The following is a 57,375-nucleotide window of genomic DNA, read 5'->3' on the forward strand; positions in this document are numbered from 1 at the left end:
GGCGGCAGCCGCACATCGACACAGCCTCGACCTGCACGTGAAGGTCGCCAAGGACTGGCAGCGGGACCCGAAGCAGCTGCGGCGGCTCGGGTTCTGAGGAAGCCCTCGGGACGGGCGGTCAGGTCGGGCGGCGGAAGCCGATGGTGGGGACCGCTCGTCGCAGGGGCCACGGCCTGACCGGTTCGTCCGGGACCAGGTCCGCCAGGAACGCGTACCGGCGCAGGGCCGTCGGGTCCTGCCCCTCCACCGACTGGACCTTGCGCCACCAGGTCGCGATCTCGGACCAGCCCGGCGCCGACAGGGAGCCGCCGAACTCCTGGACGGAGAGGGCGGCGGTCAGGCCGGCGAAGGCGAGGCGGTCGGCGAGCGGCCAGCCGGCCAGGGTGCCGGTGACGAACCCGGCGACGAAGACGTCCCCGGCTCCGGTCGGGTCCAGGGCCTCCACGGCGATGGCCGGGACCTCGGCGCTCTCCCCCGTCCGACGGTCCACCGCGTAGGCACCCTCCGCGCCGAGGGTGACCACCGCGAGCGGCACGTGCTCGGTCAGGGCGTGCGCGGCGGCGCGGGGGCACGTGGCGCCCGTGTAGCGCATGGCCTCCTCCGCGTTCGGCAGGAACGCCTCGCAGTGTGCGAGGTCGGCCAGCCCGGCCAGGTCCCACGCGCCGGTGTCGTCCCAGCCGACGTCGGCGAAGATACGGGTGCCCTGCGCGGCGGCCTGCGCGATCCACGGGGCGCGGACGCCGGGCGTCAGGGAGGCGATGGCCGCACGCGCCCGCGGCGGGCAGTCGGGGGACGGCTCCTGAGGCGGCGGCTCGTGGCCGTGGGAGACCATCGTGCGCTCCCCCTCGTACGCCATGGAGACCGTGACCGGCGAGTGCCAGCCGGCCACGGTGCGCGAGGGGGTCAGGTCGATGCCCTCGCCCCGGGCGAGCGCGTCCCAGCAGTAGTCGCCGTAATGGTCGTCGCCGAAGGCCGCCGCCAGCGAGGTGCGCAGGCCGAGGCGGGCCAGCGCGGTCGCCATGTTGGCCACGCCGCCCGGGCTCGACCCCATCCCGCGTGCCCAGGACTCGGTCCCGCGCACCGGGGCGGAGTCGAGCCCGGTGAAGATGACGTCGAGGAAGACGGTGCCGGTGAGATAGACGTCCCAGGGCGGGTCCTGCGGAGTGCGCAGGGCGGCCAGGGGGTCGACCTGTGGGTGTCGGTGCGATCCCTCGTCCGGCAGGTGGCGGTGTGTTCTCTCGTCGGCGGAGACGGCGGTCATGACGGTCCCGTCGGACGCCGCGGACACGGTGGACGCTGTCACGGTGCGCTCCCTGGCATGGTGCGGATCAGGCCAGTGTGCACCACGCCGCCGACAACCCGGTGGCGTTCGCGCCGGTGGGTGTCAGGCCGTCGCGGGCCCGGGGTGGGTGGTCCGGGCCGCGCCGGGGGTCGTCTCCGGGGCCGTCGCGGCCGGTTTCCCCACCGGTCGGGTGCGGACCCGGTCGTTGCGGCCGCCGCCCCGCACCAGCAGCACGCTGAGCGCGGCCAGGAAGCCCACGACGGTGAGCCCGACCAGGCCGCCCTTGGTGGAACCGGTCGTGTCCTCGATGATCCCGAAGGCGGTGGGGGCGACGAACCCGCCGAGGTTGCCGATGGAGTTGATCAGTGCGATGCCGGGGGCGGCGGCCCGGGCGTCGAGATAGCTCTGCGGGATGGTCCAGAAGACCGGGGAGGCCGGTTTGAAGCCCATCGCGGCCACGCACAGCGCGCCCAGACCGGCCCAGGGCGAGACGAACACGGCCAGCAGGGTGCCGCAGCCGCCGAGGACGAGCAGCGTGATCAGGACGGGCCGGCGCTTGCCGATGCGGTCGGAGATCCGCCCGCTGACGTACAGGGCGCCGATCGCGCACAGCCACGGCACGGACGTGAGCAGCCCCACCTGGAAGTCGCTCAGCCGGCCGATGTCGTCCACGATCGACGGCAGCCAGAACGTCACCGCGTACAGGGCGACGTTGATGGCGAAGTAGATCCACAGGAAGAGCAGCATCTGCGGGTCGGCGAGGAGCTTCCAGCGGGAGACCTTCGCCGCCTTCTCGCCACGCCGCGCGTCCCGCTCGTCCTGTTCGGCGTCGATGACCGCGATCAGGCCGGTCTTCTCCTCGTCGGTCAGCCAGGTCGCCTGCTCGACCCCGGAGTCCAGGAAACGGTAGACGACGAAGCCCAGGACGACGGAGAAGACGCCCTCCACGAAGAACATCCACTGCCAGCCGGAGTGGCCCCAGACGCCGTGCATCTCCAGCAGCGCGCCGGAGACGGGGCCGACGATGACGGTCGCGGTGCCGGAACCCATCAGGAAGACCGAGGTGGCGCGGCCCCGGTGGGAGTCGGGCAGCCAGCGGCTGAAGTAGTAGATGACCGCCGGGAAGAAGCCGGCCTCGGCGACGCCGAGCAGGAAGCGCAGGGCGTAGAACATCTCCACGCTGTCGACGAAGGCCATCGCGGTGGCGACGACACCCCAGCTGATCATGATGCGGGTGAGCCACACCTTGGGCCCGAACCGCTCCATGAGGATGTTGGAGGGGACCTCGAAGAGGGCGTACGCGATGAAGAAGATGCCGGCGCCGAGTCCGAACGCGGCGGCCGACAGCCCCACGTCGGCCCTCAGTTCGTCCTGGGCGAAGCCGAGGTTGACGCGGTCCATGTAGTTCGCCACGAACATGACGAAGAAGAGGGGAACCACGCGGCGGAAGATCTTGCGGACGGCGGACTGTACGGCGGGGGGATGCACCTCGGGACTGACTGCTGCGGACACGAGCGGCTCCGGTCGTGGCAGGGGAAGGGGGAAGGGGCGGTTCACCAACGGGGGACGGACGGGGTGACCCACTGCGGGTCGGCGACTCGCATCGCCGCCGCGTCGTCGCGGTCGCGGAGGGTGCCGTCGTCGTCGAGCCAGCGGCGGTGCAGGAACTCCAGCCGGTCGCGGTCGAGTGCGACGCCGAGGCCGGGGGCGTCGGAGACGGTGACCTTGCCGCCGTCGAAGGTGAGCCGTTCGGTGAGCACGTCCTCGGACTGCCAGGGGTAGTGGGAGTCGCAGGCGTGGTGGAGGTTCGGGACGGTGGCCGCCACGTGGGTCATGGCGGCGAGGCTGATGCCCAGGTGGGTGTTGGAGTGCATGGAGACGCCGACGCCGAAGGTGCGGCAGACGGCGGCGAGTTGCTGGGTGTTGCGCAGCCCGCCCCAGTAGTGGTGGTCGGAGAGCACGACCTGGACGGCGCCCTTGGTGAACGCCTCCCGGATCTCGGCGAACGTCGTCACGCACATGTTGGTGGCGAGCGGCACCCCGGTCTTCGCGGCGACCTCGGCCATCGCCGGGGTGCCGAGCGCGGGGTCCTCCAGGTACTCCAGGAGGTCACCGAGTTCCGCGGCGACCTCCAGGGAGGTCTCCACGGACCAGGCGCCGTTGGGGTCGAGGCGCAGGGGGTGGCCGGGGAAGGCCTCGGCGAGGGCCTTGATCGCGGCGATCTCCTCCTCGGGCGGGAAGACGCCGCCCTTGAGCTTGAAGGAGGTGAAGCCGTACCGCTCGGTGAAGGCGCGGGCCTGGGCGACGACGCCCGCCGGGTCGAGGGCGGCGCCCCAGTCGTCCTGCTCGCACGCCACGCCCTCGGGGTGGCCGGCCCACTTGTAGAACAGGTAGGCGCTGTACTCGACGGCGTCGCGGACCTTGCCGCCCAGCAGCGCGTGCACGGGCAGGCCGAGCGCCTTGCCGAGGGCGTCGAGGCAGGCGACCTCGAAGCCGGAGACGACGGACAGGCGCAGCTTGTCGGCGGTCTGGACGCCGCGCAGACCGCCGACGTCGACCTGGCCGGAGACCCGGGAGGAGTCGACGGCGACCTGGTCGGCCGTGGTGAACAGGCCGTTGAGGTCGCTCACCTGACGCCCGACGAGCTTGTCGGCGAAGGGGCGGGCCAGTTCGAGGTACTTGGCGTCCCCGTAGGTCTCGCCGACGCCGGTGACGCCGTCGGCGGTCTCCACCTCGACGATCAGGCGGGGGGTGTACGGCTGGTGGACGCCCTGGGTGTTGAGCAGCGGCGGGTCGGCTACGAGGATCGGCGTCAGGCGGACGTCGGTGATGGTGAGGTTCACAGGGCGGCTCCTACGAGGGCGAGTCCGGCGGTGAGCAGGGTCTTGAGTTCGGCCAGGTCGGCGGCCGACGGGTCGGTGAGCGGGGCGCGCACGGGGCCGACCGGGCAGCCGCGCAGCCGGGCCGCGGCCTTCACGAGGGACACGGCGTATCCGGGGACGCGGTCGCGCAGTTCGACCAGGGGCACGTAGAAGTCGCGCAGCAGTTTGTCGACGGTGCCGCTGTCGCCGTCGCGCAGGGCGGCGAGGAAGGCGTTCGCGATCTCGGGGGCGAAGGCGTGCACGGCGGAGGAGTAGGCGGGGACGCCGACGGCGGCGTAGGCGCGGGCCTGGACCTCTGCGGTGGCGGCGCCGTTGAAGAACAGGAAGTCCTCGGGGGCGGCGAGCACCGTGCGCTGGAGGCGGTCGAGGTCGCCGTGGCCGTCCTTGAGGCCGATGACACCGGGGAGGCGGGCGATGCGCCGGACCGACTCGGCGGTGTAGGTGACCTGGCCGCGCTGATAGGCGATCAGCGGGAGCCGGGTGCCGGCGGCGATCCGCTCCAGCTGGGCGACCAGGCCCTCCTGCGGGGCCGCGGTGAGGTAGTGCGGCATGACGAGGAGGGCGTCGGCGCCGGCGTCCTCGGCGATGCGCGCGAACCGGAGGGCCTGCGCCCAGCCGTATCCGGCGCCGGCGACGACGGGCACCCGGCCGGCCGTCTCCTCGACGGCGATGGTGACGACCCGGCGGTACTCGTCCTCGTCGAGGGAGAAGAACTCGCCGGTGCCGCAGGCGGGGAAGACCGCGCCGGGACCGGCGGCGACGCGTTCGGCGACGTAGGCCCGGTAGCCGTCGGGGTCGAGTGACCCGTCGTCGCGGAAGCTCGTCAGCGGGAAGGACAGCACCCTGTCCGCCATCCCCTCCCGCAACCGCCGGACCACGGCCGTCACGGGGTCGGTGCCGGTATCGGAAGCCACACTCATCGCCGTCTCCGTATGTAGATGCCGTCCACGTATGAAGATGGAGATTAGATAGGCGGACGGGAGTCGTCAATGGGTCGGCGGCGTCCGTTTACGATCGGCACATGTCGGAGACAGGGGGCGCGGCAGGCGGCGTCCGCGAGGTGAAGTCGGCGGCGCGCACGGTCGAGCTGCTGGAGGTGCTGGCCGCGCGCGGGGACCGCCCGGCCCGGCTCCAGGAGCTGGCGGACGAGCTGGGCGTGCCGCGCAGCTCGATGTACGCGCTGCTCCAGACCCTGATCTCGCGCGGCTGGGTGCGCACCGACATCACCGGCTCGCTGTACGGCATCGGCATCCACGCCCTGCTCACCGGCACCAGTTACCTCGACTCCGACCCCCGGGTGCGGGTGGTGCGGCCGTACCTCGACGAGGCGTCCGAGGCGCTGGGCGAGACGATCCACCTGGGGCGGCTCGACGGGCACGACGTGGCCTATCTGGCGACCCGGGAGTCGCACGAGTACCTGCGCACCATCAGCAGGGTGGGGCGCCGACTGCCCGCCCACGTGGGCGCCCTCGGCAAGGCACTGCTGGCGGAGCGGCCGGACGCGGAACTGCCCGAGGGCCCGTACGAGGTACTGACCCCGAACACGCACGCCGGCCGGGACTCCCTGGCGGCCGACCTCGCCGAGATCCGGGAGCGCGGCTACTCCGTCGACCGCGAGGAGGGCGTGACGGGAATCGTCGGCTTCGGCTTCGCGCTGCGCTACGAGGTCCCGGCCCTGGACGCCATCAGCTGCTCGGTGCCGGTGGCCCGCCTGACGCCGGATCACGAGGCGCGCATCGTCGCGGTGATGCGGGAGATCCGGGCCAAGGTGGAGGCGACAATTCCGGCCGGAGGCGGCTCGGTCCACTGGCGGTGACGCGCCCTTCTACCCGGGCACTGGAACCCCAAACACAGGTGTGGCCCGGATCACACCCCCTCGCCTGTTTTCCGCCTCCCCGCGCTTGATACAAATTGCGCGCGCGTTCCTGTCCGTCGACGGTCGTCGCCCCCTCACCCTCCCCCCTTCCTTTCGCATGCCCTGGGAACGCCCGTGTTCGCCCCCCGCACCACTCCCTGGCCCCTCGTCGCCCTTTTCACGGCCGGGTACCTTCCTCCCTACCTGCTCCCCACCACCGTCGGCAGACTGGACACCGGCCTGCCGCTGACCGCCACGCAGGCGGGCGCCGTCGGCAGTGCGCTGCTGCTGAGTTCGGCGACCGCGGGCTTCCTCCTCGCCTCCCGGGTGCAGCGGATCGGCGCCCGGACGCTGGCCCGGTTCGGGCTCGTCCTGGCCGTCGTCGGCTACGGCTCCGCCGCGCTCACCACCGCCGTCCCGGCCGTCGTCGCCGGCGCGGTCCTCGGCGGTTTCGGGTCGGGCACCGCCACCACGGTCGCCGCCACCCGGATCGCCGCCGAGCACGACCCCCACCGCGCCTCCACGCTGGGCCTGCTGACGGTGTCCGCGCTGGCCGGCGCGGTGTATCTGACGGTGCCGCACCTCGGCCGGGCGCACGGCCTGCCGCTGGCCGCGATCGCGCTGACCGCCCTCGCGGTGTGGCCGCTGACCGGCCGCCTGCCGGGCGGGACGGCCACGTCGCCGGCCGCGCACGACACGAACCCCACCACTCCGCTCCCCCGCCGCCGCTCGGGACTGGTCCTCGCGGCCACCGTGCTGTGCTGGTCCCTCGCGCAGAACTCCCTGTGGGGCGTCAGCGGCCGGATCGGGCTGACGCAGGCCGGTCTGGGCGACGCCACCCTCGGGGTCGTCTTCGCCGTCGCGCTGGGCGCGGGACTGGTCGGCGTCCTGGTGGCCGGCGCGCTCGGGCCGCGGCTGGGACGGGCGATGCCCATCGGCGCGGGCACGGTACTGATCGCGGGCTGCATCGCGGTGAGCGCGTCCGCGACCTCCCCCACGACGTTCGCGACCGGGGAGATCGCCTGGAACACGCTGTACCCGGTCGTCCTGTCGTACCTGATCGGCCTGGCCGCCTCGCTCGACCCGCGCGGCCGGTGGGCGGTGCTCGTCGGGTCGGCGTCCTCGCTGGGCACGGCGGCCGGGCCGCTGACCGGCAGTGTGCTCTCGGCGCAGGCCGGTTACGCGGGCATGGGCCTGGTCCTCGGCGCCGGTCTGCTGCTGGCCGCCGTGCCGATGACGGCCGTCGCCCTGCACACCGGCGGGCGCCCACTGCTGCCCGGCGCGATCCGCCGCCGCGGCGGCACCCCGGCCGCCCTGGTCGCCGCCGCCACCGGCACGCCCAGCGGTGCCGTGCCCCAGGTCGGCGCCATGGAACAGCCGGTCGTCCAGATCGACATGGACGCCCGGGCCGTGCCGGTGCAGCGCGCCTACGACACGGCGGGACCCCGGGCGGCGGCGGCCACACCGGGGTCCGGGACGGGCTGAGTCCTACGCCGTCGGGAACGCGTACGCCTCCACCTCGGCCAGGTAGCGCGCCCGCAGCTCCTCGTCGTCCTCCAGGAAGGAGGCGAGGAAAGAGTTGCGGGCCAGCTCCCGCAGCCGCTCCTCGGTGAGGCCGAGCGCGGCGCGCACGGCGTCGAGGTTGTCGCCCGCGTAGCCGCCGAAGTAAGCGGGGTCGTCGGAGTTGACCGTGCACATCAGCCCGGCGTCGAGCATGGCGGGCAGCGGGTGGTCGGCGAGGGTGTCGACCGTGCGGAGCCGCACGTTGGACAGCGGGCACAGGGTCAGCGGGACGCGGTCGCGCACCAGCCGCTCGACCAGCGCCGGGTCCTCCATCGCGCGCAGACCGTGGTCGATCCGCTCGACGCCGAGCACGTCCAGGGCCTCGGTGACGTACGCCGGCGGGCCCTCCTCACCCGCGTGCGCGACGCGGCGCAGCCCGAGGGCGGCGGCGGCCTCGTACACCTCGCGGAACTTCACCGGCGGGTGACCGACCTCGGCGGAGTCCAGGCCGACGCCGGTGATGCGGTCCAGGTACGGCTTCGCCGCGTACAGGGTCTGCAGGGCCGACTCGGCGGACTCGTCGCGCAGGAAGCACATGATCAGCCGGGTGGAGACGCCGTGGTTCTCCCGGCTGCGGCCCAGCGCCCGCCACAGGCCCTCCACGACCGTGCCCATCCCCACGCCCCGGGCCAGGTGCGCCTGCGGGTCGAAGAAGATCTCCGCGTGCCGTACGCCCTGCGCGGCGGCGCGGGCCAGGTAGGCGTTGGCGAGGTCCTCGAAGTCCCGCTCGGTGCGCAGGACGGCCATGAGCTCGTAGTACAGGTTCAGGAAGGACTGGAGGTCCTCGAACCGGTACGCCTCGCGCAGGGCGTCCGTGTCCGCGTAGGGCAGGGCGACACCGTTGCGGGCGGCCAGCTCGAAAGCCAGCTCCGGCTCCAGGGTGCCTTCGATATGGAGGTGCAGTTCCGCTATGGGCAGGGGCATCAGAGCATGGTACGGCGGTTTCACCGACGCTTCGGAACCGGGACTCTCAGTAGGTCGTGGGCCACGGTCAGCTCACCGTCGTAGCCGGCGGCCCGTGCCTGCCGTTCGAACTCCTCCGGGTCCGCATAGCGCTGACTGAAGTGGGTGAGGACCAGGTGCCGCACGCCCGCGTCCTGGGCGGCCCGAGCGGCCTGCCCGGCGGTGAGGTGGCCGTGGTCGGCGGCGAGCTCCTCGTCCTCGTCGAGGAACGTCGACTCGATGACCAGCAGGTCGCATCCCTCGGCCAGCTCGTGCACCCCCGCGCACAGCCGGGTGTCCATGACGAACGCGAACCGCTGGCCGCGGCGGACCTCGCTGACCTCGTCCAGCGCTACGCCGTTCAGCTCGCCCTCGCGCTGGATGCGGCCCACGTCGGGGCCCTTGATGCCGTGCGCCGCCAGACGCTCGGGCAGCATGCGCAGGCCGTCGGGCTCGGTGAGCCGGTAGCCGTACGACTCGACGGGGTGCGAGAGCCTGCGGGCGTCCAGCGTGTAGGCGGGGGTGACCGCGAGGGGCCCGTCCGCGTCGACCGGAGCCTCGGTGAGGGCGACCGTCTCGCGGTAGGCGGTGGCGTACCGCAGGCGGTCGAAGAAGCGCTGCCCGGAGCGCGGGTAGTGGGCGGTGACCTCGTGCGGGACGCGGTCCAGGTTGATGCGCTGGATGACACCGGCGAGACCGAGGCTGTGGTCGCCGTGGAAGTGCGTGACGCAGATCCGGTTCAGGTCGTGGGCGGCGACCCCGGCGCGCAGCATCTGGCGCTGCGTGCCCTCGCCGGGGTCGAACAGGATGCCCTCGCCGTCCCAGCGCAGCAGGTAGCCGTTGTGGTTGCGGTGCCGGGTCGGGACCTGACTGGCGGTGCCGAGGACGACGAGTTCACGGACGGACATCGTGGGCGTGCCGGGTTATCCGGGGGGCCATTCGAGGCCCCGGCCGCCGAGGACGTGGGCGTGGGCGTGCCAGACGGTCTGGCCGGCGCCGGTGCCGGTGTTGAAGACGATGCGGTAGCTGTCCAGCTTCTCGTCGTCGGCGACGGCCTGGGTCTCGCGCAGCACGTCCGCGGCGAGTTCCGGGGCGCCGGCGGCGAGGGCGGCGGCGTCGCGGTAGTGCGCCTTGGGGATCACCAGGACGTGGGTGGGCGCCTGGGGGTTTATGTCGCGGAACGCGACGGTGGTGTCCGTCTCGCGGACGATCGTCGCCGGGATGTGACCCGCGACGATCTTGCAGAACAGGCAGTCGTCCTGTGGCTCGCCGGACATGGGCGCTCCTTACGGTGGTGATCTTCTGGGGGCATGCTATCCGTCAAGCCGCGGGCAATCGTGCCGCCTCTGGGGGTACCGCCCAGGCCGTTCGGGCACTGGGGGAGGCACGACTGCCCGCAGCTCCGACGGCTGCGAGTGCCGGCGGCTACGGCAGGCTCGGTGGGGTTTTCGCGGGCGTCGCCTCCAGCGCCTCCAGTGCCAGCCGGATCGCCTCGTCCAGCTGGGGGTCGCGCCCCGCCGCGTGATCCTGCGGGCGCTGCGGAACCTCCACGTCCGGGTCGACGCCGTGGTTCTCCACGCCCCACCCGTACCCCTCCAGCCAGAACGCGTACTTCGGCTGCGTGATCAGCGTCCCGTCGACCAGCCGGTAGCGGCTGTCGATGCCGACGACGCCGCCCCAGGTGCGGGTGCCGACGACCGGCCCGATGCCGAGCGCCTTGATCGCGGCGTTCACGATGTCGCCGTCGGAGCCGGAGAACTCGTTGGCGACGGCCACGACCGGGCCGCGGGGCGCGTCCTGCGGATAGCTGGACGGCCGCATGCCGCGCGGCAGGTCCCAGCCGACGATCCGCCGGGCCAGCTTCTCCACGACGAGCTGGGAGGTGTGCCCGCCGCGGTTCTCGCGCACGTCGACGACCAGGCCCTCCCGGGCCACCTCGACGCGCAGGTCGCGGTGGAGCTGGGCCCAGCCGGAGCCGACCATGTCGGGCACGTGCAGATAGCCGAGCCGGCCGCCGGACCTCTCGTGGACGTGGGCGCGGCGGTCGGCGACCCAGGCGTGGTAGCGCAGGGGCTCCTCGTCGGCGAGGGGGACGACGACGGCGTGCCGCAGCTCGCCGCCGCCGGCCGGGGAGACGGTCAGCTCGACCGGCTTGCCGGCCGTGCCGACGAGCAGCGGGCCGGGTCCGGTGACCGGGTCGACGGGCTGCCCGGCGACCGCCACGATCGCGTCACCGGCGCGCACCGCGACGCCGGGCGCGGCGAGCGGGGAGCGGGCCTGGGGGTCGGAGGTCTCCGAGGGCAGGACGCGGTCGATGCGCCAGGTGCCGTCCTCGTGGCGGGAGAGGTCGGCGCCGAGCAGGCCCTGCCGGGCGCCGCCGCCGTGGCCGCCGCGCGGGGTGACGTAGGCGTGCGAGGTGCCGAGCTCGCCGTGCACCTCCCACAGGAGGTCGACCAGGTCGTCGTGGGTGGCGAGGCGGTCCAGGACGGGGCGGTAGCGGTCGAGGACGCCGTCCCAGTCGACGCCGTTCATGTCGGGCCGCCAGAAGTTGTCCCGCATGATGCGGCCGGTCTCGTCGAACATCTGGCGCCACTCGGCGGCCGGTTCGACGGTCTGCCGGACCCGGCCCAGGTCGACGGTGATGTTGGTGTCGCTGTCCTCGTCGCCGGAGGCCCGCCGGTCGCTGGGGACGACCTTGAGCCGTCCGTCGGTCCACAGCAGCACCCGCTTGCCGTCGCCGCTGACCTCGAAGTGGTCGGCGTCGCCCGAGAGGTGCTCGACGCGCTGCTGGGCGAGGTCGTAGCGCTCCAGCTCGGTGTGCGGGTCGGGGTCGTCCGGGTTGGCCCGGGAGGCGCCGAGGACGCCGATGACCGGATGGCGCAGCCACAGGACGCCGTCCTTGGCGGCGCGCAGCCGGGAGTAGCGGGCGGCCTCCACCGGGAAGGGCACGATGCGGTCGGCGAGGCCCTCGATGTCGATCCGGGTGGTCGGGGTGCCCTCGCTGTCGGGGGTCTCCTCGCGGTCCGGGGTCTCGAAGGGGCGGCCGTGGCGCTGCGGGCCGAAGGGCGACGGGGTGGTCGCGGCCAGCGTGATCAGGTACGGGCGGGCGCCCTCGACGAAGGCCATGTCGAAGACGTGCTCGTCGTAGACCGGGTCGAAGGAGCGGGTGGAGAGGAAGGCGAGGTGCTTGCCGTCCAGGGTGAAGGCGGGCGAGTAGTCCCGGAAGCGCAGCGGGGTCGCCTCGCTCACCGACAGGTCGGTGGTGTTGGCGAGTTTGAGCTGGCGCAGCGGGTCGGGGCCGGGGTGGGACCAGGCGAGCCAGGCGGAGTCGGGGGAGAAGACCAGGCCGGAGGCGTCGCCGTTGTCGCTGCGGTCGACCTCGCGGACCTCGCCGGTCTCGCGCTCGACGAGCAGGACGCGCCCGTCGTGCGAGGCGACGGCGGCCCGGCTGCCGTCGGGTGCCATGGCCAGGCCCAGGACCCGGCCGAGCTGTCCGGCGGCGAGGCGGCGCGGGGTGGCGCCGGGCGCGAGGCCGGTGGCCGGCGCGAACTCCAGGGCGTCGTCGCCCTCGGCGTCCGTCACCCACACCACCCACTCCTCGCCGTCGGCGCGGAAGGTGCGCGGCAGCCGGGTGCGGACGCCGGGCGTCGCCGCCAGTGCGCGGGCCGGACCGGAGCGGTGGGTGACCCAGTGGACGCCGCCGCGCACGGCGACGGCGCTGCCGCGGGCGGTGTGGTCGGGGGACCCGGAGCCGAACCAGCGGGCGGCGTTGACCGGGTAGGCCTGGAGGTCGACGCGCGAACCGCCGAGCCGGATGTCGAGCCGGCGCGGCTCGGCGCCGTCCAGGTCGTCCAGCGTCCACAGTTCACCGGCGGACGAGTAGACGACGCGGCTGCCGTCGGTGGCGGCGTGCCGGGCGTAGAAGCTGTCGAGTGGGGTGTGCCGGCGCAGGTCGGAGCCGTCGGCGAGGGAGGAGTAGAGGGCGCCGGTGCCCTCGTGGTCGGAGAGGAAGGCGAGCCGCTCGCCGACCCAGAACGGGTACTCGATGTTGCCGTCGAGGTCGCTGTGCAGGCGTACGAACTCGCCGTCGTCCTCGGCGTCGATCCACAGCTTGCCCGCCGTGCCGCCCCGGTAGCGCTTCCACCAGGCGGCCTCGCGGCCCATCGGCGCGGACAGCAGCACGGTGTGCGGGCCGTACGCGACGTCGCCGACGGGCCCGTACGGCAGGGTGGCGGCGGGTCCGCCGTCGAGCGGGACGGCACGGGCCCAGCTGCGGCGCAGGCTCGCCTGGCCGTAGGTGCTGAGGGCGAGGACCTGTCCTTCCGGGGTCCAGCCGCGCACCTGGGTCCGCAGGCTGCCCCAGTGCGTGAGGCGTTTCGCCGGGCCGCCGTCGACGGGGGCGATGTGCACCTCGGGGGCGCCGTCGCGGGTGGACGTCCAGGCGACGGTGGTGCCGTCGGGCGAGATGCGCGGGTGGTTCACCGGCATGTTGTCGGCGCTGACCCGCCAGGCCCGGCCGCCGTCGAGCGGGGCGAGCCACACGTCGTCCTCGGCGGTGAAGGCGACCAACTCGCCGTGCGGGTGCGGAAAGCGGAGGTAGGCAGGCGCTGCGGGCTGAGTCACCCGCACAGCCTATGCAGGGGCGGGGGTCGATCGACAGGGGTTCGGATCACTTCCCGCCCCCGCGCACGGGAAGCGGTGGCAGCGCTGGGCGGGCTACTTGCCCTCCACGGGCCGGCAGTGCGGATCGTCCGGGCACCAGATGGTCCGGGTGACGGTGACCGTGGGGCCCGGCCGGTCGTGGGTGGGCCGGTTCGCGGGCGGGGAGGTCCTGGCGTCGCAGTTCCCCAGTCCCTTGACGTGGAACCACTCCTTGCCGCCCACCTCGGCCGTCAGATCGCCGCGCACGCAGGCGCCGTTGACGACTCGGGTGACCTTGCCGTGGACGGTGATGTCCTGCCCGTCGTCCGTCTTGCCCTCGCAGTCGACCGAGGCGACGGTGTCCTCGCCCGCCGACGCGGTGGCGCCGTCGCCCTCGAAGGAGGCGGTGCAGGTGAGCCACCGCACCCCGGCGTCCCGCCGGTCGAGTTCGCGGGTCACCGTCTGGTCGGTCGTGTACGCCACCGACGCGGAGCTGAGTCCGCCCGGGTCGCAGGCGACGAGTCCGCCGACGGCGACCACCGCGCCGACGGCCACCGGCACCACCCGCCGGCCGCCCCGCGTGCTCGGGACGCTCACGATGCTCGGGATGCGCCAAATCCGTCTCAATGCCCCCATGGAGGGCAGCCTGCCACCGGTGCGGGGCTCGCGGTAGGGCGCATACGGCCACTCCTCACTACCGTGGGCGGATGCGCAGCGGACGCCGGCTCAGAAAGCTCGTCGTGGACGGGACCACGACCTACGTGTGGTCGGTGCGTCACCGGCACAGCGTCACGGAGCCCTGCCAGGAGGTGCTCACCCTGTCCCGGGACGGGACGCGGACCCGCCTGCTGTTCCGTGGCGGCGAGGGCCGGTTCGTCCCCGACGGGTTCCTGCCCTCGGGCTGCGTGGCCGTGGGGGACGAGTCGCTCAACCTGCACGAGCCCGGTGTCGTACGGGCCTTCGCCGACGAGGCGGCCCGGCGCGGCCTGCTCGGCCGGTCCGCGGAGCTGGACGGCTGGGACCTGTTCGCGGCGGTCGCCGCCGCCCGCACGGCGGACGGCTGACCGGCGCCGTCAGGACCAGCGGCCGGTGCGCGCCAGGAGGACGGCGGTCGCCGCGGTACCCGCGGTGGAGGTGCGCAGCACGCTGCGGCCCAGGCGGTAGGGCTTGGCGCCCGCCTGCGCGAAGAGCGCCAACTCCTCGGGGGACACGCCCCCTTCGGGACCGACGACCAGCACGATGTCGCCGGCTGCGGGGAGTTCGACGGAGGCCAGCGGCTCCTCGCCGCTCTCGTGGAGCACGGCGGCGAAGGCCGCGTCGGCCAGAAGTGACGCAACCTGCTTGCTGCTCGCCGCGTCCGCGACGTCGGGGAAGCGGACCCGGCGGGACTGCTTGCCGGCCTCCCGGGCCGTCGCCCGCCACTTGCCGAGCGCCTTCAGACCGCGGTCGCCCTTCCACTGGGTGATGCAGCGGGACGCCGCCCACGGCACGATCGCGTCGACACCGACCTCGGTCATCGTCTCGACGGCCAGCTCACCGCGGTCGCCCTTGGGGAGCGCCTGGACGACGGTGACGCGGGGCTGTTCCGACGGCTCCTCGTGGACGCTCTCCAGACCGGCCACGACCAGGCGGTCCTTGCCCTCGGCCGCCTTCACCACGCCCTCGGCCCAGCGTCCGCGTCCGTCGGTGAGGACGACGTCCTCGCCGGCCCGCAGCCGCTTCACGGAGACGGCGTGCCGTCCCTCGGGGCCGTCGAGGACGTACTCACCGCCGGTCAGGTCCCCGGACCGGAGCGAGTCGACCACGAACACCGGAGCCGTCATCGGCCCGTACCTCCCGTCACGTACTGCGACAACGCTGTCCCCGCGGACGCGAGTTCGGCGGCGAGCACCTCCACCAACTGCCCCGCGGGCAGCTCCCGGGCCAGCCGGTGGCCCTGTCCCGCCCACAGCGCCATGCCCTGCGCGTCGCCCGCCTTCGCCGCGGCCTTGCGCAGCGGCGCGGTGAGGTGGTGCACCTCCGGGTAGGCGGCGGGGGCGTACGGGCCGTGCTCGCGCAGGAAGCGGTTGACCAGGCCGCGGGCGGGGCGGCCGGAGAAGGCGCGGGTCAGTTCGGTGCGGACGAACAGCGGGTTGGTCAGCGCCTGCTTGTGCAGGGCGTGCGCGCCGGACTCGGGGGTGGCGAGGAACGCGGTGCCCAGCTGGGCCGCGCTCGCGCCGGCCGCGAGCACCGCGGCGATCTGGGCGCCGCGCATGATGCCGCCGGCGGCGACGACGGGCAGGCTCACCGTCTCCCGGATCTGGGCGACCAGCGACAGCAGCCCGATCCCGGCGCCGCCGGTCTCCAGGTGGTCGCGGTGGGTGCCCTGGTGTCCGCCGGCCTCGACGCCCTGCGCGATCACCGCGTCGGCGCCGGCCTGCTCGACGGCCCGGGCCTCGTCGGCGGTGGTCGCCGTGACGAGGGTGAACGTGCCGACGCGGTGGAGCGAGTCGACGACCTCGCGGCTCGGCACGCCGAAGTGGAACGACACCACGGGCACCGGGTTGTCCAGCAGCACCGCGAGCTTGGTGTCGTAGCCGTCGTCCCGGCCGCAGTCGGGGTCGCCGAGCTCGGTCTCGTACCAGGCTGCCTCGCCGGCCAGCTGATGGGCGTAGACGCCGACGGCCGAGGGGTCGGCCGTCTCCGGCTGCGGCATGAAGAGGTTGACGCCGAACGGGCGGGCGGTCAGCCCCCGCACCTGCTTGATCTCCTGGTACATCCCGTCCGCGGTCTTGTACCCGGCGGCCAGGAATCCCAGCCCTCCCGCCTCGCAGACCGCGGCGGCGAGCTGCGGCACGGAGACGCCGCCCGCCATGGGCGCCTGCACGATCGGGTAGGGGAAGAGATCGGTCAGTGCGGAGGACATGAGCGAATGTTGCCACGTCCCCCGCACAAGTCCGAATCCGGGCTTCCGTCGGCATACGCCAGGAGCACCAGCACCCCGAGGCCCTGCCGACGGCCCATGTCAGCGCCCGTCGAACGCGTCGGTCAACGCCCGTTGAACGCGTCCTTCAGCCGCGAGAACAGACCCTGCTGACCCGGCTGGAACTGGCCCTGGGGCCGTTCCTCGCCGCGCAGCTTGGCCAGCTCGCGCAGGACGCGTTCCTGCTCGGGGTCGAGCTTGGTCGGGGTGGTGACCTCGACGTGGACGATGAGGTCGCCCCGGCCGCCGCCGCGCAGATGGGTGACGCCGCGCCCGTGCAGCGGGATCGACTGGCCGGACTGGGTGCCCGGGCGGATGTCGACCTCCTCCATGCCGTCGAGGGTCTCCAGCGGCACCTTCGTGCCGAGGGCCGCCGCCGTCATCGGGATGGTGACCGTGCAGTGCAGGTCGTCGCCGCGGCGCTGGAAGGTCGAGTGCGGCAGCTCGTGGATCTCGACGTACAGGTCGCCGGCGGGGCCGCCGCCGGGGCCGACCTCGCCCTCGCCCGCGAGCTGGATCCGCGTGCCGTTGTCCACACCGGCCGGGATCTTCACGGTCAGGGTGCGCCGGGAGCGGACCCGGCCGTCGCCCGCGCACTCGGGGCACGGGGTCGGGACGACGGTGCCGAAGCCCTGGCACTGGGGGCAGGGCCGGGAGGTCATGACCTGGCCCAGGAAGGACCGGGTGACCTGCGACACCTCACCGCGGCCGCGGCACATGTCACACGTCTGGGCCGTGGTGCCGGGGGCCGCGCCCTCGCCGTTGCAGGTGTTGCAGACGACCGCCGTGTCGACCTGGATGTCCTTGGTCGTACCGAACGCGGCCTCGTCCAGCTCGACCTCGATACGGATCATCGCGTCCTGGCCCCGGCGCGTGCGCGAGCGCGGACCGCGCTGCGACGCCGTACCGAAGAACGCGTCCATGATGTCCGAGAAGTTCCCGAAGCCACCCGCGCCGAAGCCGCCCGCGCCGCCGCCGGCGGCCTGCGAGAGCGGGTCGCCGCCGAGGTCGTAGACCTGCTTCTTCTGCGGGTCCGACAGCACCTCGTAGGCGGCGTTGATCTCCTTGAACCGCTCCTGGGTCTTCGGATCGGGGTTGACGTCCGGGTGCAGCTCGCGGGCGAGCCTCCGGAACGCCTTCTTGATCTCGTCCTGGGACGCGTCGCGGCGTACGCCGAGTACGGCGTAGTAGTCCGTGGCCACCTACGACTCCGCCAGGATCTGTCCGACGTACCGTGCCACTGCGCGTACCGCTCCCATCGTTCCCGGGTAGTCCATGCGGGTCGGTCCGACCACGCCGAGCTTGGCAACCGCCTCGCCGCCCGAACCGTAGCCCACCGACACGACGGACGTGGAGTTGAGTCCTTCGTGGGCGTTCTCATGACCGATACGGACGGTCACGCCCGGATCCTTCGCCTCGCCGAGCAGCTTGAGGAGCACGACCTGCTCCTCGAGGGCCTCCAGGACGGGCCGGATCATGAGGGGGAAGTCGTGCCCGAAGCGGGTGAGATTGGCGGTGCCGCCGATCATCAGCCGCTCCTCGTTCTCCTCGACCAGTGTCTCCAGCAGAGTGGAGAGCACGGTGGAGACCGTACCGCGGTCCTCGGCCTCGAAGGCCTCCGGCAGATCCTCGACCAGGCTCGGGACGTCCGAGAACCGGCGCCCCGCGACCCGGCTGTTGAGCCGCGCGCGCAGATCCGCGAGGGACGCCTCGCCGAAGGGCGCCGGGCAGTCGACCATGCGCTGCTCGACCCGCCCGGTGTCCGTGATCAGCACGAGCATCAGGCGCGCGGGCGCCAGGGAGAGCAACTCCACGTGCCGCACGGTCGAGCGGGTCAGCGAGGGGTACTGCACGACGGCGACCTGCCGGGTCAGCTGCGCGAGCAGCCGCACCGTGCGGGCCACCACGTCGTCGAGGTCGACGGCGCCCTCCAGGAAGTTCTGGATGGCACGCCGCTCGGGCGCGGTCATCGGCTTGACGCCGGCCAGCTTGTCGACGAAGAGCCGGTAGCCCTTGTCGGTCGGGATCCGCCCGGCGCTGGTGTGCGGCTGGGCGATGAAGCCCTCGTCCTCCAGGGCCGCCATGTCGTTGCGCACGGTGGCCGGGGAGACGCCGAGGTTGTGCCGCTCGGTGAGGGCCTTGGAGCCGACGGGCTCCTCGGTGCCGACGTAGTCCTGGACGATCGCGCGCAGCACCTTCAGCCTGCGTTCACTGAGCATCGCGCACACCTCCAGAAGCCGTCCGCCCGGTGTTCTCCCTGGCACTCTGCGTGTGCGAGTGCCAGACTTCCCCGGCCCAGTGTACGGCCGCCGGGTACGCCCCCGGCAAGGCCGGGGCGCCACCGTCGTGCCCGGGAGCCGTCCCGGCGCTAGCGTCGCCGGTGTGACGGTGACTTGGGAAGACCTGGGATGGGAGCGGCTGGCGGCCGGGGTGGGGCGGTGCCGCCTGCCGGTGTGGGACTGCACGGCGGGGCTGGTCGTCGGCGCGGACACGGCGCTGTTGGTCGACGCCGGGTCGAGCCTCGGTGAAGGGGCGCGGTTGCGCGTGGCGGCGCAGGAACTGGCCGGGCACCGTGTGACGCATCTCGCGCTGACCCACCCGCACTTCGACCACGTCCTCGGCGCCCCGGCGTTCGCGGGCGCGGAGGTGTTCGGGGCGGTGGGCACGGCCGCGCTGCTGGCGAGCGGCCGGGAGGCGCTGCGGGCGGACGCGGTGGCCCACGGCCTGGACGTCCGGCTCGCGGAGGAGGCCGTGGACGCCCTCGTCGCGGTGCGCCACGAGGTGTGCGGCGAGTGGACGCTCGACCTGGGCGGCGGCCGGCAGGTGCTGCTGGCCAACGTGGGCCCGGGGCACACCGGCCACGACCTCGCGGTACTGGTGCCGGGCGACCCGGAGACCGTGTTCTGCGGGGACCTGGTCGAGGAGTCGGGCGAGCCGCAGGCCGGCCCCGACGCCGTGCCGTCCCACTGGCCGGCCGCCCTCGACCGGCTGCTCGACCTGGGAGGCGAGGACGCGCTGTACGTTCCCGGCCACGGCGCGGTGGTGGACGCGGCGTTCGTCCGGGCCCAACGGGACGCGCTGGCCGCCCGCTTCGGCGTGTCGCGCTGATCACGGCCGGCGTATTCCTCGTATCGTCGGCAGAATGCGCCAGTACTCCGCCGATCTGACCCCGCCGTGGAAGAAGCCGCAGCCGGTGCCCGAGGTACCGGCCGACCCCGGTCTGGTGGTCGAGGAGCCCGGCACCGGCTTCTGCGGCGCGGTGATCCGCTGCGAGGCGGGCACGGTGACGCTGGAGGACCGCTTCGGCAAGCACCGGGTGTTCCCGATGGAGCCGCGCGGTTTCCTGCTGGAGGGGCGGGTGGTGACCCTGGTGAAGCCCGCCGCGGGACCGGCGCGTCCCACCCGCACGGCATCCGGCTCCGTGGCCGTCCCGGGCGCACGCGCGCGCGTGGCCCGCGCCGGGCGCATCTACGTCGAGGGGCGGCACGACGCCGAGCTGGTCGAGAAGGTGTGGGGCGACGACCTGCGCATCGAGGGCGTGGTCGTGGAGTACCTGGAGGGCGTCGACGACCTGCCCTCCATCGTCGCCGACTTCGCGCCGGGCGCGGACGCGCGGCTGGGTGTCCTGGTGGACCACCTGGTGCCGGGGTCGAAGGAGTGGCGGATCGCGGAGGCGGTGACGAGCGAGCACGCGCTGGTCGTGGGTCACCCGTACATCGACATCTGGGAGGCGGTGAAGCCGTCGTCCGTGGGGATCGCCGGCTGGCCGCGGGTGCCGCGCGGCCAGGACTGGAAGACAGGGGTGTGCCGGGCGCTCGGCTGGCCGGAGAACACGGGCGCCGCCTGGCAGCACATCCTGGGCCGGGTGCGGTCGTACAAGGACCTGCAGCCGGAGCTGCTGGGCCGGGTGGAGGAACTGATCGACTTCGTGACGACGTGAGCCTCGTCCTCGAATGCCGGAGGGGCTGATCTCAGCCCGTCCGGCGTTGGAGAACGAGGCCGCCCAGGCCGAAGCGGGGGGGCTGGGGGGCGCAGCCCCCGGAGGCCGGGAACGGGAAGGGGCGGCGGCGGCGAGAAAAAGGCCTGGTCAGTCCACCAGGTCCCGCACGACCGCATCCGCCAGCAACCGCCCGCGCAGCGTGAGCACGGCCCGCCCCTCCCCGTACGGCCCCTCCTGGAGCAACCCGTCCGACAGGGCCCGGCGAGACGCGGCGAGACCCTCCTCACGAAGGAGCGACAACGGCACCCCCTCCCGGAGCCGCAACTCCAGCAGAACACGCTCCACCCGCCGGTCCTCGTCCGTCAGCACCTCCCGCCCCGCTCCCGGCGACTTCCCCGCCGCCAGCGCCCCCGCGTACGCCCCCGGATGCTTCACGTTCCACCACCGCACCCCGCCCACGTGCGAGTGCGCCCCCGGACCGGCCCCCCACCAGTCGGCCCCCCGCCAGTACAGCTCGTTGTGCAGGCACCGCCCCGCGTCGGAGGTGGCCCAGTTCGACACCTCGTACCAGTCGAAGCCCGCCGCGGACAGCGTCTCCTCGGCGATCAGGTACCGGTCGGCGTGCACGTCGTCGTCGGTCATCGGGACCTCGCCGCGCCGGATGCGCCGGGCGAGCTGCGTGCCCTCCTCCACGATCAGCGCGTACGCGGAGACGTGGTCGGGTCCGGCGCCGAGCGCCGCGTCCAGCGAGGCCCGCCAGTCGTCGTCGGACTCCCCCGGCGTGCCGTAGATCAGGTCGAGGTTGACGTGCTCGAAGCCGGCCGCGCGGGCCTCGGCGACGCACGCCTCGGGGCGGCCCGGGGTGTGGGTGCGGTCCAGCACCTTCAGGACGTGCTGCCGCGCGCTCTGCATGCCGAAGGAGATCCGGTTGAAGCCGCCCTCGCGGAGGGTGGCGAGGTACGCCGGGTCGACCGACTCCGGATTGGCCTCGGTCGTCACCTCCGCGTCCGCCGCGAGGCCGAACTCGTCGCGGATCGCGTGCAGCATGCGTACCAGGTCACCGGCGGCCAGCAGGGTGGGTGTACCGCCGCCGACGAAGACCGTGCGGACCTCGCGGGGGTCGTCGCCGAGCACCTTGCGGGCGAGGCGGACCTCGTCGACGAGTGTCTCGGCGTAGTTGTCGCGGGAGGCGAGGACGCCGCCGGTGCCGCGCAGCTCGGTCGCGGTGTAGGTGTTGAAGTCGCAGTAGCCGCAGCGGGTCGCGCAGTACGGGACGTGCAGGTAGAAGCCGAGGGGGCGGTCGGCGGCCCCGGTGAGCGCGGACGCGGGCAGGGCACCGTCGGCGGGGACGGGCTCGCCGTCGGGGAGTGCGGAGGGCATGCGTTCCATTGTCCCGTACCGCCGCGGTTACTCCGCCTGGAGCACCAGCAGGGCGAGGTCGTCCTCCGGGGGACGGGCCCCGAACTCGTGCACCAGCCGCCGGATGCGCTCGGCGACCAGCCCGGCGTCCAGCCCCGCGCACCCGGCGAGTGCCGCCGCGAGCCCGTCGCCGTCGTCGAACTGGCGGGAGCCGCTGCGCCGCTCGGTGACGCCGTCCGTGACGCACAGCAGGGTCTCGCCGGACCGCAGCTCGAAGGTCTCGCTGGTGTACGTCGCGTCCTCCAGGACGCCGAGGAGGGTCCCCGGCTCGGCGACCGTGCGGACGGCGCCGTCGGGAGAGAGCAGCAGCGGCAGCGGGTGTCCGGCGGAGGCGAGGGTGCAGCGGACGACGCCGTCGCCGACCGGGACGAGTTCGCCGTAGAGCAGGGACAGGAAGCGGGTCTGCGGTCCGTCGCCCGGGGCAACCGGACGGCCGCCGACGGCGACCAGGGCGCGGGCGGCGGCGTCCGCGGCCTCGATGGCGTCGTCGAGGAGCAACTGGTTGAGGCGGTCGAGGACGTCGGGGACGCCGTACCCCTCGCGGGCCAGCAGCCGCAGCCAGGGCCGGGCGAGCCCGATGACGACGGCGGCCTCGGGGCCCTTGCCCTGGACGTCGCCGACGGTGAAGCACCAGCGGCCGTCACCGGCCGGGAAGAGGTCGTAGAAGTCGCCGCTGGGGCCGCCCTTGTCACACGGTTCGTAGACGAGGGCGCTGCGCACTCCCGGGATCTCGGCGACGGCGCCGGGCAGCAGGCCGCGCTGGAGGACGGCGCTGATGGTGGCCTGGCGGGCGTACTGGCGGGCGGCGCCGATGGCGAGCGCCACCCGGCGGCTGAGGTCCTCGACCAGGCCGCTGATCTCGTCGGGGAAGCGGGGGGTGCCGGCCCGCCCGATGACCAGGGTGCCCAGCGGCCGGCCGCCGGCGACCAGGCGGTAGGCGAGCGCGGCGCCGTGCGCGCCGTGCGGACCGAGGGCGTCGCCCGGCCAGGGATGCGCGACGGGACCGGAACGCCACGGGTCGCGGGAGCGGGGCGGGTCCTTCTCCAGGGCGAGCCACAGGTCGTCGACGTGGCTCTCGCTGCTGTGCCAGACGCGGGCCAGCCGCGCTCCCACGGCCGCCCCGGTGTCGTCGCCCCAGCCTCCCCGGCCCAGGGACTCGTCGTCGAGCCACACGGCGCACCAGTCGGCGAGGCGCGGCACGATCAGCTGGCCGGTGAGGGAGGCGACCAGGTCCTCATCGAGCTGTCCGGCCAGCAGGTCGGAGGCCTCGGCGAGGAAGGACAGGGCGCCGCGGCCCAGCCACTCCCGGTCGTGGACACCGCGCCGTCCGGGTTCTGCCGTGCCGTCTCCCCAGTCGGGCCACTGCGGGCGGTCCGGCCCGTCCACGCCGTCCGGCCCGTCCGCCGCGCACTCGGTGCCCGCCGGGCCGGCGCAGCCGTCCGGGGACTCGGTGCTCCGCGCGCCCCGCTCCCCGGTGTACGCCTCGATCCGTTCGGCGGCCTCGTCGCCCGCCGCGGTCAGGCGCGCCCACACGGTCTTGGTGCCCGGCCGGTAGGTGATGCCCCAGGCCTCCGAGAGCGCGGCGACGAGCCGCAGACCGCGCCCGTACTCGGGGGTCTCGTCCGGCGTCTCGCGGTCGCCGCCCCTCGGCGCACGGGTGGGGTGGTGGTCGGTGGCCTCGACGACGAGCGTGCCCGTCTCCTCCAGCCGGAGGCCCACCTCGACGTCGGTCCCGGCGTGCACGACGGCGTTGGTGACCAGCTCGCTGACGACCACCAGCGCGTCGGCGGCGAGGTGGCCGGTCAGCTGCTGCGCCCCGGGCAGGCCGAGCGCGGCCCAGTCGGCGAGCGTGGCCCGCACCATCGCACGGGCCGCGCCCGCCGCGAGGGAGCTGCCGAGCAGGGTCATGTGCGCCCGCGCGCACTCCCGGGCGGACACCTCGGCGGAGGGCGCGGACGCCCCGCTGACACAGGAGACGGTCTCCCGTTGCGTCGGAATGGCCCCCATGGACGGCTCCCCGGGCAGTTCGTGCGAATACTTCGCAGTCGTTGCCGACAGAGTGACAGACCGGCCCCGCCCGGATGCGTGGAGTTACCGAAGTGGGCCGCCATGGGTGAGAACCGTGCTAGGCGAACGCTCGAACACGGCCGGAAGACGGACATGTTCGAGCGTCGGCCGTACGCACCGCGCCGTCCGGGCGCTACGCCTCGCGCGAGCCCTCGTACATCTCCTCGATCAGGTGCTTGTACTCGCGCTCCACCACCGGCCGCTTCAGCTTCAGGCTCGGGGTGATCTCGCCGTGCTCCACGTCGAGGTCGCGGGGCAGCAGGCGGAACTTCTTGATGGTCTGCCAGCGCTGGAGACCCTCGTTGAGCTGCTTGACGTAGCCGTCGACCATCTCGACCGTCTCCGGTGCCGCGACGATGTCGGCGTACGGCTTGCCGTCCAGGCCGTTCTCCTTCGCCCACTCCGTGATCGCGGCCTCGTCGAGGGCGATGAGCGCCGTGCAGAAGTTCCGGTCGGCGCCGTGGACCAGGATGTTGGAGACGTACGGGCAGACCGCCTTGAACTGTCCCTCGACCTCGGCGGGCGCGATGTACTTGCCGCCCGACGTCTTGATCAGGTCCTTCTTGCGGTCGGTGATGCGCAGGTAGCCGTCGGGCGAGAGCTCGCCGATGTCGCCGGTGTGGAACCAGCCGTCGGACTCCAGCACCTCGGCGGTCTTCTCGGGCAGCTTGTGGTAGCCCTCCATGATGCCGGGGCCGCGCAGCAGGATCTCGCCGTCGTCGGCGATGCGCACCTCGGTGCCGGGCAGCGGCTTGCCGACCGTGCCGGTGCGGTAGGCCTCGCCGGGGTTCACGAAGGAGGCCGCGGAGGACTCGGTGAGGCCGTAGCCCTCCAGGATGTGGATGCCGGCGCCGGCGAAGAAGTAGCCGATCTCGGGCGCGAGGGCGGCCGAGCCGGACACGCAGGCCCGCAGCCGGCCGCCGAAGGCCTCGCGGATCTTGGCGTAGACGAGGGTGTCGGCGACCTTGTGCCTGGAGGCGAGGCCGAAGGGGGCGCTCGCGGTGCCGGTGCGCTTGAAGTTGTCCTGGGTGACCTTGGCGTACTCGCGGGCGACGCCGGCGGCCCACTGGAAGATCTTGTACTTGGCCCCGCCGCCCGCGCGGGCTTTGGCGGCGACGCCGTTGTAGACCTTCTCGAAGATGCGCGGGACGGCCGCCATGTAGGTCGGCTGGACGACCGGCAGATTCTCGATGATCTTGTCGACGCGGCCGTCGACGGCGGTGACGTGACCGACCTCGATCTGGCCGGAGGTGAGCACCTTGCCGAAGACGTGCGCGAGCGGCAGCCACAGGTACTGCACGTCGTCCTCGGTGACCAGGCCGGTCGCCGCGATCGCCTTCGCCATGTACGACCAGTTGTCGTGCGGGAGGCGGACGCCCTTCGGCTTGCCGGTGGTGCCGGAGGTGTAGATGAGGGTGGCGAGCTGGTCCTTGGTGAGCGCGCCGACCCGCTCCTTGACCAGCTCCGGGTCCTTCTCCAGGCGGGCCGCGCCCCGGCGCTCCAGCTCTTCGAGGGTGAGGACCCAGTCCTCGGTGGTGTCGGCGCCCGCCGCGTCGATCACCACCACGTGGGTGAGATCGGGCAGCTCGGCCCGCTTCTCCCTGGCCTTGGCGAGCTGGGCGGCGTCCTCCGCGATCAGCACCCGGCTCTCGGAGTCGGACAGGATGTACGCCGACTCCTCCGCGTTGGTCTGCGGGTAGACCGTGGTCGTCGCGGCGCCGGCGCACATGATGCCGAGGTCGGCGAGGATCCACTCCAGCCGGGTGGAGGAGGCCAGCGCCACGCGCTGCTCGGACTGCACGCCGAGCTCGATCAGTCCGGCCGCGATCGCGTAGACCCGCTCGGCGGCCTGTGCCCAGGTGAGCGACTTCCAGTCGTCCGGGCCCTCGCCGGAGACCGGTGGGACCGGGTAGCGGTACGCCTCGGCGTCCGGCGTGGCCGCCACACGCTCCAGGAAGAGTCCCGCCACGGAGGGCGGACGGTTCTCGATCAGTGTCTGTGTGTCGCTCACGACATCCTCCGGGCCCGCGACGGTGCGGCTGGCTCAGGTGCGGCTGGTTTCACTCTCGGGCGGTGTTCGGGCTGGTGCTCGCACGACCGTTCCCGGCCGTTGTTTAACTCGCGAGTAACTATGGGGCAGGCATCAGAGTAAAGGGCGACCGGCCCGCGCGTAAGACTCCGCGCCCTGTCACTTCACACAAAGGCCGCCCGTGACATGCGAAGGGGCCCGCCGCACTTTCGTACGGCGAGCCCCTTCGTGTCCGTTTTACCCGTGGTGTACGGGAAGGGCCGCGGTTACTTCTTGGCCTTGCCCGATCCCGCGCTGTCATCGCTGGAGAGGACGGCGATGAAGGCTTCCTGCGGAACCTCCACGGAACCCACCATCTTCATCCGCTTCTTGCCTTCCTTCTGCTTCTCCAGCAGCTTCCGCTTACGGGAGATGTCACCGCCGTAGCACTTGGCGAGGACGTCCTTGCGGATGGCGCGGATGGTCTCGCGGGCGATCACCCGGGAGCCGATGGCGGCCTGGATGGGCACCTCGAAGGCCTGGCGCGGGATCAGCTCGCGCAGCTTGGCGACGAGCCGCACGCCGTACGCGTAGGCCGCGTCCTTGTGGGTGATCGCCGAGAAGGCGTCCACCTTGTCGCCGTGCAGCAGGATGTCGACCTTGACCAGGCTGGAGGTCTGCTCGCCGGTGGGCTCGTAGTCGAGGGAGGCGTATCCGCGCGTCTTCGACTTCAGCTGGTCGAAGAAGTCGAAGACGATCTCCGCGAGCGGGAGGGTGTAGCGGATCTCGACGCGGTCCTCGGAGAGGTAGTCCATGCCGAGCAGGGTGCCGCGCCGGGTCTGGCACAGCTCCATGATCGAGCCGATGAACTCGGTCGGCGCGAGGATCGTGGCCCGCACGACCGGCTCGTACACCTCGTTGATCTTGCCCTCGGGGAACTCGCTCGGGTTGGTGACGGTGTACTCGGTGCCGTCCTCCATGACCACGCGGTAGACCACGTTGGGTGCGGTGGCGATGAGGTCGAGCCCGAACTCGCGCTCCAGCCGCTCGCGGATCACGTCGAGGTGCAGCAGGCCGAGGAAGCCGACGCGGAAGCCGAAGCCGAGGGCGGCGGAGGTCTCCGGCTCGTAGACCAGGGCGGCGTCGTTGAGCTGGAGCTTGTCGAGGGCCTCGCGCAGCTCGGGGTAGTCGGAGCCGTCCAGCGGATACAGACCGGAGAAGACCATGGGCCTCGGGTCCTTGTAGCCGCCGAGCGCCTCCTCGGCGCCCTTGTGCTGGCTGGTGACGGTGTCGCCGACCTTGGACTGGCGGACGTCCTTCACACCGGTGATCAGGTAGCCCACCTCGCCGACGCCGAGTCCGTCGGCGGACAGCATCTCCGGCGAGTTGGTGCCGATCTCCAGCAGCTCGTGGGTGGCGCCCGTCGACATCATCCGGATGCGCTCGCGCTTGTTGAGCTGGCCGTCGATGACACGGACGTACGTCACGACACCGCGGTAGGAGTCGTAGACCGAGTCGAAGATCATCGCGCGGGCGGGGGCGTCCTTGACGCCGACCGGGGCGGGGATCTCGGCGACGACCTTGTCCAGCAGCGCGTCGACGCCGAGGCCGGTCTTGGCGGAGACCTTGAGCACGTCGTCGGGGTCGCAGCCGACCAGGTTGGCGAGTTCCTCGGCGAACTTCTCGGGCTGCGCGGCCGGCAGGTCGATCTTGTTCAGCACGGGGATGATCGTGAGGTCGTTCTCCATCGCCAGGTAGAGGTTGGCGAGGGTCTGGGCCTCGATGCCCTGGGCGGCGTCGACGAGGAGGATCGTGCCCTCGCACGCGGCGAGCGACCGCGAGACCTCGTAGGTGAAGTCGACGTGCCCGGGGGTGTCGATCATGTTGAGGATGTGCGTGTCGCTCTTGTCGTGGGTCGGGGCCCACGGCAACCGCACCGCCTGGGACTTGATCGTGATGCCGCGCTCGCGCTCGATGTCCATGCGGTCGAGGTACTGGGCGCGCATCTGCCGCTGCTCGACCACACCGGTCAGCTGGAGCATCCGGTCGGCGAGCGTGGACTTGCCGTGGTCGATGTGCGCGATGATGCAGAAATTGCGGATCAGCGCCGGGTCGGTACGGCTCGGCTCGGGCACATGGCTGGGGATCGCGGGCACGCAGGGTCCTGATTCTTGAGGCGTCCGCAGTGTCTGCGGTCTCGGGTCGGATCGTTACGTAGCCTCCATGGTCCCACGGGCGGGGACCGGGAGGGGTTTGGGAGGGGTTGGGGACGAGTTTGGGCCAGTCATCGGGCCGCTGGTAGTGTGGGGGGCTGTGTCTCATGCCCTCTCAGCGCGAGGCACTCCTCAAGAAATCATCGGCCCGGGACCCGTGCGGCCCCGTGCCTGAACCTGCAAAGGCTCATTCGTGGCGAACATCAAGTCCCAGATCAAGCGGAACAAGACCAACGAGAAGGCCCGGCTGCGCAACAAGGCCGTCAAGTCCTCTCTGAAGACCGCGATCCGCAAGGCTCGTGAGGCCGCTGCCGCGGGCGACGTCGAGAAGGCCGCCGAGTACCAGCGCGTTGCGTCGCGCCAGCTCGACAAGGCCGTCTCCAAGGGCGTCATCCACAAGAACCAGGCCGCCAACAAGAAGTCGGCGCTGGCGCAGAAGGTCGGCGCCCTCAAGGGCTGAACCTCTTATCTGGTCTGATCGCCGGAAGGACCCAGAGCGGGCCCTCTCTCATCCGCTCCCGTCCGGCACCCCGGACCCATGCGCGGCCTGCGTTCGCCACGCGGGCATGGGTCCTCGAGCTTGATCCGAAGGCCCCGGTGCCCGTCCTCCCCAGGACGGACACCGGGGCCTTCGGTGTGAGCGGCCGCCGTCTGACCGGCTGCCGGTGGGGCCTTCGGTGCGGGCGGCCGCCGTCCGACCGGCTGCCGGTGGGGGCTACGCCCGTCCCCGTGAACGCGCCGCCCGGGCGATGGTCACCACGGCCTTCTCCAGCGCGTACTCCGGGTCGTCGCTGCCGCCCTTGACGCCGGCGTCCGCCTCGGCCACCGCGCGCAGGGCCACGGACACGCCGTCCGGTGTCCAGCCGCGCATCTGCTGCCGGACGCGGTCGATCTTCCACGGCGGCATCCCCAGCTCACGGGCGAGGTCGGCGGGGCGTCCGCCGCGCGCGGACGACAGCTTGCCGATGGCCCGCACGCCCTGGGCGAGCGCGCTGGTGATCAGCACCGGCGCCACTCCGGTCGCCAGCGACCAACGCAACGCCTCCAGTGCCTCCGCCGCCCGTCCCTCGACCGCCCGGTCGGCGACCGTGAAGCTGGAGGCCTCGGCGCGTCCGGTGTAGTACCGCCCGACGACCGCCTCGTCGATCGTCCCCTCGACGTCCGCGGCCAGCTGGGACACCGCCGACGCCAGCTCCCGCAGGTCGCTGCCGATGGCGTCGACCAGCGCCTGGCACGCCTCCGGGGTGGCCGACCGCCCGGCGGTGCGGAACTCCCCCCGCACGAACGCCAGCCGGTCCGCGGGCTTGGTCATCTTCGGGCACGCCACCTCGCGCGCCCCCGCCTTGCGCGCGGCGTCCAGCAGGCCCTTGCCCTTGGCGCCGCCCGCGTGCAGCAGGACGAGGGTGATCTCCTCGGCGGGTGCTCCGAGGTAGCCCTTGACGTCCTTGACCGTGTCGGCGGACAGGTCCTGCGCGTTGCGTACGACCACGACCTTGCGCTCGGCGAAGAGCGAGGGGCTCGTGAGCTCGGCGAGCGTGCCGGGCTGCAGCTGGTCGGGGGTCAGGTCGCGGACGTCCGTGTCGGCGTCGGCGGCCTTCGCCGCGGCCACCACCTCCTGCACGGCACGGTCGAGCAGGAGGTCCTCCTGGCCCACGGCAAGGGTCACCGGGGCGAGAGGGTCGTCATTCGCAGTCTTCCTGGCCATCGCGACAAGCATCGCACGCACCACCGACAACCAGCCCCGCCCGGCGACGCCCCGCGGTCCCGGCGGCTGCTAGGGGGTGGCGTTCGGATCGGGCCGACTCCAGGCAACGGTGCCTCGCAGGCCGACCCGAGCGGGGTCCGGTGCGTGCAGCCGCAAGGCGGAGGAGGGCGCCGGGGCGGAGACCTGACAACCGACGACAACGCCGCGGATGCACGTGCCAGACCCCGCGCCCCCGGCACGATCCGAACCGACACCCCCTAGGGCTCCTCGCGCCAGCCGTCCCATTCGCGCGCGAACTCGTCGAGCGCGCCGGGGTCCAGCCGTTCGCCCTCGTCCCGCAGGACGACCAGCCACTGGGCGTCCTCGGCGTCGTCCTCGCCGGCCAGGGCGTCCCGGACGAGCTGCGGCTCCTCGGCGAGCCCGAACCTCTCCCCGAGCTCCTGGGCCGCCTCTTCCGCGGCGTCACGGTCGGGCAGCACCAGGACATGTCTCACGTCACTCACACGCCCCATTGTCGGCCACCGCGCGGACGGCGGACCGCCAGGTGGGGTACCGCCGGCCCTCACCGGCCGGGCAGAGCCGGTACCCGGTCGAGAGGGATGCCGAAGAGGTCCCGGTACGCCGCCAGCACCTCCTCGTCCGTCGCCAGTTCGCGTGCCTCCCGTCCCCCGTCGGCGGCCGTCGTCGTGAGCCTGCGCCCGCTGAGCGTGATCCGTCCTCCGTCCTCCGTGAGCCGTGAGCACACCGGCGACTGCAGGAAGTGCGACCGGGGCGAGGTGCTGTGCCACCACGCGCCGGACACGAAGTCGCCGAGTACCCTGGGGCGCGGCTCCACCCGGTACACGGGCTTCCCGTCGCGCAGCACGTCCAGGTCGGTCCCCCGGCCCGAGTCGTCTCCGCCGCGTACCCCGGCCGCGTCCGGGCCCGCCTCGACGATCCGGAACGTCCCCCCGGGATCCTTCTGCTCACCCCGCTCCGCGAACTCCAGCGGGACGTGGCTGTGCGCCCCGAACCCGACGTCCGCCAGCCAACCGTCCCCGTCCACCGTCCGTACCAGCAGCGCCAGATGGTCGTACGGAATCCCGAGCGCGCCTCCGTCCCCGTACACCCGGGCCGCGAGCAGCGTGACCTCGTACCCGAGCGCGCTCAGCAACGCGCCGAAGAGACCGTTGAGTTCGTAGCAGAACCCGCCGCGGCGGGTGCCCACGACCTTGTCCAGCAACGGCTCCTGCTCCAGCACGATCTCCTCGCCCAGGTGGACGGACAGGTTCTCGAAAGGCACCGTCCGCAGATGGCGCAGGTGCAGCTCACGCAGGGCGTCGGCGGTGGGCGATGCCGGGTACCCGGCTCCCAGCCGGCTGAGGTAGGCGTCTATCTGTGCTCTTTCCATGCCCTCAGTCTCCCGCCACCCGCAGCGCCTCACCCGTGCCGGTGACCGCCAGCGCCCCGTCCCGGTCCGTGCGCAGGACCATCGCGCCCCGGGCCCGCAGTGCCGCGACCGTGGCGGGCGCCGGGTGCCCGTACGTGTTGTCCTCCCCGCAGCTGATCAGCGCCAGGCGCGGCGCCACCCGCCGTATCAGGCCGGGGTCCTGGTGGGCGGAGCCGTGGTGGGCCACCTTGAGCACGTCGACCCCTCCCAGCTCCGCTGCCACCGGCGACCTCGCCAGCTCCTGCTGAGCCGGGGGTTCGAGGTCCCCGAGCAGCAGCAGGCGCAGCCCGGCCGTCCGCACCAGCAGGGTGACGCTGGCGTCGTTGGGGCCCTCCGTGCTCGCCGGTGGGTCCGGTGCCGGGGCCGCCGGTGCGCCCGGCACCGTGCCCTGACCTGGCGTCGGCGGTGGCCAGACCACCTCCCAGGACAGCGGACCGGTCCGTCGCTGTTCCCCGGCGACGGCATGGCGCACGGGGATCCGTCGTGCCGCCGCCTGTCCGCGGACGAACTCGGCCTGGTCCGCGGGCTCTTCCAGCCCGGTCGTCTCGATCGCGCCCACCGGGCGGCCCCGCAGCACCCCGGGCAGTCCCGCCACGTGGTCGGCGTGGAAGTGGGTCAGTACGACCAGCGGGACTCTGGTGATGCCGAGCGAGCGCAGACAGCGGTCCACGAGCGCCGGATCGGGTCCGGCGTCCACGACCACTCCCGCGCCCGGGCCGGCCGCGAGCACCAGGGCGTCCCCCTGTCCCACGTCGCACATCACCATCCGCCAGCCCGGCGGCGGCCACCCCGTGATCACCCGCGGCAGCGGCCCCGGTTGCACCACCACCAGCACGAGCAGCAGTGCGCAGACACCGCACCACCACGGGTGTCCCAGCAGCCGCCGGCCGACGAGCAGCACGCCCACCGTGGTGAGGGCGAGCAGCGCAGCCCCCGTCCAGCTGCCCGGCCAGTCCACTCCCGCGCCGGGCAGCGCGGCCCCGGTGCGGGCGATCCCGGCGATCCACTCGGCCGGCCAACCCGCGCACCAGGCGCACGCCTTGGCCACCGGCATCGACAGCGGCGACGTCGCCAGGGCCGCGAAGCCCAGCACCGTGGCCGGCGCCACCGCGAACTCCACGAGGAGGTTGCACGGCACCGCCACCAGGCTCACCCGCGCCGACAGCACGGCGACCACCGGTGCGCACAGCGCCTGCGCGGCCCCCGCGGCGGCCAGCGCCTCGGCGAGCCGGGGAGGAACCCGGCGCCGTCGCAGCGCCGCGCTCCACCGTGGCGCGAGCGTGAGCAGGGCGCCGGTGGCCAGCACGGAGAGCAGGAAGCCGTAGCTGCGGGCCAGCCACGGGTCGTACAGCACCAGCAGCAGGACAGCCGTCGCCAGGGCGGGGATCAGGGATCTGCTGCGCCCGGTCGCGAGGGCGAGCAGGGCGACGGCGCCGCAGGCGGCGGCCCGCAGCACGCTCGGGTCGGGCCGGCACACGACGACGAAGCCGAGTGCGAGCACCCCGCCGAGCAGCGCGGTCGCGCGCAGGGAGATGCCGAGGCGGGGCGCCAGGCCTCGGCGCTCGCTGTGCTGGGCGAGCCCCGGCGGTCCGAGCAGCAGGGCGAGCAGGATGGTGAAGTTGGCACCGGACACCGCCAGCGTGTGCGTCAGGTCGGTCTCCTTGAACGCCTCGTCCAGGTCCGGGGTGATCCGGGAGGTGTCCCCGACGACCAGGCCCGGCAGCAGCGCCCGCGCGTCCGCGGACAGCCCGTCGGTGGCCTCCCGCAGTCCGGCGCGCAGCCGCCCGGCCAACCGCTGCGGCCCGGACGGCCCGGCCACCACGTCCGGCGCCTCCCGGCCGCGCACCCGCAGTACGGCGGCGACCCGGTCGCCGCTTCCCCTCGCAGGCGCCGTCCGCGCGACGACGCGCAACCGCGTGCTCGGCAGCAGGGCGAGCCAGGGCCCGGCACCCGGCCCGCCGCCGGAGACGCGGGGACCCCCGGCCGCGGGCCCCGGGGCAGGCGCCCGGCCCGGTGCCTCGGTGCCGGTGCCCCCTCCCGCTCCGGTTCCGGCACCGGCGTCGACGATCACCAGCACCGGCGCACGTGTCGCCACCGTCCTGCCGTCCGCCTGCGCCACCCGGCGTGCGTCGGCCTCGATCACCACGGCCGGGGGCGTCGCACGGTCCCCGCGGACGCGGGCCCGGGTGAGCCGGGGGTCCGCGGTGATCTCCACCTCGGCGGTCACGGTGGCGTACTGCCGAGCCAGCGCGGGCACGGGGCCCCGGCGCAGGTCCGCTCCGTGCAGCGCCGCCGAGGCGGCGGACGCGGCCACGCAGAGCAGCACGGCGGCGACCGGCACGGGGGCCCACCCACGTGCGGCGCGCCGTCGTGTCCCCAGCAGCAGCGCGCCGGCCGTCACCACGCAGCCGAGCACCACGCCGAGGGACCACTCCGGCGCCGCGTCCAGCACCAGAGCCGCCGTTGCCCAGGCCGCCAGCGCGGGCGGCACGAGCCGCAGGTCGGTGGGTCCTTCCTGCCGGGGACGGGCGGCACCGAGCCGATGCCCGGAGGCGGCGTGCACGGCAGCGCGGGCGTCGGCGCCCGCCCCCGTCGTCGTGCTCGTGGACGTGCTCATGGCCGGACGAGGTCGCGCAGATCGGCGAAGCGGCGCTCGCCGATGCCGTTGACCTCGCGCAACTCGTCCACCGACCGGAAGCCGCCGTGTTGCGTGCGGTAGTCGACGATGTGCTGGGCCAGGACCGGGCCGACGCCCGGCAGTGTCTCGAGTTGGTCCACGGTCGCCGTGTTGAGGGAGACCGGGGCCGTCGGGCCCGCGCCCGCCACCGTGCCGGCCGCACCGCCCGGGGCCGTACCGCCCGCGCCTGTTCCGGCGCCGGGAGGCACGGGCGCGCCGACGATCACTTGTTCGCCGTCCACCAGGAAGCGGGCCCGGTTCAGCCCGTCGGTCTTCGTGCCGGGGCGCACTCCCCCGGCGGCTCGCAGGGCGTCCTCGACGCGTGCACCGGCCGGCAGGCGGTGGATCCCGGGCTCGCGGACCTTGCCGCCGACGTCCACGACGATCTCGGCCCCGGCCGAGGCCGTCGCAGTGGGCCGGGGCGCACCGGCTGCCGTGCCTCCGTCGGCCGGCGCCCCGCCCCCGCCTTCCGTGCCGTGAGCCGCGGCTGCTCGCACCACCTCGGGTGCCGCCACCGTCTCGGTACGGCCGGTCCAGAAGTGCTGCACGGCGAAGGCCGCGGCGACGACGAGCAGCACCGCGAGCGCGGCCACGCTGCGCCGCTCCATCCCGCACCGGTTCTGCACCCACACCGGCATCCGCTCCCGCAGCGCGGGCCCGACCCGCTCCCGCCAGGCCGGCGCGACGGGGTCGACCGCATCGCCACACCCTGCCGGCGCCGCGACCGCGACGGCCCCGACGACGTCGGTCCCACCGGGCGGCCCCGTCCCCGACTCTCCCCGCCCCCCGGCGGGTTCGGCACGTTCGGCGCGTTCGCCGAAGAGTGTCTCCGCCCTCCGGCGGAGCTCCTCCGCCGGCGCGTGACGGTGCCGTGCCCGTCCGCGAGCGTGCGGGTGGCGCCGAGAGGAGCGGGTGCGGCCGTCGGACGCCGGTCCACGGCCCGGTCCGCTGCTCGCGGCTGCTGTGCGGATGCGTGATCGAAGAGCCATGCGCCGAGGATCGGGCACTTCTGCCGATCCGCGATGATCATGGTCAATTTCCGTGGACCGTCACCAGGTTGTGGATATCTCCCCCACCCTCACGGGTGACGGCAACGTGCTCTCCCCACCGCCTACCGCGGCGAGACCACGACCCCCAGCAACCCGGGCCCCGTGTGCGCCCCGATCACCGCGCCGACCTCGCTCACATGCAGGTCGGCCAGCCCCGGCACCCTCTCCCGCAGGCGGTCCGCCAGGGCCGACGCGCGGTCGGGGGCGGCGAGATGGTGGACGGCGATGTCGACCGGGGCGCTGCCCGCGCGGTCGGCGACGATCTCCTCCAGGCGGGCGATCGCCTTCGACGCCGTCCGCACCTTCTCCAGCGGTTCGATCCGGCCGCCGTCGAGCTGGAGCAGCGGTTTCACCGCGAGCGCGGAACCGAACAGCGCCTGTGCCGCCCCGATCCGTCCACCGCGCCGCAGATAGTCGAGGGTGTCGACGTAGAAGAAGGCGGACGTCCCCGCGGCCCGTTTCTCGGCCGCCGTGACCGCTTCGTCCACCGTGCCGCCCGTCTCCGCCGCCCCGGCCGCGGAGAGCGCGCAGAAGCCGAGGGCCATCGCGATCATGCCCGTGTCCACGACCCGCACGGGGACCGGCGCCTCGCGCGAGGCGACGACCGCGGCGTCGTAGGTGCCCGAGAGTTCGGCGGACAGGTGGAGGGAGACGATGCCGTCGGCACCCGATTCGGCGATCTTCCGGTAGGTCTCGGCGAAGAGTTCGGGGCTGGGGCGTGAGGTGGTGACCGGGCGCCGCTTCTGCAGGGCCTGGGCCAGCGAGCGGGTCGAGATCTCGGTGCCCTCCTCCAGGGCCCGGTCTCCCAGGACCACCGTCAGGGGTACCGCGGTGATGCCGTGCCGCTCCATCGTCCGGGCCGGGAGGTAGGCCGTTGAATCTGTGACGATCGCGACATGGCGGGACATGAGCTGGAGATTACCTGGCGTAGTGCCCGTCCGGCAGACCGGCCCCGACGACCGGGCGACACCGGGCGTGATCGGGCGGCGAAGGCCCCCGGTCAGGCCGTGTTCTCCGGGCGGGCCTTCTTCTGCCAGGGGTGCACGGGCCGCGGTCCGGGCGGGGTGATGGCGGGCCGCGCCGGCTCCTGGGCCTCGTCCTGCCGCGGCGGCTCGGGCCAACTCTGCCGGGCGGCCGGGGCGTCGGCGGCCGGAGCCTCGGGCCAGGACGGCGGCGCGGCGGCGGGCTCGGTCTCCGTCCAGTGCCGCAGGGCACCGGCCTCGACGTCGATCTGTGCGCTGAGCGAGTCCAGGTCGTCGTCCGCGAAGCGGCGGGCGCGGTCCCGGGCCGCCCAGCGCAGGGACTCCGCCGACCGGGTGATGCGCTCGGTGCGCTCGCGCAGCGCGGGGAGGCGCTCGGCGAGCGTGCCCCGGTCGGGGTCGGACTCCAGCCGCCTGAGCTCACCGTCCAGCTCGAACCCGTGCGCGCTGAGCCGCTCGAAGAGGGCGAGGGACTCCTTGAGGGACTCGTCCTCGGCCACGCCCGCGTGCAGCGCGTCCTGGGTGGCCCGCATCGATGTGCGCAGCGTGAGCCGCAGCTGCGCGAGCTCCGCCGCCGGGCCGGCCTGGACGAAAGACTTGGCCCGCAGCGTGTGGTCCTCGACCGTCCGGCGGGCCTGGGTGATGCCGCGGTCCACGCTGCGCTTGGCGGCGCCGACCGCCTTCACGGTGGCGTAGACGCCCAGCACGAGGGCGAGCACGAAGAGCAGGGCGAAGACTGCGATCACTGCTTCCACGAAGCTCCTCCTCGAACCGTCCGGCCCGCCCACCGGGCAGGCCGTGGCGCCCACCGCGCCGCTCTTCCACGGTAAACGCAGCGGGCAGGCCCAGGGTTCCGACAGAACCCCGAACCTGCCCGTAGGGGACTACCCCGAGCCGTCAGCCGGTCACGCGGGGACGATGTTCACCAGCTTCGGCGCCCGCACGATGACCTTGCGGATCCCGGCCCCGCCCAGCGCGTCCACGACCTTCTCGTCGGCCAGCGCCGCCTTCTCCAGCTCCTCGTCGGAGATGGACGGGGCGACCTCCAGCCGCGCCTTGACCTTGCCCTTGATCTGCACGACGCAGGTCACCGTCTCGTCCACGACGTACGCCGGGTCGGCGACCGGGAAGTCCCGGTGGACGACCGAGTCGGTGTGGCCCAGCCTGCGCCACAGCTCCTCGGCGATGTGCGGGGCCAGCGGCGCGACCATCAGCACCAGCGGCTCGGCGACCGAGCGCGCGATCGGGCCGCCCGACTTCGTCAGGTGGTTGTTCAGCTCGGTGACCTTGGCGATGGCGGTGTTGAACCGCATGCCCTCCAGGTCCTGGCGCACCCCGTCGATCGCCTTGTGCAGCGCGCGCAGCGTGTCCTCGTCGGGCTCGGTGTCGGCGACCGTCACCTCGCCGCTGTCCTCGTCGACGACGTTGCGCCACAGCCGCTGCAGCAGCCGGAACTGGCCCACCACCGCGCGCGTGTCCCACGGCCGGGAGACGTCCAGCGGGCCCATCGCCATCTCGTACAGGCGCAGCGTGTCGGCGCCGTACTCGGCGCAGATCTCGTCCGGGGTGACCGCGTTCTTCAGGGACTTGCCCATCTTGCCCAGCAGCCGGGAGACCTTCTCGCCCTGGTAGAACCAGGCGCCGTCGCGCTCCTCCACCTCGGCGGCCGGCACGGCGATGCCGCGGCTGTCGCGGTAGACGTAGGCCTGGATCATGCCCTGGTTGAACAGCTTGTGGAACGGCTCGGCCGACGAGACGTGCCCCAGGTCGAACAGGACCTTGGACCAGAAGCGCGCGTACAGCAGGTGCAGCACGGCGTGCTCGGCGCCGCCGACGTACAGGTCGACGCCGCCGTGCGGCAGGCCCTCGCGCGGGCCCATCCAGTACTGCTCGACCTCGGGGTCGACCAGCTGCTCGCTGTTGTGCGGGTCCAGGTAGCGCAGCTCGTACCAGCAGGAGCCGGCCCAGTTGGGCATGGTGTTGGTCTCGCGCCGGTACTTCTTCGGGCCGTCGCCCAGGTCCAGGGTGACGTTGACCCAGTCCTCGTTGCGCGACAGCGGCGTCTCGGGCCGGGTGTCGGCGTCGTCCGGGTCGAAGGTGCGCGGGGAGTAGTCCTCGACCTCGGGCAGCTCCAGCGGCAGCATCGACTCGGGCAGGGCGTGGGCGATGCCGTCCTCGTCGTAGACGATCGGGAAGGGCTCGCCCCAGTAGCGCTGGCGGCTGAACAGCCAGTCGCGCAGGCGGAAGTTGACGGTGCCCTCGCCGGTGCCGGTGCGCTCCAGCCACTCGGTGATGCGGGCCTTGGCGTCGACGACGCCCAGGCCGTCCAGGGAGATCTGGCCGTTCGAGGAGTTGATGATCTTCGCGTCGTACGAGGCGAAGGCGTCCTCCCACGTCGCGGTGTCGGTGCCGCGGCCGTCGGTCGGCTCGACGATGCAGCGGATCGGCAGCTCGAAGGCGCGGGCGAACTCGAAGTCGCGCTGGTCACCGGCCGGCACGGCCATGATCGCGCCGGTGCCGTAGCCCATCAGCACGTAGTCGGCGATGAAGACCGGGACCTGCTCGCCGTTGACCGGGTTGGTCGCGTAGGCGCCGATGAAGACGCCGGTCTTGTCCTTGGCCTCGGCCTGGCGCTCGACGTCCGACTTGGCGGCGGCCTGCGCGCGGTACGCGGCGACGGCCTCGGCGGGGGTCGCGTGACCGCCGGTCCACACCTGGTGGGTGCCCTCGGGCCAGGCGGCCGGGGTGAACTTCTCGACCAGCGGGTGCTCGGGCGCCAGCACCATGTAGGTCGCGCCGAACAGGGTGTCGGGACGGGTGGTGAAGACGGTGATGCGCTCGCCGTCGATGGGGAAGTCGACGCGGGCGCCCTCGGAGCGGCCGATCCAGTTGCGCTGCTGCAGCTTGATGGCCTCGGGCCAGTCCAGCTCGTCCAGGTCCTCCAGCAGCCGGTCCGCGTAGGCGGTGATGCGCATGTTCCACTGGCGCAGCTTGGACTTGAAGACGGGGAAGTTGCCGCGCTCGGAGCGGCCGTCGGCGGTGACCTCCTCGTTGGCCAGCACGGTGCCCAGGCCGGGGCACCAGTTGACGGGGGCGTCGGAGGCGTAGGCCAGGCGGTACTCGCCCAGGACGTCGGCGCGCTCGGCCTCGGTCAGCTCGTTCCAGGAGCGGCCCTGGGGCAGCGCGCGCTCACCGGAGGCGAACTGCGCGACCAGCTCGGCGATGGGGCGGGCCTTGTTCGCCTCCGTGTCGTACCAGGAGTTGAAGATCTGCAGGAAGATCCACTGGGTCCACTTGTAGTACTCGGGGTCGATCGTGGCGAACGACCGGCGCTTGTCGTGGCCCAGTCCCAGCCGGCGCAGCTGGGACTTCATGTTCTCCATGTTGGCCTCGGTCGACACCCGCGGGTGCGTGCCGGTCTGCACGGCGTACTGCTCGGCGGGCAGGCCGAAGGCGTCGAAGCCCAGGGTGTGCAGGACGTTGTGGCCGGTCATCCGCTGGAAGCGGGCGTAGACGTCGGTGGCGATGTAGCCCAGGGGGTGGCCGACGTGCAGACCCGCACCGGAGGGGTACGGGAACATGTCCATGATGAACTTCTTGGGCTTGGCGACCAGCTCCGGGTCGCCCGCCAGGTCACCCTTGGGGTTCGGCGCGGCGTACGTCCCCTCGGCGTCCCAGAAGTCCTGCCAGCGTGCCTCGATCTCGGCGGCCATGGCAGCCGTGTAGCGGTGCGGCGCGGCGTCCGCCGACACAGGGGCGGTCGCCGCGGGGTTCGTCTCGCTCATGATCCTCAAAGCTCCATCGATCGTCTCTGCCAGCGGCTGCGACATCCATGACCAGCGGCTGCGATTGCCGGGAAATGAAAAATCCCCTCGCACAGGAGGGGACGCCGCGCCGATTCCGGCCACCGGACTACGACCGGGGTCGGGACTGATCAGCGCGGCTCGCTAAGCAGAAGGCGTACGGCACGCATGGCGTCAGGGTACCGCAGTCGCCGATCGGGCCGCGACGCGCTTCCCGGCCCGCCTGAATCCCGCCGGGATCCGCGCGAAACCTGAACCAAGGTCAAAGGTTACTTCGCGTAACGACCACTAAGGGGCATCACAACGAGCGCATTGTCATTTGATAACAACGCAATAACTCAAACCACGTACTCGCGAGTATGGCGCGACCTAGAGTGCGGCTGCGGGACCGCCTTCCCGAACCGCTTCGGAGTTGCCCCCATGAACCCTCCCCTGCACGACCCCCGCAGTAACCGTCCGTCCCCCTCCCCCGCCGCCGTGACGCGCGGAGGTGTGCGGCGGTGACGAACGACAGCACGGCGGACGACACCTTCGCCCAGTTCCTGAACTTCGGCGCCGGCGTCCTCTCCCTCGTCTTCCTGAGCTGCTCGGTGATCTGGGGACTGGTCGCCCAGGACCGGATCGTCCTCGACGCGCGCCGGCGGATCCTGGCCCAGGCGGTGCACCGGAGCACCGCCGTCGCCTCGATCGTGTTCCTCGTGATCCACATCGTGGTCAAGCTGGTGCTGGACCACACCACATGGGTCGCCGCGGTGATCCCGTTCGGGCTCCTGGCGACGGAGGACGAGGAGTTCGGCGGCAGGGCCGTCCTGATCGGCCTCGGCACCCTGGCCAGCATGCTCATGATCTTCGTGGGCGTCACCGGCGCCCTGCGCAACCGCTTCGCCTCCCCCGCCCCGGTGGCCGCCCGCTGGCGGGCCATGCACATGCTGGCCTACCCGGCCTGGTGCGCCGCACTGCTGCACGGGCTCTACGCGGGTCGCGCGGCGAAGCCGGTCTTCATGGTCCTGTACGGCCTCTCCCTGCTCGGCGTCATGGCCGCCCTGGCGCTGCGCGCGGCCCCGCGCCCGGTCAAGCGCCGGGTCGCCGACAGGATCGCCGGGTTCCTCGGGACGGAGGGCCAGGCGGTCCGGGAGGAGCCGGCGGAACCCCGGACCCGGGCGGCGGCCGGCGCCGCACTGCCGGGCCGCGAGAGCCTCGGGGCCCCCTCACCGCGCAGGCCCTCCCCGTCCGCACCGCTGTACGAGCCCGCGGAACGCCTCGCTCCCCCGCCCCAGGAGCCGCCGAGCGGCTTCGCCGCGGCCTACCGTGCCGTCTCCGGCTCCTCCCGGGCGCGGCAGCGGCCGCTGACCGCCGACCGGACCGTGCCGGCCGAGCTGCCGCCGGACCTGCGGCCCACCGAGGCGATGCCCCTCGTCGACAGCGGCGGAAGCACTTCGGGCAGCTGGCCGGTCCCGTCGCCGCCCCCGGTCGGCGAGGCGCCCCCGTCGGCCTACGACCCGCTCCAGGACACCGGACACACCATCCCGGCCTACGACAATCCGGGCACGCCCGGCTACGCCGGAGGTGACGTGTACGACACCGGTGAGACAAACGGCCCCTACGGCACGTACTACCCGCACGACACGTACAACAGCGGTCCCGCCACTGAACCAACCCCCGGTGCGTCCCCCAGGTCCCGCGACTTCGACGCACCGGGTTCGGGCGAACCTTGGAACACGCCTTCCGGAGGCTCTTGGTGAACGAGGCCCTGCCCGACGTCCCCGAAGTCCGCGTGGTCGGTCTTCCCCAGCTCACGTCGGGCTTCGACCTTGTCGAAAGACTGGATCTGCCCATGCACCTCAAGGTGCACGGGCCGCTCGAACCCCTGGGCGGCGAACAGCTCGCCCAGCTCGCCGAACGCATCAACCTCAGGGGCCGCGGCGGCGCGGGCTTCCCCTTCCACAAGAAGCTGCGCTCGGTCGCCGAATCGGCGATCAAACGCGGCGTGAGGCCGGTCGTCGTCGTCAACGGCAGCGAGGACGAACCGGCCTGCCGCAAGGACACGGTGCTGATCAACCGTGCCCCGCACCTGATCCTGGACGGCGCGCTGCTGTGCGCCGAGGCCATGGGCGCCCGCACCCTCGTCATCGGGGTGACCCGGGAGTCCACCCAGCGCTCCATGGAGGCCGCCCTCGCCGAACGCGGCCTGAGCAACGGACGCCGCTCCGCCCTGCGCGCCCGCGTGCAGCGCAATCCGGTGCGGATGGTCACCGGCGCCGCGGCCTCACTGATCCGCTCCATCGACGGCGGCCCTGCGATCCCGCCCGGCCGCAAGGTCAGCGCGTCGAAGAGCGGCGTCGGCGGCGCACCGACCCTGCTGTCCAACGCCGAGACCTTCGCCCAGCTGGCGATCGCCGCCCGCATCGGCCCGGAGCGTTACGGCAACACCGGCCTGTACGACGAGCCGGGCACCGTCATGCTCACGGTCTCCGGCGCGGTGGCCCGCCCGATGGTGATCGAGGTGCCCACCGGCGTGCCGCTGCGCTACGTCCTCCAGCTGGCCGGCGCCCCGCCGGTCCCGCAGGGTGTGCTGACCGGCGGCTACCACGGCAAGTGGATCGACGCGGCGACCGTCGACGAGGCGATCGTCTCCCGCAACTCGCTCCAGCAGGTGGGCGGCTCGCTCGGCGCGGGCGCGATCCTGCCGATCGGTCAGGGCACCTGCCCGCTGGGCGAGTCGCTGCGGGTGGCGCAGTGGCTGGCCCAGGAGAGCGCGGGCCAGTGCGGCCCCTGCTACCTCGGCCTGCCGGCCGCGGCGCGCGGCATGGAGGACATCCTGAACGGCGGCGGACCGGCCGCCCTTGAGGCGCTCAAGCAGGTCGCCAGGAACGTCAAGCGGCGCGGCGCCTGCTCGCACCCGGACGGTTCGGCGATGTTCCTGGAGTCGACCGTCAAGGCGTTCACGGACGACCTCGCCGCCCATGTCCTGGGCAACGGCTGCGGGCGGCCCGTGGAGGGCGTCCTGCCGCTCTTCGAGGGCGGCACGTCCCCGACGGGCGTCCCGGGCGGCGGGGAGGAGAACGGCCCCAGCCGCCAGAAGATCTACGTCGACTGGACGCTGTGCCGGGGCCACGGCCTGTGCGCGGACATCCTGCCGGAGGTCTTCGAGCTGGGCGCCGACGGGTTCCCGACGGTGGCGCAGGCGGACGTGCCGCGTTTCGCGGAGGCCAAGGCGGTGCGCGCGGTGCGCCGTTGCCCGGCGCTCGCCCTGCGCATCGAGGAGGACACCCGCGGGCAGGCGCCGTCCTCGCGCGCCAATCTGCCGGTGCTCTCGCAGGGCCGGGGCCGCCGGGCGCTCGGACGCTGAGCGGGAGCCGCACACGAACAAACCCCCCGGATCGTGATCCGGGGGGTTTCTCTGTGGAGCTAAGGAGAATTGAACTCCTGACCTCCTGCATGCCATGCAGGCGCTCTACCAACTGAGCTATAGCCCCTTGTTCCTGCGTTCCGCCCGGTTTCCCCGGCGGCGACGCCAACATTACACGGTCCACCGGGCCCAACACCAAATCGTTTCCGTTTTGCCCGTTTCGCCCTGTTGTGACGGTCGTTACGCCGTCACGAACGAGTAGAACCGCTTGAGCGTGCAGTGCTCCTCCAGGAGCCGGCCGTAGATCGGCTCGCCCTCGAGTTCGCGGTACGTCTCGATGGGGTCGCCCTTTATGATCAGCGCCCGCGCGCACTCCTCGCACCAGTACTGGTAGTCCGGGTTGACCGGCTCCATGTCCCGCACGATCGGGGTGCCGCTGCCGCACCAGTCGCACTTCCGCCTGTGTGCACCCATCGGTCAGCTCCAGCTGTGGCCGCAGGCCGTGCACACGTAGGAGATGCCACCGTTGTCACCGAGGACCTGGGCGACGTGCGCGGAACCGCAGGAAGGGCAGCTGAGACGGGTGGCCACGTTCCGTGTCACCGCTCCGCCGAGGAGGTGACCGACCTCCTCGAGGATGCTCGCAGGCATCGCCACTCCCTCCCGTCGGGCCGCGGTCCCCTTCCGGCCGTTTGATTCTGCCACGACCGGGCCAATACGGTCAGCGACGCCTCGGTACCGGTCCGGACACGGAGCCCTCGCGGGGTCTCACGGGGGTATACGCCCGCGGGGGCACGGTTGCTCAACCGCGGACGCAACGAAAAATCCCGCCCCCCGAAGGGGACGGGATTCGTCCGTGGGCTGTGGAGCTAAGGAGAATTGAACTCCTGACCTCCTGCATGCCATGCAGGCGCTCTACCAACTGAGCTATAGCCCCTTGCTGCCACTCGGCGATGCCGTGTGGTGTTTCGCCCCGCTCGGCGGGGCGAACAAGAAGAACTTTAGCCTGCGACCTGCCGGAAAGTGAAATCCGGGTCCCGGGCCCGTCGCCCGCGGCTCAGTCGTCGTCGCCGAGCACCGGTTCCGGCAGCGTGCCGGCGTTGTGCTCCAGCAGACGCCAGCCGCGGGCGCCCTCGCCCAGGACGGACCAGCAGCAGTTGGTCAGGCCGCCGAGGCTCTCCCAGCTGTGCGGCTCCAGCCCGAGGAGGCGTCCGATGGTGGTGCGGATGGTGCCGCCGTGGCTCACCACGACGAGGGTGCCGTCCTCGGGGAGCTTCTCGGCGTGCCGGAGCACCACGGGGGCGGCGCGGTCGGCCACCTCGGTCTCCAGCTCACCGCCGCCGCGGCGGACGGGCTCCCCGCGCTTCCACGCCGCGTACTCCTCGCCGTGCCGGGCGATGATCTCCTCGTGCGTCAGGCCCTGCCAGACGCCCGCGTAGGTCTCCCGCAGGCCCTCCTCCGGGGTCACCTCGAGGCCGGTGAGCGCGGCGAGCTCGGCGGCCGTGTTCGCGGCCCGGCTGAGGTCGGAGGAGACGATCGCGTCGGGTCCCAGGCTGGCCAGCAGCCGGGCGGCGCGGCGGGCCTGGGCGACGCCGGTCTCGGTGAGCTCGACGTCCGTGGAGCCCTGGAAGCGGCGCTCCACGTTCCACGAGGTCTGGCCGTGCCGCCACAGGATGACGCGCCTGCCGCGGCCCGGATTCCCGGCCGTCACCTCACCGGTGGCGCTCATCGCCAGTCCCCGTCGGTCTCCGTCGCCTCCTCGGCGGCCTGGAGCCGGGCGTGCTCCTCCGCCTTGCCGCGGGTCTCCTTGGCGTCGGCGGGCAGCTCCAGCTCGGGGCAGTCCTTCCACAGGCGCTCCAGGGCGTAGAAGACACGCTCCTCGCTGTGCTGGACGTGGACGACGATGTCGACGTAGTCGAGCAGGACCCAGCGGGCCTCGCGGTCGCCCTCGCGGCGGACCGGCTTGGCGCCGAGTTCCTTGTTCAGCCGCTCTTCGATCTCGTCGACGATCGACTTGACCTGGCGGTCGTTGGGGGCGGAGGCCAGCAGGAAGGCGTCCGTGATCGACAGCACGTCGCTGACGTCGTAGGCGATGATGTCGTGCGCGAGCTTGTCGGCTGCCGCCTGCGCGGCGGCGTTGATGAGTTCGATGGAGCGGTCGGTCGCGGTCACTGCGTGGCTTTCGGTCGGCGGTCGGTTGACCTCAAGGGTCTCACGACCGCCGACGGTGCCCCACGGGATAACGCCGGTGCCCCTGGCTAGCTCGCCGGTTCGTAGTCCTGGCCGAGGACCACCGAGACGTCGGCGTTCGCCGCGACCCTGCCCTGGGTCACAGAGCCGTCGGGCAGGCCCAGGGTCTTGGCGACCTGGACGGCGTTCTCCTTGTCGGCGGCTTCCGCGTACAGGACCTGCGACGTGGCCTCGGTGCCGGAGGCGGTGCCGCCCTCCACGAAGGTGAAACCGCCGTTGAGGAGGGTGACGCGGGCCTTGCCGGTGCGGTCCTCGACGCCGGTGGCGTTGCGGACGGCGACGCTGACGGCCGCGTCCTTGTCGGGGCTCTTGGCGGTGCCGCCGAGAACGTCCTTGACGACGCCGTCGCCGGTCTCGGCGCTGAGCCGGCCGTCGTTGCCGACGGGCAGCAGCGCGGTCTTGAAGTCGCCGCCCTTGGCGAGCTCGGAGAGCCCGGCGAGGAAGGAGCCGAGATCGCTCTCGGTGAGCGGCGGGTCGAGGACCAGGCCGAGCGTCTGCACCGTGGTCGTCGCGGCCTGCGGATCGGAGGACATCTTGCGCAGCACGCCGTGCAGGACCTGGCCGAACCGCTGGAGCTGGGCGTCGGCGGACTCCCCGGAGCCGCGGTAGGTGGCGTAGGCGACGGCCATCTTGCCGCTGAGGGTCTGCTTCTGGCCCTTGTGCACGAGGGGCGCGGCGCCCTTGTCCTTGACGGCCGGGTCGGGCACGTCGGCGTCGGTGTCGACCTCGATGTTGCCGACCAGGTCCACCAGGATCTGCAGGAACGGGGTGTCCAGCCGCCAGCTGCCCTCGATGTCGGTGCCGAGGGCCGAGTCGAGCGCGGTCCGGGTGGCGTCCGGTCCGTCGTCGCCGACGGACTTGGCCAGCGTGGTGGTGGTGCCGTCGTCGCCGGTCAGGGCCAGCGAGTTGGGCAGCAGTACGGCGGTGCCCTGCTGGGTGGTGGTGTTGTCGACGAGCAGCGCCGTGGAGGTGCTGCCCTTGGCGGTGTCGTGCAGATGGACGGCGATCACGTCCCGCTTCTGGGCACCCGCCGCCGTCGTACCGCCCGTCTTGGAGTCCGACGAGGACAGGCCGGGCAGTTTCCCGGCGTACCAGAGGTAGCCGACGCCGCCGACGGCGACGAGGGCCAGGACGACGATCAGGGCGACGACGCGCGAGCGGGCGCGGCGCCGGGCCTCCTCGCGGCGCTCGGTGCGGTTCTCGGTGAACTTGAGCCAGTCGATGACGTCCTCGGAGTCGTCGGTCGGCTCCTCGACGAAGGCGAACTGCTCGGTCTTGTAGTCCCGTTCCGGTTCGCCGGGCGCCGCCGCGTCCGGCGCCTCGGGCGGGCCGGACTGCTGCGGGATGTAGGCGGTCTGCTCGGCGACGAGCGGCTGCCGGCCACTCGTCGCGGCCTGGCCGTACGGGTCGTACGAGGGCTGCGCGACGTGGCCGTGGCCGCCGTACGGGTCGTGGCCGGCGTCGGGGACGGGCGGCTGCTGCCCGGTGTCCTGGCCGCCCTGGGCGGTGTAGGGGTCGTACGGCGTGGTGGACTGCGGGGTGCCGGTGCCGTACGGGTCGTAGCCGTAGCCCTGCCCGTACTGGTCCTGTTGCTGCCCGTACTGCTGCTGCCCGTACGGCTGCTGCTGCGCGTAGGGGTCGTACGTCTGCTGCTGGTCGGGCAGGCCCGGGGCCTGGGCCTGGCGGTACACCGGCCGGCCGTACTCGTCGTAGCCGACGAGTTCGTACGGGTCGGCCTGGCCGTTGCCGTATCCCGCGTCGTATGGGTCGTTCACCGGTGCCCCTCTCGGCTCAGTCGCCGCGGTACAGCTGGCGCTTGTCGATGTAGCGCACGACTCCGTCCGGCACCAGGTACCAGACGGGGTCGCCCTTGGCGACTCTCGCACGGCAGTCGGTGGAGGAGATGGCGAGGGCGGGGACCTCGACGAGCGAGACACCGCCCTTGGGAAGCCCGGCGTCCGTCAGCGTGTGTCCGGGCCGGGTGACGCCGATGAAGTGCGCGAGGGAGAAGAGCTCCTCGCTGTCGCGCCAGGTGAGGATCTGGGCGAGGGCGTCGGCGCCGGTGATGAAGAACAGGTCCGTGTCCGGGTTGAGCGCGCGCAGGTCGCGCAGGGTGTCCACGGTGTAGGTGGGGCCGCCGCGGTCGATGTCGATGCGGCTGACCGAGAACTGCGGGTTCTCGACGGTGGCGACGACCGTCATCAGGTAGCGGTCCTCGGCGGCGGACACCGTGCGGTGGCTCTTCTGCCAGGGCTGCCCGGTCGGCACGAACACCACCTCGTCGAGGTGGAACTGCGCGGCGACCTCACTGGCCGCGACGAGGTGCCCGTGGTGGATCGGGTCGAAGGTGCCGCCCATGACGCCGAGGCGGCGCTTGCCCGATCGCGCCGCGCCGTTGCCCGGGGCGGGCAACGAGCGGTTCTGTGTGCCCCTCGCCGCGTCGTGCGCCGGACCGGTAGGCATGTCCTGCTCTCCCATGCGTGCAGACCCTACCGGCCCGGTCCAGGCCCCCAGATCCCCCCTCGCGCTCAGCGGTCGCGGTTGAAGCGCGTGGTGATCCACAGCAGGAGCAGCAGGATGAACAGCGCGGCGCCGCCGGTGAGGTAGGGGCTGAGGCTCTGGTGGTTGCCGCCGTGCTCCTCGCCCTCAGCAGCGAGAGTGACCAACTGGGCAGCAGTGCTGTGGAAGCTCATCTTCGGCAGGACCTATCAGGTGTGGGCGGGATAAGGACGTCGCGCCTCATCGTATGCGGGCGTCCTGCGGACGATCACGCCGACTCCGCCGTTGGGGACGGCCCGTGGTCCCCGGCGGCCGTGGCCGGGGAACCTTCCGCCCGCCTCAGTCGTCCTTCCGCTTGTACCCCCGCAGCAGGAACCACGCGGTCAGCACACAGCCCAGCACCATCACGATCAGGACGACCCGGAGCAGATTGCCCGCCCCTTGCTGCTCGGCCGCGGTCGCCGCCTCGGCGAGCCAGGCGGTGTGGGGGGTGTGCTCCATGACGGTGACTCCTTCGCTGTACTGCCCGTCCACGGTATCTCCGCCTAGGCTGGGCCCGGCTCCGGGGGCGCAAAGGGCCGCACAAGGGTTCGCAAAGGGCCTTTCCCACGCGGGGGCCCACAGACGCACATGGGGGAAGACATGTCCGACGGCCACCAGCACAACGGGCACGAGAAGGTGCCGGGCAGGCAGCGCAGGCGCTTCCCGGGGATCTCCTCGCGTGCGTACGAGCATCCGGCCGACCGCAGTGCCCTGGTGGCGTTGCGCAAGCTCAGCGGTTTCGACACGGTGTTCAAGGCCCTGAGCGGCCTGCTGCCCGAGCGGAGCCTGAGGCTGCTGTTCCTGTCCGACTCGGTGCGCGTCTCGGACCGCCAGTTCGCCCATCTGAACGACATGCTGCGGGACGCCTGCTACATCCTGGACCTGGAGAAGGTCCCGCCGATGTACGTCAACCAGGACCCGGTCCCCAACGCGATGTGCATCGGCCTGGACGAGCCGATCATCGTCGTCACCACGGGCCTCGTGGAGCTGCTGGACGAGGAGGAGATGCGGGCGGTCGTCGGGCACGAGGTCGGCCACGCGCTGTCCGGCCACTCGGTGTACCGGACCATCCTGCTCTTCCTGACGTCCCTCGCCGTCCGGGTCGCCTGGATCCCGCTGGGCAACGTGGCGATCATGGCGGTCGTGAGTGCGCTGCGCGAATGGTTCCGCAAGTCGGAGCTGTCCGCCGACCGCGCGGGGCTGCTGGTCGGCCAGGACCTCCAGGCGTCCATGCGGGGCCTGATGAAGATCGCGGGCGGTAACCACCTGCACGAGATGAACGTGGACGCGTTCCTGGAGCAGGCCGACGAGTACGAGGCCGGGGGCGACCTGCGCGACTCCGTGCTGAAGATCCTGAACGTGCTGCCCCGCACGCACCCGTTCAGCACGGTGCGGGCCGCCGAGCTGAAGAAGTGGGAGGCCTCCCGGGACTACCAGCGGATCATGGACGGCCACTACCCGCGCCGCGAGGAGGACAGGGACGCCTCGGTCCGGGACTCCTTCCGCGAGTCGGCGTCCAGCTACGCCACCCATGTGCGCAGCTCCAAGGACCCGCTGATGAAGCTGGTGAACGACATCGCGGGCGGTGCCGGCGACCTGGGCGACCGGATGCGGCGGGGCTTCGGCGGGTTCACGTCCTCCCAGCAGAGGCCGCCCGGGGACACGGACGGCACCGACGGTTCCGAGGGGCCGGGCGGCCCGGAGACGCCGGACGGCCGTCCGCCGCGCGACGGCGCCTGAGCCCGCCGCTCAGACCGCCGGCTGGGCGCCCGTCGCCAGGGTGCCGCACACGGCCGCGGCGCTGCCGGTGGCGTACGGGTCGGTGCCGGCGGGGCCGCCGGCCTTGGCGGTCTGGCCCGCGAGCAGCGGGCGCAGGTGGTTCGCCGAGTCCTCGGCGCAGGACAGCGGCCCCGCCTGCACGGAGGAGGCCACGAGCTGTGCCTGGTGCAGGCGCAGGTCGTCCCGGTCGAAGCGGAAGTGCAGCTCGCGCCGGACGGTGAACAGCGACGCCTCGGCCCGCGCGTCCCCGGTGGGCCGCAGCGCGTAGACGAGGGTGTGGTCGGCGGTGACCTCGAGGGTGGAGGCGTCGCTCTCCACCACCGTCAGGCTGCCCCGCACCTTGATCTCGTCGCCCGCCAGCTCGGCCCGGGTGGGGTCGAAGCGCACCAGCCACCCGGTGGGCGCGTGCCGGCCGTCGGCCGTGGGGTGGGCGAAACTGTCGTCGAACTGGCCGAGCTGGTCGGGGTCGAGCAGCACCCGCACCGAGCGGACGTCGCCGCCGTCGAGCACGTCCGGGTCGAGTGCCGAGCGGACGACGTAGTTCTTGGCGGTGGTCAGCGCGTTCATCACCTGGTCGTCCGAGAAGTGCGCGGTGCGCCGGGCACCCGGCAGCGGCACGCCCTCGGCCCCGGCCGCGAAGTGCGCGGCGGGGCTGTGCGCGTACAGGTACGCGGGGTCGCCCGCGCCGGGGACCTTGCCCCGGGGGGCGAGCGGGACGACGGTCATCCGCACCTGCTCGGACGACTGCCGTGCGGCGGGGCTCTGGTACGGGTGCCGTACGCCCATGTAGATCGCGGTGCCGAAGGCGAGGGCGATCAGCAGGAAGAGGACCAGCACCTGCCGGGACAGGCCCCGGCGCAGCGGCGGGCGGCGGCGTACGGCGGGGGCGTGGTCGGTGATGCGTTCCCGGGCGGAGAACTCCTGGAGGCGGGCAGCGCGGACGAACGACTCGTCGAAGACGACGGATCGGTACTCGTCCTCTCCGCCTCCGGGCGCGCCTTCGGGCACCCCTCCAGGCGGCTCGCCAAGCCCTGCCATACCTTCAGGGTAGGTCTGGGGAGAGTCGCGTAAACGCGGTGGCGCAGGTGAAGTTGGGACAGGTTGGGGCCGCCGGACCGGCAGGTCAGGGGCTGCGCGGGATCACCGGGACCGGGGGCCCGGAGTAGTCGGCGGAGGCCGAGGGGGTCACGGTGCCGCCCTGCTCCGGCCCCGTGGAGGCGGGCAGCGGCACCTGCTCCGGGCCGCTGCCCGAGGAGGCGCCCCGGTAGACCGCCGCGAAGGCCAGCGCGACCATGCCGACGCCCATCACCAGGGCCAGCATCCAGGCGACGGGCCGGTGCCAGCGGACCTGCTTGCCGTAGGCCGGCGGTGCGCCGTAGGGGCGGTCGAGGAGGTCGCGGTCGTCGTCCGGGTCGTCGAGGTCGGGATCATGGCCGAAATCGCCGTACCCGTCGTCGTAGCGCTCGGCTCGGGAGCGGCCGCGGCGGGCCGCCTCGGCCTCGGTGGCCTCGGCTCTGGCCTGCGCGGCGGCCAGGAGGCGTTCGACGGCGGTCGGCTCGTGCACCGCGGCCGCCTCTACGAAGGCCTCGTCGAAGACCACGGAGGCGAACTCTTCGTCCGACACCCCGCGGTCGTGTTCGTCGTCGGGCTCCCAGCCGTCAGGGAACGGCCTACCCCCCACGTCCTCCGGCACGGATCCAGAGTAGACCTGGGGGGTCGATTTGGGCAGACGGCGGGGAAATTCATCCGGTGGGTGAGATGCCCCGTTCGGATCAGTTGGCGCCCCATGGACGCGTGCCGCTCACATATGCCCCGTCGTGCGCCTCAGCGCCGCACGTGTCCGTCCCCGGTGACGATGTACTTGGTGCTGGTCAGCTCCGGCAGGCCCATCGGGCCGCGGGCGTGCAGCTTCTGCGTGGAGATGCCGATCTCGGCGCCGAAGCCGAACTGGCCGCCGTCGGTGAACCGGGTGGAGGTGTTCACGGCGACGGTGGTGGAGTCGACCAGCTGGGTGAAGCGGCGGGCGGCCTGCTGCGAGGTCGTCACGATGGCCTCGGTGTGGCCGGAGGTCCACAGCCGGATGTGCTCGACGGCCCGGTCGAGGGAGTCCACGACCGCCGCGGCGATGTCGTAGGACAGGTACTCGGTCTCCCAGTCCTCCGGCGTCGCCTCCACCACGGTCGCCTTGGTGTCCTTGGCGTGCGCCATCACCCGCTCGTCGGCGTGCACGGTGACGCCGGCCTCGGCGAGGGCGTCCAGGGCGCGGGGCAGGAACTCGGCGGCGATGTCCTGGTGGACGAGGAGGGTCTCGGCGGCGTTGCAGACGCTGACGCGCTGGGCCTTGGAGTTGATCAGGATGTCGACGGCCATGTCGAGGTCGGCCTGCGCGTCGACGTAGACGTGGCAGTTGCCGGTGCCGGTCTCGATGACGGGGACGGTGGACTCCTGGACGACCGTGTTGATCAGCGAGGCGCCGCCGCGCGGGATGAGCACGTCGACCAGGCCACGGGCGCGCATCAGCTCGCGCACGCTGTCACGGCTCTCGCCGGGCACCAGCTGCACGGCGTCGGCCGGCAGCCCGGCGCCGCCGACGGCGTCGCGGACGACCCGGACGAGGGCGGTGTTCGACCGGTACGCGGAGGAGGAGCCGCGCAGCAGGACGGCGTTGCCGGACTTCAGGCACAGGGCGGCGGCGTCGACGGTGACGTTGGGCCGGCCCTCGTAGATGATGCCGACCACGCCGAGCGGCACCCGGACCTGGCGCAGGTCGATGCCGTTGGGGAGGGTGGAGCCGCGCACGACCTCGCCGACGGGGTCGGGCAGCGCGACGACGTCGCGCACGTCGGAGGCGATGGCGCGGACCCGCTCCGGGGTCAGGGTGAGCCGGTCGATGATGGCCTCGCTCGTCCCGGCGGCGCGGGCCTTGGCCACGTCCTGGGCGTTGGCCTCCACGATCTCGCTCGTACGGACCTCCAGCGCGTCCGCGACGGCGAGCAGCGCGTCGTCCTTCGCTGCCCGCGGCAGCGGCGCGAGGTCGGCCGCGGCGGCCTTGGCCCGGTAGGCGGCCCGGGTGACCGGGGACATCGAGTCGTACGGCGAGAGCGTGGTCATGGGGGAAGCGTAGTAGGCCGGACGGGGCCGTTCACCGGTCGTCCCACACCGCGAGACCCCTCTGTGCGACCGAACCGGCGCCGCTCTCGCGGACCTGGTTGCTCGCCGTGGGGTTGCGCAATCGATGGTGACGGTCCGCGGTCACCTCAGAACGGATGCACCCCGACAGGGGTGGCCGGCGCCGGTCCGTACCCCGCGGCGATGCGCTGGTGGTAGGTCGACCGGTCGATGACCTCCAGGCCGACGATCTCCCAGGGCGGCAGTCCCGCGGTCTGCCGGTGCTCGCCCCACAGGCGCAGGGCCACGGCGGCGGCGTCGTGCAGGTCGCGGGCCTCCTCCCAGTACCGGATCTCCGCGTGGTCGTCGGCGTACCGGCTGGTCAGCAGGAAGGGATGGTCGTGGGCGAGCTGCTCCAGGGCGCGGCGCACCTCGGGGAGCGGGGCGCGGGCACCGGAGACGCTGAGGGTGACGTGCCACAGGCGCGGGGTGTGCGCCGGTTCCTCGCCCCGGAACCGGTCGCCGGCCGCGACGCTCGTCAGGGCGCGTTCCTCACCGGCCGTCCGGGCGCCGCCGCCACCGCGGGCCCCGGTGGCGCCGCGCGGTCCGGTACCGCCCCGGGAGCCGGTACCACCGCGGGACGCCGCCGTCCCAGGGCGCACTCCGCTCACGACGGCCTCCTTCACGCACACGGCTGGGCCCGGCGGTCGGCCGGGCTCGTCCCTCGAGGAAAGTTGAGCAGGCCGCAAGAGATCCTGTGCCGGTTTTACGGAACGTCCACCGCCGATTCGGGGACGTTTCGGCCCATTACGGGTGCAGGATCACCAGATCGTCCCTGTGTACGACCTCGCGTTCGTACGCCGGTCCGAGTTCGCGCGCCAGTTCCCGGGTGGAGCGGCCGATCAGCCGGGGGATCTCCTTGGCGTCGAAGCCGACGAGTCCGCGGGCCACCGCGTGCCCCTCGCCGTCCCGCAGTTCCACCGGGTCGCCCGCGGCGAACTCGCCCTCGACGCCCGCGATCCCGGCCGGGAGCAGTGACTTGCGGCCCTGCACGACCGCGCTCACCGCCCCGTCGTCGAGCACGAGCGCACCGCGCGGGGCGGAGGCGTGCTGGAGCCACAGCAGCCGGTCGGTGGAGCGCTTGCCGGTGGCGTGGAAGTAGGTGCCGGTGTCGCCGCCGGACAGGGCGTCGGCGGCGTGGACGGCGCTGGTCAGCACCACGGGGATGCCGGCGGCGGCGGCGATCCGGGCCGCCTCGACCTTGGTGACCATGCCGCCGGTGCCCACCCCGGCCTTGCCGGTGCTGCCGATCTCGACGTCCACGAGGTCGGCCGGGCCCCGCACCTCCGCTATCCGCGAGGTGCCCGGCCTGCTCGGGTCGCCGTCGTAGACGCCGTCGACGTCGGACAGCAGCACCAGCAGGTCGGCGCGGACGAGGTGGGCGACGAGGGCGGCGAGCCGGTCGTTGTCGCCGAAGCGGATCTCGTCGGTGGCGACGGTGTCGTTCTCGTTGACGATCGGGAAGGCACCCATCGCGAGGAGCTTGTCGAGGGTGCGGGAGGCGTTGCGGTGCTGGGAGCGGCGGCTCATGTCGTCGGTCGTCAGGAGCACCTGGCCGACGCGGACGCCGTAGCGGGCGAAGGAGGCGGTGTAGCGGGCCACCAGCAGGCCCTGGCCGACGCTGGCGGCGGCCTGCTGCCGGGCCAGGTCCCTCGGGCGGCGGCGCAGGCCCAGCGGGGCGAGGCCGGCGGCGATGGCGCCGGAGGAGACGAGGACGACCTCCTTGTCGGCGCCCCGCACCTTGGCGAGGACGTCGACGAGCGCGTCGACGCGGTCGGCGTCCAGGCCGCCCGCCGCTGTGGTCAGCGACGAGGAACCGACCTTGACGACGATTCTGCGGGCCTCGCCCACGGCTTGCCTTGCCCCTGCCACTGTGCCGTCTGCCCTCTCGCCTCTACGGGCGCCGCTCCGGACGCTCGCCAGGCAATCTACGCGAAGCGGCTCGCCCACCGCGCCCCGGTCCAGGCTCCGGACAGCCCCGCCGCGACCCCTTGGCCCCGCGTGGCTGCGCGCCCCGCACGGGTGCCGTCGGGAGGCCGGAGAGCGCCCCTGCCCTTCACGCGCCGCGCGGCTGCCCTCGCAAGGCGCCGCGCGCGTGCCGTCGGGAGGCCGACGCGTGGCCTCCCGGATGCACGACACGCGGCAGGACCGGATCGATCGCCCGCCCCGGAACCTGGCGCGTAAGACCCGCACCGTGACGCGGCGCACAGCGCGCCCCGGCCGGAGGCGGGGCGCACGCAGCGCCGCCCCGACGGCTGCCGGACCCGGCCGTGACCGCCGCCAGGAGAAGTCCCGCCACGGGAGGCGCCGCCGGGAGAGGCCCCGTCACGGGAGGTCCGTCACCGGAGGCCGCCGGCCCGTGCGGCCGCCGTCTCCCGCGGCCTCGCCCTGCGCACCGCATTCAGCCGTTCCGGTGGCGCCAGCCCTGCCAGGCGGAATCGATCATGTCGTCCAGGCCGTGGCGGGCGGACCAGCCCAGTTCCTCGCGGGCGCGGTCGGCCGAGGCCACGACGCGGGCCGGGTCGCCGGGCCTGCGGTCCGTCACCAGCGGGGCGACATCCTCCTTGCCGGCGACCTTGAGGATGCGGTCCACCATCTCCCGGACCGAACTGCCCTCACCGCGCCCGATGTTGAGGGTGAGCGCCGTGCCCTGCGGGGCGTCCGTCAGGCGCCGGGCCGCCGCGAGGTGCGCGGAGGCGATGTCCTGGACGTGGATGTAGTCCCGGACGCAGGTGCCGTCGGGCGTGGCGTAGTCGTCACCGAAGACGCGCGGGGCCTCGCCCGCCTCCAGGCGCTCGAAGACCATGGGGATGAGGTTGAAGACGCCGGTGTCGGCCAGCTCGGGAGCCGCCGCGCCGGCCACGTTGAAGTAGCGCAGGGAGGCGGCGCGGATGCCGTGGGCCCGGGCGGCGGCGTTGATCAGCCACTCGCCGACCAGCTTGGTCTCGCCGTAGGGGCTCATCGGCAGACAGGGGGTGTCCTCGGTGACGAGGTCCACGTCCGGCATGCCGTAGACCGCGGCGGACGAGGAGAAGACGAGGCGGTCGGCGCCGCAGGCCGTCATCGCCTCCAGGAGGGTCTGCAGACCCGTGACGTTCTCGCGGTAGTAGCGGAGCGGCTGCTCCACCGACTCCCCCACCTGCTTCTTGGCCGCGATGTGCACCACGCCTGTCACAGCATGGTCACGAATCGCGCCCTCCAGGAGGGGGCCGTCCAGCACGCTGCCGACCACCAGCGGCACCCCCGCGGGCACCCGGTCGGCACGACCGGTGGACAGATCGTCGTACACGACCACGCTCTCACCGCCGTCGACCAGGGCACGCACCACATGCGCACCGATGTATCCGGCTCCGCCCGTGACCAGCCAGCTCATCCTCATGCCTCCCTGATTTCCGTCTCGAGATGCAGACTCGTCCGTGCGCAACGGAAAATCGAGTCGGGCACAAAGGACAGAAACCAGGAAAGGGTGCATACAAACCGAACGTGAGGAAGTGCAAACCTGACGTCGGCCGACCGGACCACCCCGCCGCCACCCCGCATTCCCTGCGGTGCGCGGCCCGCCTCGCCCGGCCACCGTGCCCACGGAAACTTCATGTGAATCCTTTACGCTGATGCGGCGGCGCGCTCGGGCCCACCGACGCTCGGAGCGCGCTCCGGTCCCAGCCCGCGCTCCCGTGGTCCAGTCTCGGAACAGGTTGTAAGGATGCCCAAGCTCTCTCTCGTCGTTCCCGTGTACAAGGTGCGGGGGTACCTCCCCGAGTGCCTTGACTCCGTGCTGGGTCAGGACTACACGGACTTCGAGATCGTCGCGGTCGACGACTGCTCGCCGGACGGATCGGGCGCCATTCTCGATGAATACGCGCAGCGGGACGACCGCATTCGTGTGATTCATCTCACGGAGAATGTCGGCCTGGGGCGCGCGCGCAACGCGGGACTGGAAAAGGCCCAAGGTGAATACGTGCTCTTCCTGGACAGTGACGACACACTGTCCGACGGAGCGCTCACCGCGATCGCGGACCGTCTCGAGGCCACCGGGAATCCCGAGATCCTCATCTACGACTACGCCCGCACCTACTGGGACGGCAGCGTCCGCCGCAACGCGCGGGCGGACCTGCTCACGCACGACGGCCCCGACACCTTCTCCCTCGCCGACCGGCCCCACCTGCTCGACCTGCTGCAGATCGTCTGGAACAAGGCGTACCGGCGCGACTTCGTCACCCGGTCCGGGTTCACCTTCCCGCCCGGGTACTACGAGGACGCCCCCTGGACGTTCTGCTCGATGATCAGCGCCGAGCGGATCGCCGTACTGGACCGGGTCTGCGTGTTCTACCGGCAGCGCCGCGAGGGCGGCAACATCCTCAAGACGGTCAGCCGCAAGCACTTCGACGTCTTCGACCAGTACCGGCGCGTCTTCGACTTCCTCGACGAGCACGCGGAACTCGACCAGTGGCGCGGCCCGTTGTTCCGCAAGATGGTCGACCACTACCTGACCATCCTGGAGCGCCCGGGCCGGCTGCCGCGCGACGCCCGTGCGGAGTTCTTCCACCGGGCCGCCGCCGACTACCGCGCGCGTCTGCCCGAGGGCTTCGAGCCGCCGGCCGGCCGTCGCCGGCACAAGTACACGCTGCTGCAGCGCGGCACGTACCCGGTCATGGCGAGCGCGCTGACCGCGCTGCGGGTCCGGCAGAGCGTCCGCAGCCGCACGCGGCGCACGCTCAGACGGTCCAAGCGCGGCGCGATGGACGTCTTCTACCGGTCGCAGCTGCGGCTGCCGCTGGACGAGAACCTGGCGGTCTTCTCCGCCTACTGGAGCCGCAGCGTCTCCTGCAACCCCGCGGCCATCGACGCCGAACTGGGCCGTCTGGCACCCC

The 57,375-nt window shown here is 72.8% G+C and carries 49 protein-coding genes and 2 tRNA genes (1 of these 51 cut by a window edge); 10 read left to right on the plus strand and 41 right to left on the minus strand.

Going from position 1 to position 57,375, the window contains the following annotated elements:
- Positions 1-118: 118 nt before the first annotated feature.
- From ACIRG6_RS02795 to ACIRG6_RS02810, 4 genes are all read right to left on the minus strand, one after another.
- Positions 119-1,261 (minus strand): carbohydrate kinase family protein, encoded by a 1,143-nt coding sequence (locus ACIRG6_RS02795; RefSeq protein WP_364679712.1) that lies wholly within the window; start codon positions 1,259-1,261, stop codon positions 119-121.
- 123 nt (positions 1,262-1,384) lie between these two features.
- On the minus strand, positions 1,385-2,770 hold the full coding sequence (locus ACIRG6_RS02800; protein ID WP_403320757.1) for an MFS transporter: 1,386 nt from the start codon (positions 2,768-2,770) through the stop codon (positions 1,385-1,387).
- A 65-nt stretch (positions 2,771-2,835) separates the two neighbouring features.
- Positions 2,836-4,125, minus strand: coding sequence for a glucarate dehydratase family protein (locus ACIRG6_RS02805; protein ID WP_403320380.1), 1,290 nt, complete (start codon positions 4,123-4,125; stop codon positions 2,836-2,838).
- Positions 4,122-5,084: a 5-dehydro-4-deoxyglucarate dehydratase gene (locus ACIRG6_RS02810; RefSeq protein WP_403320383.1), complete on the minus strand. Its 963-nt coding sequence runs from the start codon at positions 5,082-5,084 to the stop codon at positions 4,122-4,124. The genes ACIRG6_RS02805 and ACIRG6_RS02810 overlap by 4 nt, the downstream gene beginning before the upstream one ends.
- Before the next feature lie 101 nt (positions 5,085-5,185).
- Between ACIRG6_RS02810 and ACIRG6_RS02815 the strand changes: the two genes are divergently transcribed.
- Positions 5,186-5,980 carry an IclR family transcriptional regulator gene (locus ACIRG6_RS02815; RefSeq protein ID WP_403320386.1) on the plus strand — a complete coding sequence of 265 codons (795 nt, stop codon included), beginning with the start codon at positions 5,186-5,188 and terminating at the stop codon, positions 5,978-5,980.
- A 174-nt stretch (positions 5,981-6,154) separates the two neighbouring features.
- Positions 6,155-7,504: an MFS transporter gene (locus ACIRG6_RS02820; RefSeq protein WP_403320388.1), complete on the plus strand. Its 1,350-nt coding sequence runs from the start codon at positions 6,155-6,157 to the stop codon at positions 7,502-7,504.
- Between the two features lie 3 nt (positions 7,505-7,507).
- Here ACIRG6_RS02820 and ACIRG6_RS02825 read toward each other — a convergent pair whose 3' ends face one another.
- The 5 genes from ACIRG6_RS02825 to ACIRG6_RS02845 form a co-directional block, all read right to left on the minus strand.
- On the minus strand, positions 7,508-8,506 hold the full coding sequence (locus ACIRG6_RS02825; RefSeq protein ID WP_403320390.1) for an adenosine deaminase: 999 nt from the start codon (positions 8,504-8,506) through the stop codon (positions 7,508-7,510).
- Positions 8,507-8,526: 20 nt separating this feature from the next.
- A complete protein-coding gene (locus ACIRG6_RS02830; RefSeq protein WP_364679547.1) occupies positions 8,527-9,432 on the minus strand; it encodes a ribonuclease Z in 906 nt (301 codons plus the stop codon).
- Between the two features lie 15 nt (positions 9,433-9,447).
- Positions 9,448-9,801, minus strand: a complete 354-nt coding sequence (locus tag ACIRG6_RS02835) for a histidine triad nucleotide-binding protein (RefSeq protein WP_225635900.1) — start codon at positions 9,799-9,801, stop codon at positions 9,448-9,450.
- Positions 9,802-9,949: 148 nt separating this feature from the next.
- Positions 9,950-13,153 carry a S41 family peptidase gene (locus ACIRG6_RS02840; protein WP_364679550.1) on the minus strand — a complete coding sequence of 1,068 codons (3,204 nt, stop codon included), beginning with the start codon at positions 13,151-13,153 and terminating at the stop codon, positions 9,950-9,952.
- An 87-nt stretch (positions 13,154-13,240) separates the two neighbouring features.
- Positions 13,241-13,801, minus strand: a complete 561-nt coding sequence (locus ACIRG6_RS02845) for a hypothetical protein (protein WP_381687483.1) — start codon at positions 13,799-13,801, stop codon at positions 13,241-13,243.
- A 71-nt stretch (positions 13,802-13,872) separates the two neighbouring features.
- Between ACIRG6_RS02845 and ACIRG6_RS02850 the strand changes: the two genes are divergently transcribed.
- Positions 13,873-14,229, plus strand: a complete 357-nt coding sequence (locus ACIRG6_RS02850) for a hypothetical protein (protein WP_350721270.1) — start codon at positions 13,873-13,875, stop codon at positions 14,227-14,229.
- A 9-nt stretch (positions 14,230-14,238) separates the two neighbouring features.
- Here the strand turns inward: ACIRG6_RS02850 and ACIRG6_RS02855 are convergent, their stop codons facing one another.
- The 4 genes from ACIRG6_RS02855 to hrcA form a co-directional block, all read right to left on the minus strand.
- On the minus strand, positions 14,239-14,988 hold the full coding sequence (locus ACIRG6_RS02855; RefSeq protein ID WP_364679554.1) for a 16S rRNA (uracil(1498)-N(3))-methyltransferase: 750 nt from the start codon (positions 14,986-14,988) through the stop codon (positions 14,239-14,241).
- The gene (locus ACIRG6_RS02860) at positions 14,985-16,070 is read right to left on the minus strand and encodes a nitronate monooxygenase (protein ID WP_239768122.1); all 1,086 of its coding nucleotides are present in this window, start codon (positions 16,068-16,070) and stop codon (positions 14,985-14,987) included. The genes ACIRG6_RS02855 and ACIRG6_RS02860 overlap by 4 nt, the downstream gene beginning before the upstream one ends.
- Positions 16,071-16,192: 122 nt before the next feature.
- Entirely contained in the window at positions 16,193-17,329 is a 1,137-nt protein-coding gene (gene dnaJ, locus ACIRG6_RS02865; protein WP_364679557.1) for a molecular chaperone DnaJ, read from the minus strand.
- Positions 17,330-18,346 (minus strand): heat-inducible transcriptional repressor HrcA, encoded by a 1,017-nt coding sequence (gene hrcA / locus ACIRG6_RS02870; protein WP_077798810.1) that lies wholly within the window; start codon positions 18,344-18,346, stop codon positions 17,330-17,332.
- A 163-nt stretch (positions 18,347-18,509) separates the two neighbouring features.
- Here hrcA and ACIRG6_RS02875 point away from each other — a divergent pair, with 163 nt between their 5' ends.
- The gene (locus ACIRG6_RS02875) at positions 18,510-19,235 is read left to right on the plus strand and encodes an MBL fold metallo-hydrolase (RefSeq protein WP_364819261.1); all 726 of its coding nucleotides are present in this window, start codon (positions 18,510-18,512) and stop codon (positions 19,233-19,235) included.
- Positions 19,236-19,269: 34 nt separating this feature from the next.
- Positions 19,270-20,067 carry a DUF3097 domain-containing protein gene (locus tag ACIRG6_RS02880; protein ID WP_364819263.1) on the plus strand — a complete coding sequence of 266 codons (798 nt, stop codon included), beginning with the start codon at positions 19,270-19,272 and terminating at the stop codon, positions 20,065-20,067.
- 147 nt (positions 20,068-20,214) lie between these two features.
- On the opposite strand, the gene hemW is transcribed toward ACIRG6_RS02880, so the two are convergent.
- The 4 genes from hemW to lepA all read right to left on the minus strand — a co-directional run bounded on the left by hemW (position 20,215) and on the right by lepA (position 27,717).
- Positions 20,215-21,447, minus strand: coding sequence for a radical SAM family heme chaperone HemW (gene hemW, locus ACIRG6_RS02885; protein ID WP_364679566.1), 1,233 nt, complete (start codon positions 21,445-21,447; stop codon positions 20,215-20,217).
- Positions 21,448-21,474: 27 nt separating this feature from the next.
- Positions 21,475-23,493 (minus strand): SpoIIE family protein phosphatase, encoded by a 2,019-nt coding sequence (locus ACIRG6_RS02890; protein WP_364679569.1) that lies wholly within the window; start codon positions 23,491-23,493, stop codon positions 21,475-21,477.
- Positions 23,494-23,686: 193 nt separating this feature from the next.
- Entirely contained in the window at positions 23,687-25,564 is a 1,878-nt protein-coding gene (locus ACIRG6_RS02895; protein WP_350721277.1) for an AMP-dependent synthetase/ligase, read from the minus strand.
- Positions 25,565-25,848: 284 nt separating this feature from the next.
- Complete coding sequence (gene lepA / locus ACIRG6_RS02900) at positions 25,849-27,717, minus strand: translation elongation factor 4 (RefSeq protein ID WP_239768109.1); 1,869 nt, start codon at positions 27,715-27,717, stop codon at positions 25,849-25,851.
- Between the two features lie 250 nt (positions 27,718-27,967).
- Here lepA and rpsT point away from each other — a divergent pair, with 250 nt between their 5' ends.
- Positions 27,968-28,234, plus strand: a complete 267-nt coding sequence (rpsT, locus tag ACIRG6_RS02905; RefSeq protein ID WP_239768107.1) for a 30S ribosomal protein S20 — start codon at positions 27,968-27,970, stop codon at positions 28,232-28,234.
- Positions 28,235-28,489: 255 nt separating this feature from the next.
- Here rpsT and holA read toward each other — a convergent pair whose 3' ends face one another.
- The 8 genes from holA to leuS all read right to left on the minus strand — a co-directional run bounded on the left by holA (position 28,490) and on the right by leuS (position 39,399).
- Positions 28,490-29,479 carry a DNA polymerase III subunit delta gene (gene holA, locus ACIRG6_RS02910; protein ID WP_189227858.1) on the minus strand — a complete coding sequence of 330 codons (990 nt, stop codon included), beginning with the start codon at positions 29,477-29,479 and terminating at the stop codon, positions 28,490-28,492.
- A gap of 257 nt (positions 29,480-29,736) precedes the next feature.
- Positions 29,737-29,982, minus strand: coding sequence for a hypothetical protein (locus ACIRG6_RS02915; protein WP_189227857.1), 246 nt, complete (start codon positions 29,980-29,982; stop codon positions 29,737-29,739).
- Positions 29,983-30,041: 59 nt separating this feature from the next.
- Positions 30,042-30,869, minus strand: coding sequence for an arylamine N-acetyltransferase family protein (locus ACIRG6_RS02920; RefSeq protein WP_364679574.1), 828 nt, complete (start codon positions 30,867-30,869; stop codon positions 30,042-30,044).
- A gap of 4 nt (positions 30,870-30,873) precedes the next feature.
- Positions 30,874-33,525 carry a ComEC/Rec2 family competence protein gene (locus ACIRG6_RS02925; RefSeq protein ID WP_403320398.1) on the minus strand — a complete coding sequence of 884 codons (2,652 nt, stop codon included), beginning with the start codon at positions 33,523-33,525 and terminating at the stop codon, positions 30,874-30,876.
- Positions 33,522-34,574, minus strand: coding sequence for a ComEA family DNA-binding protein (locus ACIRG6_RS02930; RefSeq protein ID WP_364819270.1), 1,053 nt, complete (start codon positions 34,572-34,574; stop codon positions 33,522-33,524). The genes ACIRG6_RS02925 and ACIRG6_RS02930 overlap by 4 nt, the downstream gene beginning before the upstream one ends.
- A gap of 122 nt (positions 34,575-34,696) precedes the next feature.
- Complete coding sequence (locus ACIRG6_RS02935) at positions 34,697-35,542, minus strand: DegV family protein (protein WP_403320400.1); 846 nt, start codon at positions 35,540-35,542, stop codon at positions 34,697-34,699.
- A 92-nt stretch (positions 35,543-35,634) separates the two neighbouring features.
- Positions 35,635-36,369, minus strand: a complete 735-nt coding sequence (locus ACIRG6_RS02940; protein WP_318218526.1) for a hypothetical protein — start codon at positions 36,367-36,369, stop codon at positions 35,635-35,637.
- Between the two features lie 150 nt (positions 36,370-36,519).
- Positions 36,520-39,399, minus strand: a complete 2,880-nt coding sequence (gene leuS / locus ACIRG6_RS02945) for a leucine--tRNA ligase (protein ID WP_364819273.1) — start codon at positions 39,397-39,399, stop codon at positions 36,520-36,522.
- 518 nt (positions 39,400-39,917) lie between these two features.
- Here leuS and ACIRG6_RS02950 point away from each other — a divergent pair.
- The gene (locus ACIRG6_RS02950) at positions 39,918-41,159 is read left to right on the plus strand and encodes a cytochrome b/b6 domain-containing protein (protein WP_364679590.1); all 1,242 of its coding nucleotides are present in this window, start codon (positions 39,918-39,920) and stop codon (positions 41,157-41,159) included.
- Positions 41,156-42,766 carry an NADH-quinone oxidoreductase subunit NuoF family protein gene (locus tag ACIRG6_RS02955; RefSeq protein ID WP_189227849.1) on the plus strand — a complete coding sequence of 537 codons (1,611 nt, stop codon included), beginning with the start codon at positions 41,156-41,158 and terminating at the stop codon, positions 42,764-42,766. The genes ACIRG6_RS02950 and ACIRG6_RS02955 overlap by 4 nt, the downstream gene beginning before the upstream one ends.
- Positions 42,767-42,820: 54 nt before the next feature.
- Here the strand turns inward: ACIRG6_RS02955 and ACIRG6_RS02960 are convergent.
- From ACIRG6_RS02960 to ACIRG6_RS03005, 10 genes are all read right to left on the minus strand, one after another.
- Positions 42,821-42,893 (minus strand) — tRNA-Ala (locus tag ACIRG6_RS02960).
- A gap of 113 nt (positions 42,894-43,006) precedes the next feature.
- Positions 43,007-43,240, minus strand: coding sequence for a hypothetical protein (locus ACIRG6_RS02965; protein WP_003976229.1), 234 nt, complete (start codon positions 43,238-43,240; stop codon positions 43,007-43,009).
- A gap of 3 nt (positions 43,241-43,243) precedes the next feature.
- Positions 43,244-43,417, minus strand: coding sequence for a hypothetical protein (locus ACIRG6_RS02970; RefSeq protein ID WP_225635920.1), 174 nt, complete (start codon positions 43,415-43,417; stop codon positions 43,244-43,246).
- 213 nt (positions 43,418-43,630) lie between these two features.
- Positions 43,631-43,703 (minus strand) — tRNA-Ala (locus ACIRG6_RS02975).
- Between the two features lie 120 nt (positions 43,704-43,823).
- Positions 43,824-44,495, minus strand: a complete 672-nt coding sequence (locus ACIRG6_RS02980; RefSeq protein WP_318218529.1) for a histidine phosphatase family protein — start codon at positions 44,493-44,495, stop codon at positions 43,824-43,826.
- Positions 44,492-44,938 carry a ribosome silencing factor gene (gene rsfS, locus ACIRG6_RS02985; RefSeq protein WP_225635922.1) on the minus strand — a complete coding sequence of 149 codons (447 nt, stop codon included), beginning with the start codon at positions 44,936-44,938 and terminating at the stop codon, positions 44,492-44,494. The genes ACIRG6_RS02980 and rsfS overlap by 4 nt, the downstream gene beginning before the upstream one ends.
- Positions 44,939-45,024: 86 nt before the next feature.
- Complete coding sequence (locus tag ACIRG6_RS02990; protein ID WP_403320406.1) at positions 45,025-46,791, minus strand: LCP family protein; 1,767 nt, start codon at positions 46,789-46,791, stop codon at positions 45,025-45,027.
- Between the two features lie 16 nt (positions 46,792-46,807).
- Positions 46,808-47,494, minus strand: a complete 687-nt coding sequence (gene nadD / locus ACIRG6_RS02995) for a nicotinate-nucleotide adenylyltransferase (RefSeq protein ID WP_225635924.1) — start codon at positions 47,492-47,494, stop codon at positions 46,808-46,810.
- 50 nt (positions 47,495-47,544) lie between these two features.
- A complete protein-coding gene (locus tag ACIRG6_RS03000; protein ID WP_318218531.1) occupies positions 47,545-47,709 on the minus strand; it encodes a hypothetical protein in 165 nt (54 codons plus the stop codon).
- A gap of 145 nt (positions 47,710-47,854) precedes the next feature.
- Positions 47,855-48,016, minus strand: a complete 162-nt coding sequence (locus ACIRG6_RS03005; protein WP_189227842.1) for a hypothetical protein — start codon at positions 48,014-48,016, stop codon at positions 47,855-47,857.
- Positions 48,017-48,157: 141 nt separating this feature from the next.
- Between ACIRG6_RS03005 and ACIRG6_RS03010 the strand changes: the two genes are divergently transcribed.
- Complete coding sequence (locus ACIRG6_RS03010) at positions 48,158-49,297, plus strand: M48 family metallopeptidase (protein ID WP_364819280.1); 1,140 nt, start codon at positions 48,158-48,160, stop codon at positions 49,295-49,297.
- A gap of 9 nt (positions 49,298-49,306) precedes the next feature.
- Here ACIRG6_RS03010 and ACIRG6_RS03015 read toward each other — a convergent pair whose 3' ends face one another.
- The 6 genes from ACIRG6_RS03015 to galE form a co-directional block, all read right to left on the minus strand.
- Positions 49,307-50,374 (minus strand): SCO2583 family membrane protein, encoded by a 1,068-nt coding sequence (locus ACIRG6_RS03015; protein WP_403320409.1) that lies wholly within the window; start codon positions 50,372-50,374, stop codon positions 49,307-49,309.
- An 85-nt stretch (positions 50,375-50,459) separates the two neighbouring features.
- Positions 50,460-51,029 (minus strand): SCO2584 family spore wall biosynthesis protein, encoded by a 570-nt coding sequence (locus ACIRG6_RS03020; protein ID WP_364679602.1) that lies wholly within the window; start codon positions 51,027-51,029, stop codon positions 50,460-50,462.
- 131 nt (positions 51,030-51,160) lie between these two features.
- Positions 51,161-52,447, minus strand: a complete 1,287-nt coding sequence (locus tag ACIRG6_RS03025; RefSeq protein WP_350721290.1) for a glutamate-5-semialdehyde dehydrogenase — start codon at positions 52,445-52,447, stop codon at positions 51,161-51,163.
- Positions 52,448-52,593: 146 nt separating this feature from the next.
- Positions 52,594-53,115, minus strand: coding sequence for a hypothetical protein (locus ACIRG6_RS03030; RefSeq protein WP_350721291.1), 522 nt, complete (start codon positions 53,113-53,115; stop codon positions 52,594-52,596).
- A gap of 136 nt (positions 53,116-53,251) precedes the next feature.
- Positions 53,252-54,355 carry a glutamate 5-kinase gene (proB, locus tag ACIRG6_RS03035; protein ID WP_239768074.1) on the minus strand — a complete coding sequence of 368 codons (1,104 nt, stop codon included), beginning with the start codon at positions 54,353-54,355 and terminating at the stop codon, positions 53,252-53,254.
- A gap of 550 nt (positions 54,356-54,905) precedes the next feature.
- Positions 54,906-55,877: a UDP-glucose 4-epimerase GalE gene (gene galE / locus ACIRG6_RS03040; protein WP_364819288.1), complete on the minus strand. Its 972-nt coding sequence runs from the start codon at positions 55,875-55,877 to the stop codon at positions 54,906-54,908.
- A 330-nt stretch (positions 55,878-56,207) separates the two neighbouring features.
- Here galE and ACIRG6_RS03045 point away from each other — a divergent pair, with 330 nt between their 5' ends.
- A protein-coding gene (locus ACIRG6_RS03045) for a bifunctional glycosyltransferase/CDP-glycerol:glycerophosphate glycerophosphotransferase (RefSeq protein WP_403320414.1) crosses the window boundary here: on the plus strand, positions 56,208-57,375 show its 5' portion. It continues 1,079 nt past the right edge of the window; 1,168 of the gene's 2,247 nt are visible here — the first part of the coding sequence; its start codon is at positions 56,208-56,210; the stop codon falls past the right edge of the window.

Origin of the sequence: Streptomyces flaveolus, assembly GCF_044765825.1 — a bacterium.
GTDB lineage: Bacteria > Actinomycetota > Actinomycetes > Streptomycetales > Streptomycetaceae > Streptomyces > Streptomyces flaveolus.

Coding starts and splice junctions, on each gene's coding strand:
- ACIRG6_RS02795 (WP_364679712.1), bottom strand. CDS start 1,261: ATGACCGCCGTCTCCGCCGACGAGAGAACACACCGCCACCTGCCGGAC.
- ACIRG6_RS02810 (WP_403320383.1), bottom strand. CDS start 5,084: ATGAGTGTGGCTTCCGATACCGGCACCGACCCCGTGACGGCCGTGGTC.
- ACIRG6_RS02815 (WP_403320386.1), top strand. CDS start 5,186: ATGTCGGAGACAGGGGGCGCGGCAGGCGGCGTCCGCGAGGTGAAGTCG.
- ACIRG6_RS02825 (WP_403320390.1), bottom strand. CDS start 8,506: ATGCCCCTGCCCATAGCGGAACTGCACCTCCATATCGAAGGCACCCTG.
- ACIRG6_RS02830 (WP_364679547.1), bottom strand. CDS start 9,432: ATGTCCGTCCGTGAACTCGTCGTCCTCGGCACCGCCAGTCAGGTCCCG.
- ACIRG6_RS02835 (WP_225635900.1), bottom strand. CDS start 9,801: ATGTCCGGCGAGCCACAGGACGACTGCCTGTTCTGCAAGATCGTCGCG.
- ACIRG6_RS02845 (WP_381687483.1), bottom strand. CDS start 13,801: ATGGGGGCATTGAGACGGATTTGGCGCATCCCGAGCATCGTGAGCGTC.
- ACIRG6_RS02850 (WP_350721270.1), top strand. CDS start 13,873: ATGCGCAGCGGACGCCGGCTCAGAAAGCTCGTCGTGGACGGGACCACG.
- ACIRG6_RS02855 (WP_364679554.1), bottom strand. CDS start 14,988: ATGACGGCTCCGGTGTTCGTGGTCGACTCGCTCCGGTCCGGGGACCTG.
- ACIRG6_RS02860 (WP_239768122.1), bottom strand. CDS start 16,070: ATGTCCTCCGCACTGACCGATCTCTTCCCCTACCCGATCGTGCAGGCG.
- hrcA (WP_077798810.1), bottom strand. CDS start 18,346: ATGCTCAGTGAACGCAGGCTGAAGGTGCTGCGCGCGATCGTCCAGGAC.
- ACIRG6_RS02880 (WP_364819263.1), top strand. CDS start 19,270: ATGCGCCAGTACTCCGCCGATCTGACCCCGCCGTGGAAGAAGCCGCAG.
- hemW (WP_364679566.1), bottom strand. CDS start 21,447: ATGCCCTCCGCACTCCCCGACGGCGAGCCCGTCCCCGCCGACGGTGCC.
- ACIRG6_RS02890 (WP_364679569.1), bottom strand. CDS start 23,493: ATGGGGGCCATTCCGACGCAACGGGAGACCGTCTCCTGTGTCAGCGGG.
- holA (WP_189227858.1), bottom strand. CDS start 29,479: ATGGCCAGGAAGACTGCGAATGACGACCCTCTCGCCCCGGTGACCCTT.
- ACIRG6_RS02920 (WP_364679574.1), bottom strand. CDS start 30,869: ATGGAAAGAGCACAGATAGACGCCTACCTCAGCCGGCTGGGAGCCGGG.
- ACIRG6_RS02925 (WP_403320398.1), bottom strand. CDS start 33,525: ATGAGCACGTCCACGAGCACGACGACGGGGGCGGGCGCCGACGCCCGC.
- ACIRG6_RS02930 (WP_364819270.1), bottom strand. CDS start 34,574: ATGGCTCTTCGATCACGCATCCGCACAGCAGCCGCGAGCAGCGGACCG.
- ACIRG6_RS02935 (WP_403320400.1), bottom strand. CDS start 35,542: ATGTCCCGCCATGTCGCGATCGTCACAGATTCAACGGCCTACCTCCCG.
- leuS (WP_364819273.1), bottom strand. CDS start 39,399: ATGAGCGAGACGAACCCCGCGGCGACCGCCCCTGTGTCGGCGGACGCC.
- ACIRG6_RS02965 (WP_003976229.1), bottom strand. CDS start 43,240: ATGGGTGCACACAGGCGGAAGTGCGACTGGTGCGGCAGCGGCACCCCG.
- ACIRG6_RS02970 (WP_225635920.1), bottom strand. CDS start 43,417: ATGCCTGCGAGCATCCTCGAGGAGGTCGGTCACCTCCTCGGCGGAGCG.
- ACIRG6_RS02980 (WP_318218529.1), bottom strand. CDS start 44,495: ATGAGCGCCACCGGTGAGGTGACGGCCGGGAATCCGGGCCGCGGCAGG.
- nadD (WP_225635924.1), bottom strand. CDS start 47,494: ATGGGAGAGCAGGACATGCCTACCGGTCCGGCGCACGACGCGGCGAGG.
- ACIRG6_RS03000 (WP_318218531.1), bottom strand. CDS start 47,709: ATGAGCTTCCACAGCACTGCTGCCCAGTTGGTCACTCTCGCTGCTGAG.
- ACIRG6_RS03005 (WP_189227842.1), bottom strand. CDS start 48,016: ATGGAGCACACCCCCCACACCGCCTGGCTCGCCGAGGCGGCGACCGCG.
- ACIRG6_RS03010 (WP_364819280.1), top strand. CDS start 48,158: ATGTCCGACGGCCACCAGCACAACGGGCACGAGAAGGTGCCGGGCAGG.
- ACIRG6_RS03015 (WP_403320409.1), bottom strand. CDS start 50,374: ATGGCAGGGCTTGGCGAGCCGCCTGGAGGGGTGCCCGAAGGCGCGCCC.
- ACIRG6_RS03025 (WP_350721290.1), bottom strand. CDS start 52,447: ATGACCACGCTCTCGCCGTACGACTCGATGTCCCCGGTCACCCGGGCC.
- galE (WP_364819288.1), bottom strand. CDS start 55,877: ATGAGCTGGCTGGTCACGGGCGGAGCCGGATACATCGGTGCGCATGTG.